Here is a 53,381-nt window from a genome sequence, read left to right as displayed (position 1 = left end):
TGCACGGCGAGCGCGCGGGAGGTGGTGCCGGCGGCGCTGGTCCTGTCGAGGATGCGTACCGAGATGCCCAGCTTGACCGCGCATCGGCTACGGCCGCACCACGATCTTGCGCCCCACCCCGGCCTTGAACTGGTCGATCGCCGCCGGGTACTGCTCCAGCGGCAGCCGGTCGCTGATGAAGACGGCCGGGTCCAGCACACCGCTCGCGAAGAGCGCGGCGGCCCGCTCGTAGCTGTGCAGGACCGCCATCGAACCGGTGATGGTGATCTCCTGGTTGTAGATCCGGTAGGGCTCGATGACCGCCGTGGTGGCGTAGTCGGCCACCCCGAACTGGAGGAACGTGCCGCCCTTGGCGACGCGGCCCAGGCCGTCCTGGATGGCCCCCGCGTTCCCGGTGGCGTCGATGACCACGTCCCAGCCGCCGGGGCGGTCCAGCTCCTCGGCGCGGGCAGCCGCCCCCGTGCAGCCGAGGAGCTTCGCGGTCTCCAGGCGCCGCGGGTTGACGTCCAGGACCTCCACCGACGCGGCGCCCGTGCGCTTGGCCAGCTCCAGCATCATCAGGCCCATCGTGCCGGAGCCGTAGATCAGCACCTCGGCGCCCAGGTTGCCGTTGAGGACGTCGTAGCCGCGCACCGCGCAGGAGAGCGGTTCGATCAGGGCCGCGTCCCGTACGTCGACGTGTTCGGGCAGTTTGACGCAGTTGGCGACCGGGGCGACGGCGAACTCGGCCGCACCGCCGGGGACCGTGACGCCGATCGCGGCCCAGTTGTCGCAGAGGTTGCCGCGGCCGGAGCGGCAGTAGCGGCACTCGTGGCAGTGGAGCGAGGGATCGACAGCCACATTCTCGCCGACGGCCAGCTCGGTGACGTCGGCGCCGACCGCGACGATCTCGCCGGCGAACTCGTGGCCGGGGACGATCGGCAGGGTGGGGGCGAACTCCCCCTGGAGGATGTGGAGATCGGTGCCGCAGAGTCCGCAGGACGCCACCTTCACGACCACGTCCCGCCGGCCGGGCGTGGGGTCGTCGACCGTGGTGACGGAGACCTTGCCGGGGGCCTCGACGATGGCTGCCCTCATTTGACTGCTCCCAAGGAAAGGCCCTGGACGAGTTTGTCCTGGGCGGCGTAGCCGGCGATGAGCACCGGCAGGGACACGACCACCGACGCCGCGCACAGCTGGGCGAGGAAGAGGCCCTGGCTGGTGACGAAGGTGGTCAGGTGGACGGGTGCGGTCCCGGCGACCACGCCGGTCAGCACCCGGGCGAACAGCAGCTCGTTCCAGCTGAAGATGAAGCAGATCAGAGCCGTGGCGGCGATGCCGGGGGCGGCGACCGGGGCGACGACCCGGCCGAGCACGGTGGGCAGCTTCGCTCCGTCGACCTGGGCCGCCTCGATGATGGAGACGGGGACGTCGGCGAGGAAGGACTGCATCATCCACACCGCGATCGGCAGGTTCATCGAGGTGTAGAGCAGGACGAGCAGCCAGATGTTGTCCAGGAAGCCGGTGTTCTTCGCGAACAGGTAGATCGGCAGCAGTCCGGCGACCACCGGCAGCATCTTGGTGGAGAGGAAGAAGAACATCACGTCGGTCCACTTGCGCACCCGGCGGATGGAGAGCGCGTACGCCGCCGGAAGCGCCAGCAGGAGGACCAGCACGGTGGAGAACACCGACGCCATCAGGGAGTTGACCAGCGGCGGCCAGGGGGTCGGGCCGCCTCCGCCGCCGAAGAACGTCCGGTAGCCGTCGAGCGTCAGCGCGGCCGCCAGGGAGGGCGGGTTGGTCGCCGCGTCGGCCTCCGAGTGGAAGGAGGTGAGCACCATCCACAGGGCGGGCAGGCAGAAGACCAGGCCCACGGCCCAGGCGGCCAGGCCGAGGGCGGTGGAGCGCCTGCGGGCCCGGTTCGCCGGGGCGGTGGCCTTCGCGGTGGCGCGGGTGCGGGTCGGTGCTGCGGTCGAGGCGCTCATGCGCGGCTCGCCTCCTCACGGAAGAGGGAGGAGACCACCCGGAGCGCGAACGTCGCGATGATCACGGTGCCGATCACCACGACCACGCCCACGGCGGACGCCAGTCCGTACTCATGGGCCCGGTAGAAGGTCTCGTAGACGGTGTACGGGAGGTTGGCGGTGCCGAGGCCGCCCGCGGTGATGGTGAAGACGGCGTCGAAGTTCTGCACGATGTACACCGAACCCAGCAGGACGCCGAGTTCGAGGTAGCGGCGCAGATGGGGCAGGGTGAGGAAGCGGAACATCTGCCAGGCGCCCGCGCCGTCGAGCCGGGCGGCCTCCATCATCTCGGCGGGGCGGCTCTGCAGTCCGGCCAGCAGGATCAGCATCATGAACGGGGTCCACTGCCATACGAGGGCGGCGGCGACCGCCATCAGGGGCATCTCGGAGGTCCACTCCGGCTGGACCATGGAGTCGATGCCGAAGAGATTCCCGAACCAGGTCAACGCCCCGTTGAACAGCCCGTATTCGGGGTTGTAGAGGGCGTGCTTCCACAGCAGCGCCGCCGAGACCGGCACGATCAGGAACGGGGTGATGAGGAGGGTGCGGACGAAGCCCCGGCCGAAGAACGTGCGGTCGAGCAGCAGGGCGAAGGCGAGGCCGAGGACGACGCTCACGATGACCACGGTGGCGGTGAGCAGGACGGTGGTCACCACCGAGTCGCGCAGGGCCGGGTCGGTGAAGACGGAGCCGTAGTTGGCGAAGCCGGTGAAGTGGCGCTGGTCCGGCTTGAGCGAGTTCCAGTCGAAGAAGGAGATCACCAGCGTGGCCACGAAGGGCAGTTGGGTGACCACGATCAGGAAGACGAGGGCGGGCAGGAGCGGTGCGCGGGTCGCCCAGGCCTTCGCTTTGCTGCCCGTGGGGCGCTTGCCCGATGGGGCGGGACGGGGCGGGGTCGGCCGTACCGCGGTGGTGGTGGTCATCGGTACTCCTCCGCGACCTTCTCGGCCAGCTTCTGGGAGGTGGCGAGTGCGGTGTCCACCGACTGGCGGCCCGCGATGGCGGCGCTGATCTCCTGCGCCACCTTGGTGCCGAGGTCGGTGAACTCCGGTACGCCGACGAACTGGATGCCCGCCGTGGGACGCGGCTGGGTGCCGGGGTTGTCGGGGTCGGCCTCGGAGATGGCCTGCTGGGTGACGTCCGCGAACGCCCCTGCTTCCTTGCGGTAGTCGGGGTGGGCGTAGGTGGACGCGCGCTTGCCCGCCGGGACGTTGGACCAGCCGCTGGTGGCGCCGACGAGTTCCTCGTACTCCTTGCCGGAGGCCCAGGAGATGAACTTCCAGGCGTCGTCGGCCTTCTTGGAGGCGTTCTGCATGCCCCAGGCCCAGGTGTAGAGCCAGCCGGAGCTGTCGGTCCGCTCGACGGGGGCCGGTACGTACCCGATCTTGCCCTTGACCGGGGAGCCCTTGGCCTCCAGCGATCCGGCGCCCGCGGTGGCGTCGTACCACATGGCGGTCTTGCCCTGGGTCATGTTGTTGAGGCACTCGGCGTACCCGGACTGCGGGGCGCCGAGCTGTCCGTGCTTGCGCACGAGGTCGACGTAGAACTTCGTCGCCTTCTTGAACTCCGGTGCGGTCAGCTGCGGTTGCCAGTCCTCGGTGAACCAGGTGCCGCCCATGGTGTTGACGACGGTGGTGAGCGGGGCGATGACCTCACCCCAGCCGGGGAGCCCGCGCAGGCAGATGCCCTTCATCCCGCGCTGCGATCCGTCGGTTTTCGCGGCGAGTTCGGCGACCTCCTCCCAGGTGGGCTTGGCGGGCATGGTGAGCCCTTCCTTCTCGAAGACGTCCTTGCGGTACATCAGGAAGGAGGACTCGCCGTAGAAGGGCTGGGCGTAGAGCTTGCCGTCCTTGTGGGTCAGCGACGCGCGCAGCGGCGGGAGGATGTCCTGCTGGTCGAAGTCCGGGTCGGCCTCGACGTATGCGTCCAGCGGGCGGAGCCAGCCGTTCTCGGCGAAGAACGGCAGCTCGAAGTTGGAGATGGTGGCGATGTCGTACTGACCGGCCTGGTTGGAGTAGTCCTGGCTGATCTTGTCGCGGACGTCGTTCTCGGGCAGCACCGTGAAGTGGACGGTGATGCCGGTCTCCTTGGTGAAGTGCTCCTTGGTCAGCTTCTGCAGTTCGACCATCTGCGGGTTGTTCACCATCAGGACGTTGAGGGCGTCACCGCCCCCGAAGGAGGTCCCGCCCGCTCCGGCGCAGCCGGTGGCGAGGAGGGCGAGTGCCGTGGCCACGGCGGCGGCGCGCGGCAGGCGGCGTGGTCCGTGGCGTCGGCGGGGGTGGTGGCGCATGGGGACTCCTGATCAGTCGTAGCGGCTCGGTGATCGGGTCGGGCCGAGGCGGCAAGGGGATGCCGGAGGCGTACGGGGGCAGGACGGACCGCGCCCCGACGGGGGGCGGGGCGCGGTGGTGTTGGGGCCGCGCGACCGGTACGGGACCGGGGGCGCGGGTCGGGTCAGGTGCGGATGACCTGGGGGCCCAGGAGGGAGTAGCGCTGGGCCTCGGCGGAGGAGAGCCCGGCGTCGGTGACGATCGTCTCGAAGTCCCCGACCCCGGCGAACCGGCAGAAGCTCACCGCGCCGAACTTGGCGTGGATCCCGACGAAGACGCGCCGCCGGGAGCTGCGCATGGCCTGGGACTTGACCTCGCTGACGGCCGGGTCGGGGGTGGTGAGGCCGTACTCGCGGGAGATGCCGTTGGCACCGACGTACGCCAGGTCGATGACGAAGCCGGCGAGCATCCTGGAGGCCCAGTGGTCGACGGTGGCCATCGTGGAGCCGCGGACGCGGCCGCCGAGCAGGATGACGGAGATCTTCTCGGCGTCCGCGAGGACGGTGGCGACGGCCAGGGACGCGGTCACCACGGTCAGCGGCCGGTCCCGGGGGAAGGCCTCGGCGACGAGCTGGGGGGTGAAGCCCTCGTCGACGAAGACGGTCTCGGCGTCCCCGAGCAGATCGGCGGCGGCGGCCGCGATCCGCGACTTCTGCGGGACGTTACGGGTGGTGCGGACCGCGAGCGTGGTCTCGAAGCCCGCCGACTCCACCGGGTAGGCGCCGCCGTGGGTGCGGCGGACGAGACCGTGCTCCTCCAGTACGTGCAGATCGCGGCGGACGGTCTCCTTGGCCACCTGGAACAGCGCCGCGAGGGCGTTCACCTCGACCGATCCGTCCCGTCGGGCGGCGTCGAGTATTCCTCTGCGGCGTTCGTCGGTGTCCACGACACACATCCCTGGCTCTTGCGGTGGCGCTTCTCGGGGGTGGGTCCGGTCCGTTCGGGCCCATGTGACGTTTTTACAAGCAGGGTCAGCCGCTCGACCAGGCTCTTCGCGGGATTCCCTCTGCCCGTTCCTGCCCGTTTCCCCGGCGGGCCGCCGCTGGTCACGCGCCTGCGGCGGGCTTTTCGGGCACTCATGGTGCCCGCTCCACGGAGGCGGGCGCCCGGATCGCGCCCGAACCCGGGGAACGGTGCCCGTTGGACGGCTCCCGTTCCCCGGGGAGGTGCGGCTCCCGTCCCCGGGGAGGGGGTCAGACGGTGGTCTCCTCCTCCAGCCCTTCGAGGCTGTCCATGAAGGAGCTGACGGAGAAGACGGCCCGGCCGGGGCCCGCGGGGCCGTAGCCGGGCGGGGAGTTGAGGCCGAACTCCTCCAGCGTCGCCCGGTAGGCCTGGAGCAGCCGGATGTGGTACTCCAGCGGCGCGCCGAGCGGGTTGGCCTTGCCGAGCGGGGTGGTGGGCTCGGGGCACCAGGTGGTGAAGCGCGGCACGACCCCGTTGGACATGAAGAACCGCAGCCCCTCGGTGGTCGAGTCGATGGCCTCGCTCACCTTGGTGAAGCCGAAGGGCTCGGCCATTTCGATGCCCGCGACGAAGTTGGGGATGACGTTGCGCGGCCCGAACACCTCGGCGGAGTCCAGGATGCGGCGGTGCCACTCGTCGCGGCCGACGTACCGCTCCTTGCCGGGGCAGTGCAGCTGGAAGAGCCGGCGGTCCCACACCTCGAAGTTGGGGTGGTAGATGCGGATGCCGTAGTCGTGGAAGCGCTGCACGTCCTCGCGGGGCAGCGCCTGGGCGACCACCTTGCCGGTCCAGCGGCCGGGGAAGCGCTCCTCGATGGCCTTGGCGTAGTGGCCGTAGAAGTCGGCCTCGTCGCGTCCGCCGACCTGGGAGGTGATGGAGCCGCCGGTGAGGGTGTAGGCGCGGGAGACGCCCGCCGTGTCGTACCGGTCGATGATCTCCAGGGCCTCCAGCACCTCCTCGACCGGCTTGACCCCGGTGTACGGGCGGCCGGCCGCCTTGTGCTGGCGCCAGTTGTGGTTGATGTCGCAGAACTGGCACTCCTCCTTGGCGCCGAAGTACTGGCACACCCGGAAGACCGTCAGATAGATGAGGTAGCCCCACTGGATGGTCGGGGCGACCTCCATGACGGACTTGCCGTTGGAGAGCTGGTGGCGGTAGTACTCCGGCATCGGCGGAAGGCCGACGTCCGCGATCCGCGCCCCGTCCAGGTAGAGGCCGAGCGTCCCGTCCTCGCCGCCGCGCACGACGTACGGGGAGTCGGGGTTGACCCGCACCGAGACCACGGTGCGGCGCAGCCCGTAGGGTCCGCCGGTGAGGACGACCTCCTCCGGCGGCCGGTTGAGCGCGGCGGCGCCCAGCTCGGGCAGGGTGCGGTGGTCGAAGGAGAAGATGAAGTACGACTTCGGCTTCACGTCACCGGTGGCGCCGCCAATGGATCCGCTCAGCGCGGACTCGTCGAAGGCCATGCCGCCGCGCAGCAGGTCTTCCTTGATGACGGCTTCCCGGGGCACCTCGGGGAAACGCCCCATCAGGTCCTCGACCAGTGCCGTACGACTGCTGCTCGGCATGTACGCGAACCTCCGTTGTCACCCCACCCGCGACTGCGCACGCACGGGCGGGCAGGTCTGTCCAGTCAGGCTGGCAAGCCTACGCCAACGGCTTCTCCCACCTGCATTGACCAGGTGGAAACGGGCTCCGGAGGCGGTTCGGCAGGTACGTCGCCGCCGTAGCTGGGACAATGCGGGTGAGGAGAACGGGGGCCACGCGTCGACCGAACACCTGGGGCCGCACATGTCCGGCACACCGACCGCCGAGGGCGGGGACCCGATCCGCGTCTTCCTGCTGGACGACCACGAGGTCGTCCGCCGGGGGCTGCGCGATCTGCTGGGGTCCGAGCCCGGTGTGGAGGTCGTCGGGGAGGCGGCCACGGCCGCCCAGGCGCTGGCCCGAGGCCCGGCGCTGCGGCCCGATGTGGCGGTGCTGGACGTCCGGTTGCCGGACGGGGACGGCATCACGGTCTGCCGGGAGCTGCGCTCGCGGATGCCGGGGCTGGCCTGTCTGATGCTGACGTCGTTCGACGACGAGGACGCCCTGCTCGACGCGATCATGGCCGGGGCGGCCGGGTACGTGCTCAAGCAGATCAACGGCTCGGACCTGGTGTCGGCGGTACGGACCGTGGCGACGGGGCAGTCGATGCTCGACCCGGCGACCACGGCCCGGCTCATGCGGACCCTGCGCGCGCCCGAGGCCGCCGGTCCCGTGGAGGACGAGAGGCTGTCGGTCCTCTCCGAGCGGGAGCGGTCCGTGCTCGACCTCATCGGGCAGGGGCTGACCAACCGGCAGATCGCCGGTCAGCTCTTCCTCTCCGAGAAGACCGTGAAGAACCACATCTCCCGGCTGCTGGGGAAGCTGGGGGTGGAGCGCCGGGTGCAGGCGGCCGTCATCGCGACGGAGGCGCGGGAGCACGGGCAGAAGTGAGCCCGCCCGGGTCTGCGGGCTCGGGCGGGGCGGCGGGGCGGCTGACGTACGCGTACGGCTCGCGCGCGTCCCGTACGTGTCCGGCCCGCCCGCCCCACGTGGTACGTGTCCGGTCGCACCCGCCCACGTACGTACCGGCCCGCCCGTGTCCGTACGCGCACCGCCTGCCCCACGGCCGGTCCACGTACGCGTACGGCTCGCGCGCCCTATGCGCGCCCCGTCGGCAGCGGGACCCGCCACTCCAGGACCGTGCCGTGGTGCGGGGCGGGCCGTGCGGTGGCGGAGAAGGTGCCGCTCAGCCGTTCGGCCCGCTCCGCGAGGTTGCGCAGGCCGCTGCCGTGGGCGCCCTCCGGGAGGCCGGTGCCGTCGTCGGTGGCGGTCACCGTCAGCGCGCCGCCCCCGGCGACGACCGCCACCTCGGCCCGGCCCGCCCCCGCGTGGCGGGCGATGTTGCTGAGGGCCTCCACGATCACCGCGACAACCTGGTCGGCCGTCTCCTGGGGCACGTCCGTGTCGATCAGCCCCTCCATCCGCAGGGCCGGGGGAAAGCCGAGCGAGGGCGCGGCGGCGTCCACCGCCTGGACGACCCTGGTCCGCAGGCCGGGGGCGTCGCCGGTCGGTTCGTGGTCCCGGAGGCCGAAGATCGTGGACCGGATGATCTTGATGGTGGTGTCGAGGTCGTCGATCGCGCGGCCCAGCCGCTCGGCGGCCTCCGGGCGCTCCACGAACGGGCGGGCGCTCTGGAGGGTCATCCCGGTGGCGAAGAGCCGCTGGATGGCGAGGTCGTGCAGGTCGCGGGCGATCCGGTCGCGGTCCTCCAGGAGGCTGACCCGTTCGGCGGCCCGTCGGCGCTCGGCCAGTTCGAGCGCGAGCGCGGCCTGTCCGGCGAAGCCCGGCAGCGAGGCGATCTCCGGCCCGGCGAACGGTGGACCGCCCTGGAGGCGGGCGAGGATCAGGACCCCGCTGAGCTTCTCCTTGGTGCCCACGATGACGGCCACCGCGGGCCCGAACCCCTCCCACCGCTCCGGCCGCACGGTGATCCGGGGGTCGTTCCCGACGTCCGCGACCGTGACGAGGCTGTCCGCGGCGAGCGTGGCCCCGGCGAGGGTGCCCCGGGTCGTCGGCAGCGCCAGCCCGCGATGGGCCCCGGCCCGCTCCCCGTGGGCAAGGGAGCCGCTCAGCTCGCCGTCGGCCCCCACCAGGTGGAAGACGCCGAGGTCGGCACCGGCGATGTCCACGGCCCGGGAGAGCATGCCGTCCAGGACCTCCGGCTCCGGCGAGCCGGAGAGCAGCGCGCTGGTGAGGTCGGAGCCTGCGGCGAGCCAGCGCTCCCGCAACCGTCCGGCCTCGTAGAGGCGGGCGTTCTCGATGGCGATGCCCGCCGCGACGGCCAGGGTCGAGACGACCGCCTCGTCCTCCGCGTCGAAGTCGGCGCCGCCGCGCTTCTCGGTGAGGTAGAGGTTGCCGAACACCTCCTCGCGGACCCGGACGGGCACACCGAGGAAGGTGTGCATCGGCGGATGGTGGGGCGGGAAGCCGTACGAGGTCGGGTGCTCGGAGAGTTCACCGAGCCGCAGTGGCTCCGGGTGGCGGATCAGCTCACCGAGGAGGCCGTGGCCGGAGGGGAGGTCGCCGATCCGTTCCCGTACGTCGTCGTCGATGCCGATCGGGAGGAACTCGGAGAGCTTCTGGTCGTCCCCGATCACGCCCAGCGCCCCGTACTCGGCGTCGACGAGGACGACCGCCGCCTCGACGATCCCCCGCAGCGCCTGGGGCAGCGCCAGTTCCCGGCCGACCGACATGACGGCCTCCAGCAGGCCGTTGAGCCGGTCGCGGGTGCCCCGGGCCTCGTCGATGCGGCCCTGCAGTTCGTCCAGCAGCTCGTCGAGCCGCAGGCTCGGGAGCCTGGCCCGCCCGGTCTCACGGGCATCCCCGCCCATGGGTACCTCCGGCGGCTTCGAGGGAGGCGGACTGCCGGCGTCCGCTCCTCCAACGTAGCCGCCGCACCGCGCGGCCTCATGTCGAGCGCCCGGCCGTACGGGATCAGCTCGGGGCCGTACGGGATCGGTACGGGTCCGTACGGGATCAGCTCGGGGCCGTACGGGATCGGTACGGGTCCGCACGGGATCAGCTCGGGGCCGTACGGGATCAGCACGAGATCGTCCGTGGTCACGGCCGCTCCTCGACCGGGACCGTGATCACCGGGCAGGGGGCCCGGTGCAGCAGCCCGTGGACGACCGAGCCGACGCGCATGCCCAGGTAGCCGCCGTCGCCCCGGCGGCCCACCACGAGGGCCTCCGCGTGCTCGGCGGCCTCCGCCAGCGCCTCGACCGGGGAGCCGGTCACCACCTCGTGGCTCAGCCGCACACCGGGGTACTTCTCGGCCCACCCGGCCACCGTCTCGGCCAGCAGCCGGCGCTCGGTGTCGAGCGGGGCGTCCCGGCCCCGGAGCGAGAACACCGGGGGCTGCCACACCGCCACGGCCCGCACGGCGCAGCCCCTCAGCTCGGCCTCCTCCAGGGCCAGCGCCAGGGCCGCCTGCGAGGGCTCGCTCCCGTCCACGCCCACCACCAGGTACGGCGGCTGCCCGGTGCTCCGCGCGGTGCGGACCACGACGGCCACGGGGCAGTGCGCCTGCGCGCTGACGGGGACGGCGAGGGAACCGGCGCTGAGGAACTCCGCCACCCGGTTCAGCCGCCGGGAGCCGAGCACCACCATGCGGGCTTCGCGGGTCAGGCCCGCCAGGGTGGGCGCGGGGACCCCGTCGAGGAGCGTGGCGGTGGTCCGGATCTCCGGCTGCCGCTCCCGCACCCAGGCGTCGGCGGCCTCCAGCGCACGGGTGGCGGCCTCCTCGAACTCCCGGTGGCGGGGGAGATCGCCGGGGCGGCGGGGCTCGTGGAGCGGGGGGACGGCGACGACGAGCCGCAGCAGGAGGCCGCGGCGGTGGGCCTCGTCCGCCGCCCATCCGACGGCCGGGTGCCAGTCCTCACGGGGGTCGACGCCGACCACGATGTCCTGGCGTGTCGCCGAGGTGCTCATGAGGGGTTCCTCCTGCCGCATGGGGCTGCCTCTTCTCCGGGGTCTCCCGGGCGGTACGGGAGGCTCCCGGACCGGTAGGTACACGGGGACAACCGGGGGATTCCAGGCTGATACGGGGGCGAGGGGCGCGGGAAGGGCCGCTGGGGGGCCGGAAAGGGGCCCCGGTCGGTCCGGGGACAGGGCCGTTCGGCCCCTCCCCTCCCGGGGCGGTCGCGGCGGAGGGTGGAGCTGCGGGGAGCGCGGAGAGGAAGCCATGCCCACCACAGACGAACTCGTGGAGACCGTGACGGCGCTGGTCGAGGACGCCGTCACCGCTCCGTCCATGCACAACGCCCAGCCGTGGAGGTTCATCCACCGTGCGGGCACCCGTTCGCTCGCCCTGTACGGCGACCCGTCCCGCACGCTGCCCGCCGGGGACCCGGAGGGCCGCGGGCTGCATCTGGGGTGCGGGGCGGCGCTGTTCAATCTGCGGGTGTCGGCCGCCCACCACGGGTGGGACGCCGCCGTCGAGCTGCTTCCCGACCCCCGCGACCCCTGGCATCTGGCCGATGTGGTGCTCCAGGAGCCCGACCCGGTGGAGCCGGAGACCCCGGGTCCGGTCCTTGCCGACCTCCACCCCGCGCTGCCGAAGCGGCACACCAGCCGCTTCCCCTTCTCCGACGAGCGGATCCCGGGCGAGATCCTCGACGGGCTGCGCGGTGCCGCCCTGCTGGAGGGGTGCCGGCTGATCGTGCCGGGGTCCTGGCACTCGGACGCCGTCCTGGACCTGGTGCGGGACGCCGAGCTGTTCGAGTCCGCCGACGCGGCGCTGCGCGAGGAGATCGCCTCCTGGACCCGTACGGGCAGGGCCGGTGAGGGGCCCGCCACCGAGGGCGTCCCGTCGTACGCCTTCGGCCCCCGCCAGTACGGTGTGACCGCCCCGGCCCGTGACTTCGACCCCGAGCGGGGCCTGCCGGGCCGGATCTCCGCCGACTTCGAGGAGCGGCCGCAGATCGCACTCCTGGGCACCCTGGACGACTCCCCGGCCGACTGGCTGCGGGCGGGTCAGGCCATGGAGCGCGTGCTCCTCCAGGCCACGCTGGACGGGCTGTCCACCTCGCTGATGTCGCAGCCCCTCGAATGGCCCGAGCTGCGCGCCCTGGCCCGTGAACCCGGCTCGCTGACCGGCTTCGTCCACATGCTGTTCCGGTTCGGGTACGGGCCCCGGGGCACGCGGACGCCCCGTCGGCCGGTGGGCGAGGTCCTCACCGTGGAGTAGGAGGTCGTCATGCCGTCCGGCTCCGAACCGGCTCCACACGCCGCCCGCGCACCCGCCCGGCCCGCCCTGCTCACCCTGCTGGGCGGGGTGGGCACCGTGACCGGCAGCAAGTTCCTGGTCGAGAGCGACCACGCCCGCGTCCTCGTGGAGTGCGGGCTCTTCCAGGGCCACGCGAAGCTGCGCAGGCGCAACTGGGAGAAGTTCGCGCGGGCGGCGTCCGATGTCCACGCCGTCGTCGTCACCCACGCCCACCTGGACCACTGCGGGTATCTGCCGCGCCTGGTCAGGCAGGGGTTCCGGGGCCCGATCCTGATGAGCGCCCCCACGGCGCGGCTCGCGGAGATCGTGCTGCGGGACAGCGCCCGGCTCCAGACGGAGGCGGCCCGGCACGCGAACGAGCACGGCTGGTCCAAGCACCGCCCGGCCGATCCGCTGTACGACGACGCCGATGTGGAGCGGACGCTCGCCTTCTTCGACCCGGTGCCGGTCGGCAGCGAGGTCGAGATCATGCGGGGCACCCGGCTCACGCTCCACCACGGCGGCCACATCCTCGGCTCCGCCTGGGCGCACCTCACCCTGGAGGACGGGCACACCCTGGCCGTCTCCGGCGACCTCGGCCGCCCGGGGCATCCGCTGCTGCGGCCCCCGGAGCCGTTCTCCGGCGCCGACGTCCTGCTCATGGAGTCCACGTACGGCAACCGCCGCCACGACCGGGAGGGCGGCCGCCGGGCCTTCGCCTCGGCGGTCGGCCGGACCCTGGCCCGCGGCGGCTCCGTGGTGATCCCGGCCTTCGCGATCGACCGCACCGAGGTGGTCCTGCACGAGCTGGCGGAGCTGCGGGGCACGGGGGCGCTCCCCCGCTCGGTCCCCGTGTACGTCGACAGTCCGATGGCCCTGGCCGCCCTGGACGTCTACCGGGGCGCGCTGCGCGGCCGCTCCGCCGAGCTGCGCCCGGAGATCCTGGACCGGGGCACGGACGCGCTGAGCCCCGATCCCTTCCTCGCCGCCCGTACGGTCCAGGAGTCCATCGCCATCAACAGTGCGCGGGGCCCCTGCGTCATCGTCTCCTCGGCCGGTATGGCGACGGGCGGCCGGGTGCTGCACCATCTGCGCCGACTGCTGCCCGACCCCCGCAACTCCGTGGTCGTCGTCGGTTTCGCCGCCGCGGGCACCCGCGCCCGGGACCTGGTGGACGGGGCGCGGGTGCTGAAGATGTTCGGCGAGTACGTTCCCGTACGCGCCGAGATCGTCGACGTACCGCACTTCTCGGCGCACGCCGACGCGGACCAGATCCTCGACTGGCTGCGGGACGCACCCGCCCCGCACACCACCTATCTGGTGCACGGGGAGGAGGGCGCGTCGGCCGCGCTGCGTGACCGGCTGGACCGGGAGCTGGGGTGGACGGCGGTCGTACCGAAGCCGGGCGAGGCGGTCCTGGTGCGGTGAGGGTGCTGCCCCCGACGGTTCAGCTCGTGGCCCTGTAGCCCGGCGGGATGATCTGGACCGGGCAGTGGCCGTGGTGCAGCAGGGCGTGGGTGACCCGGCCCAGCGCCGTCCCGGAGCCGAGCATCCGGCGCCGGGCGCCCATCACCAGCAGGTCGGTGAGGGCCGTGGCCTCGACGAGGATGCCGGGCACGCTGGTCCCCGTCTCCACGTCGTGGGTGACGGTGAGGCCGGGGTACCGCTTCCGTACCTCTTCTGCGACGGCGGCCGTCTCGTGCACCTTCTCCTCGGTGATCTCCCCGATGCTGTCGAGCATGGTGGTGAACCTGCCGACGTGGGTGAGCACGTTGCTGACGCTCAGCAGGCGCAGGGACGCCTTGCGCGCGTCCGCCTCCGCCGCCGCGATCAGCAGCCAGTCCAGGTCGGAGGTGCCCTGCACGGCCGCCGTGACCACCCCGGTCGCCGGCCGGTCCGTCTCGCCGCGTACGACGATCACCGGCACCTCGGTCCGCGAGGTCACCCCCAGGCCGACGGAGCCGAGGGTGAGCGAGGCGAACCCGCCCAGCCCCCTGCTGCCCACGACGATCGTGCCCCGGTCCCCGGCCGCCGCGTGCAGGGAGGACACCGCGTCCCGGTTGCTCAGTTCCTTCGTCACGGTCAGGTCGGGGTGGGCGGCCCGGACGGCCTCCGCGGTCCCGTCCAGCAGCTCGTTCCCCGTCTCCCGCAGGGCCCGGAGGGTCTCGGCCGGGGTGAGGACGGACCGGCCCTCGATGTCGGCGGCATGGACGATGTTCAGCGGCTGCCCGCGGTGGTCGGCCTCGGCGGCGGCCCACAGGGCGGCCGTCCGTGCCTGCTCGGACGCGTCCACTCCGACGACGACGGCGCCGAGTTCCACGGGGTCGGGAAGGTCGCTGGTCATGGCTCCTCCTCGGGGGTGGCCATCATCGGGGGTGGCCAGAGGGCTACCTCTCCACGGTCGCACCGCGGGGCGGCCCCCGCAGATGGGCCCTTCGGCCCCGATCCGGCCCTGTCGGCCCCTGCCCGGCGGCCGCCCGGGCGGGGAGGCTGGATCCCGTGGTTCCGCCGTCGGAGCCCATGCGCGGTTCCGCAACCGGAGCCCGCCGTACCGAGGAGGCCCTGGTCATGACAGCCCACGTCACCGTCGGAATGGACGAGTCCCCCGAGAGCCTCGCTGCGGCGCGCTGGGCCGCGGAGGAGGCCTCCCTGCTCGACGTTCCGCTGCACCTGATGCATGTGGAGGAGTGGCCGATCACCGCGGAGGTGCCGGTGCTCTCCGCCGAAGCGCTGGTCGAGCGGTACGAGAGCCTGCTGCGGAACACGGTGGACCGGGTCCGGCGCGAGCGCCCCGGGCTCGAGGTGACCACCGAGATGGCCCGGGGGCGCGCCCCGGCCGAGCTGACCGCCGCCGCCAACGAGTCCGAGGTGACCGTGCTGGGTTCGCGGGGGCTCGGCGGTGTCGTCGGCTTCCTGATCGGTTCGGTGTCGCTCGCGGTCGTCGGCCGGGCGCGGCGGCCGGTGGTGCTGGTGCGCTCGCCGGAGGACACCCGGGCGGCCACGTCCGTGCCGGGCGCCGACGGCCCGCCCTCGGGGATCGTGCTGGGGCTGGACATCGACCAGCCGTGCGACCCGGTGCTGGCCTTCGCCTTCGGTCAGGCCGCCCGCAGGAACGAGGAGCTGCGGATCGTCCACAGCTGGTCCCCGTCGCCCGCCTACGGGTACGCGGCGATCCTGGACCCGGGCGTCGGCAGCGGGCTCGGTCTGCGGGCCGCGGAGGGGCTGGCCGACATGGTGCGGCCCTGGCGGCAGAAGTTCCCGGCCGTCCGGGTGACGGAGCGGGCGGTGGTGGGGCCCGCGGCCGCGGAACTGGTGGACGCGTCCCGGAGTGCGGGGCTGCTGATCGTGGGGCGGCGGAGCCGGCGCTCCCCGGTGGGGCCGCACCTCGGCCATGTCGCGCACGCAGCGATCCACCACAGCCCGGCGCCGGTGGCGGTCGTGCCGTTCGAGTGAGCCTGATGCGCCCTGCGGGGGTCAGCAGGGGTCAGCGGGTGTCCTCCGGGGCATCGGCCACGATGATCCTGCGCCCGGTGGTGCGCCGGGGCGTGAGGATCATGACGTGTTCGCGCCCCTCCCCCGCCCAGGGGCCCGAGTACGCCGCCTCCCTGAGCCGGAGCGCCTCGCTCTCGTCCTCCACGGCCCGGACGGTCCCCACGAGCAGCACGCTCCAGCCCTTGCTGAAGGCGTCGTCGATGTGGTCGGTCTCGAAGGCGATCTCCGTACCGGCCGCTCCGGCGAGCGGGGAGCGGTCCCCGGTGGTGAACATGACCTCGCCGTTCAGCACCTGGTAGTTGATCGGCAGGACGACCGGCCCGTCACCCCCGGTCAGCGCCACCCGCCCCACCCCGTGGTCACCGAGCAGCTCCCGGCACTCCGCCTCGTCGAGTTCGACCATCCGGGCCTCACGGGCCGCCCGGCCGAGCCCGCCCGGCAGGTCCACGGTCCCGCCGGTCAGCTCCTGGACCGTGGTCTCCAGCGCGTCCGCCAGCCGGAGGAGGAAGCCGATGCCGGGGGTGGCGGACTGCTCCTCCACGTACTGGATGTAGCCCGGCGCGGCACCCGCCCGCAGGGCCACGTCCTGCCGGGACAGACTGAGTTGGTGGCGGCGCGCCGCGACGCGTCGGCCGATGTCGCCTCGCGGCGACTGCGGTGCTGGGGACATCGTGTGGTCCTTCGGCTCGTGGGGCTTCGACTCAGGGGGGGCGGGGCCCTACGAGCCCACGCTAACGAGAGCCCGGACCGGGCGCAGTCCGGAAACCGGGGCCGAAAAGCCCTAAGGTTAGGCTCGCCTTATGCAGGGTGGGCCCGGCCCTTCCCCATCCCCTCTCGCAAGGAGATGTTCATGCGCCTCGCGGCGGACGCGACCAGCCCTTTTACTCCTTTCGGGCTCCCCGGTGAGCCCGGCACCGACGCGTTCTGGGCGGCGGCCCGGTCCCCGCTCCCCGTCCCCGCCGACGACGACGGCTGGACGACCCTGTTCCTGTGGCGGGGCTCCCCGGCCGACCTGGACTTCGAGAGCTGGTCGGGGCCGGTCCCACTGCTCCGGTGGAAGGACACGGACTGCTGGTACGCGGAGGTCCCCATGCCCGCGCGGCTGCGGGTGACCTACCGCTTCCTGGTGGACGGCGAGCCCCGCGCCGACCCCCTCAACCCGGTCGGGGCGGGCGGTGACCGCTCCATCGCCGCGACCCCGGACGCCCCGCCCCAGCCGCACTGGCCCGCCCTCGGCCCGGACGCCGTGCTGCCGCTGCCGGAGACCCGGCTGCGCTGGAGCAGCGGGCGGCTCGGCGGGCGGCGGACCGTGCGCGTCCAGCCGGTGGGCGGTGGCGGCCCGGTGGTCCTGCTGCTGGACGGGGACGACTGGCTGTACCTCCACCCGGCGATGACCGCCTTCGCATCCGCCGTCGCCGCAGGGGAGTTGGAGCCCGTCACCCTCGTGTTCCTGCCGGCGAAGGACCGGTCGGCCGAGTTCGGGTGCCGGCCTGAACTGTGGGAGGCGGTCCGGGACGAGCTGCTGCCGCTGGTGGCCGGGTCCGGCGTACCGGCCGATGTGAGCCGCCTGGTGGTCGCCGGGCAGAGTCTGGGCGGGCTGAGCGCGCTCTACGCGGCGGTGACGTTCCCGGAGCTGGTCTCCCGTATCGCCTGTCAGTCGGGGTCGTTCTGGTGGGCGCCCGGCGCGGAGGAGGCGGCGGACCCGCTGGGCGGGCCGGTCGGCGGGACGATCGCCGGACTCCTGCGGGACAAGCCCGACCTGTCCGGGCTGCGCTGCGCGTTCGACGTGGGCGAGCACGAGACGCGGATGCTGCCCCACTGCGAGCTGGCCGAGTCGCTCACCGAGCGGGCCGGGGCGACCGTACGCGTCTCCCGGTCCGCCTCGGACCACGACCGCGCGGGCTGGCGGCACGCCCTGCTCCGGGACGTCGCCTGGGCGCTGGGCTGAGCGAGGCCCCCGGGCGGGTGGGGTACTACCGCGCCACCGCCAGGCAGTACGCCTCGTCCTCCGCGAGCAGGTTGCGGTGGGTGTCCTCGGCGGTGATGACCCCCTCGTCCAGGACCAGCACCCGGTCGGCCGCGTCCAGGAGCGCCGGGCTGCTGGTGATCACGAGCGTGGTGCGGCCTCGGCGCAGCTTGGCGATGTTGCGGGCGATGAGCTGTTCGGTGACCGCGTCCACGGCCGTGGTCGGGTTGTGCAGCACCAGGATGTCGGTGTCGGCGGCCAGCGCGCGGGCCAGGGAGAGGCGCTGGCGCTGCCCGCCGGAGAGGTTGGCCCCCCGGTCGCGGACCGCGTAGTCGAGCCCGTCGCGGTGGAGGGCGACGACATCGGTGAGCATGGACGCCTCGACGGCCTCGGGGAGCGTACGGCTGCTGCCCGACGGATCGATGTTGGTCCGCAGGGTGCCGCCGAAGATCTCCGCGTCGTACGGGTTCACCAGCAGGTGTTCCCGGACCGCCTCCACCGACAGCTCCGCCAGCTCCCGGCCGCCGAGCCGGACCACTCCCTCGTACGCGGGTGGCGGCACGTTCACCGCGAGCACGGCGGCCAGGTCGGCTCCCGCACGCGGCTGGTAGGGGGCGATGGCCACGAACTCCCCTGCCCCGACGCGGAACTTCACCCCTTGCAGGGTCCCGTGGCGTACGCCGTCGACCTCCAGGTCCCCGCCCGGCTCGGGGCGTTCGGGCCCGGGTGCCGCGACCGGCGGGGCGGAGAGCACCAGGGCCATGCGCTCGGCGGAGGCGCGGGCGATCATCACGTACTTGGGCATCTCCGAGAACATCTTCAGCGGCTCCATGATGAACTGCGCGAGCCCCACGGCCATGACCAGTTCACCGATGGAGATCTGGCCGCCGAAGGCCAGCCAGCCCGCCGTCAGCGAGACCGCAGCGGCGAGGACCGCGTTGAGGGCCAGGGCGGTGCCCGCGTAGGCGCCGTTCACCTTGGCGACGGTGATCGCCTGCCGCTTGGCGTCGGTGCTGACCTTGCGGTAGGAGCCGAACGCGGCGTGGTTGCCTCCGAAGCCGTGGAGCGGGCGCAGCCCGATGATGAGGTCGGCGACCTTGGCCCCGGCCCGCGCCACCCTGGCCTGCTGCTCCTGGGTGCTGGAGCCGATGCGCCTGGACATCACCGCGAGGATCGACAGGATGCCGACCGTCCCCACGATCACCAGCAGGCCGAGCCTGATGTCGGCCAGGCTCAGCGCGACCGCCGCCACGACCACCGCGACCAGGGAGCTGATCAGCAGCGGCACCACCTCGATGATGTCGGCGGTCTGGTCGGCGTCCTCGGTGGCGATGGTGAGGATCTCGCCGGACTTGAGGCCGTCCACGTCCCGGGCCACCGGCTGGAGCCCGCAGGCCGCGACCTGGACCCGCCAGCGGTGCGCCTCGGTCGTGTTGGCCTTCTGGAGCACCCGCATGCCGAACCGCCACGACAGGGAGACCGTCGTGATGATCACGGCGAGGGAGCCGATCGACACCCCGAGCGAGCCGAGGCTGCGGTCCTGCATCGTGTGCTCGACGATCATGCCGAGCGCGATGGGGAACGCGGTCTCGGCCGCCTGGTAGAGGCCCATCAGGACGGTGCCCGCGATCATGGCGCCGATGTTGCGGCGCAGGGCGGTCCGCAGGATGGCGGCGCCGGGGCGGGGCCGCTGCGTGTCAGTCTTCATCAGGGGGTGTCAGTTCTCGTCGAGGTGGCGGGCGATCGCTTCGGGGGTGCGCAGGGCGAACAGATCACGGATGGTGATCACCGGACCGTACTCGCGGCGGAGCAGCCCGATCAGCCGTACCGCCAGCATGGAGTGTCCGCCGAGGGAGACGAAGTCGCTCACCGCGCTCACCTCGTCGTCGTCCAGGTCCAGTGCCTCGGCGAAGAACTCGCAGACCACGGTCTCCGTCCCGGTCTCCGGGCCGCGCTCCCCCGCCGTGGTCAGCGCGCCGAGCGGCCGGGCCTCGGGCAGCGCCTTGGTGTCGGCCTTCCCGTTCACGGTCAGCGGGATGCTCTCGACCTGGGCGAAGTGGGTCGGGCGCAGGAAGTCCGGGAGGGTGGCGCTGACTTCACCGGCGACCTGGGCCAACTCGGCTTCTTCCAGCACGAGATAGGCGGCCAGCCGGTGGGCGCCGTCGACCTGTGGGTCGGGCTGGGCGACCGCGGCGACGAACCCGACGGCCGGGTGTGCGGCGAACGCGGCCTCCACCTCACCGAGTTCGACCCGGTGGCCGCGGATCTTGACCTGCTGGTCGGTGCGGCCCAGGTAGCCGATGTTGCCGTCGGGCCGGCGGACCACCAGGTCCCCGGTGCGGTACATGCGCTCGCCGGGCGCTCCGAAGGGGCAGGCGACGAAGCGGTGGGCACTCTGGGCGCTCCGGCCCAGGTAGCCGCGGGCGATGCCGACGCCCGCCACGTACAGCTCGCCGGGGGCCCCGTCCGGCAGCGGCCGCAGCCAGGGGTCGAGGACGTACACCTCGGTGTTGTCGATCGCCACGCCCACCACCGGGTCCAGGCATTCGAAGGTGCCGACGCCGAGGGTGTTGATGGTGTACTCGGTGGGCCCGTACAGGTTGTAGCCGACCGTGCCCTCCGTATCGGCGAGCCGCCGCCACAGCGTCGGGGTGACCGCCTCACCGCCCAACAGCACGAGTGCGGGCCGCCGTACGGGGTTGTCCAGCAGCCCTTCGGCGACCAGCTGCTGGGCGTAGGTCGGAGTCACGTTGACGACGTCGATCGCGTGCTCGTCGCAGTAGCCGACCAGCCGGAGCGCGTCGCGGCGCAACTCCTCGTCGCAGATGTGTACTTCGTGCCCGTCCGCGAGCCAGAGCAGCTCCTCCCAGGACATGTCGAAGGCGAACGACACGGTGTGCGCGATCCGGAAGGTCCGGTGGCCGTGCTCGGCGAGGACGGGTTCGAAGATCCGGCGCTGATGGTTGATCAGCATGTTGGTGAGCCCGGCGTACTCGGTCACCACGCCCTTGGGTTCCCCGGTCGAGCCGGAGGTGTAGATCGTGTACGCGGGGTGCCGCAGCCGGTCCGGGTCGTCGGGGGCGAACGTGACGTACGGCTCGGCAGCGGGCAGCGGGCGGTCCAGTTCGATCAGCTCGCCGGTCAGCCGGGGCGAGACGCCGCTCACGGTGAGGATCACCTCGGGCTTCGCGTCCTGGACGATGGTCGCGATCCGCTCGTCGGGGTGGTCCAGCTCCAGCGGTACGTACGCGGCGCCCACCCGCAGGACGGCGAAGAGCGCGGCGATCCAGTCCGGTGAGCGCGGGATGGCCAGGCCCACGTTGGTCTCCAGGCCGATGCCCCGCCGGGCGAGCACGCCCGCCACGGCCCGGCTGCGGTCGCGGAGTTCGGCGAAGGTCATGGTCGCGCCGTCGGCGACGAGCGCGATCCGCTCGGGATGGCGGTCGGCCGCGAGGTCGAAGCGGTCGACGACGGTGTCCGTGCCGATGTCGGTACGTTCGGCGGGCTCGGGGTCCGGGCCCAGCCCCCGCAGAGCCCCCACCCGCCCCGTCGTCGAGCGCGCCACGTCCTCCAGCACCCGCAGGTAGTCGTCGAGGAGCCGGCGGGCGGCCTCGGGGTCGCCGTGGCGGTGCTCCAGCTTGACGGTGAGCCGGTCCCCGGGGGTGACGACCCAGGTGTACGGGTAGTGCGTGGAGTCGTCCGCCTGGACGGAGGTGATGCCGTGGCGGGCGTTCATCGCGGCGAAGGCGTCCAGGTCCAGGAAGTTCTGGAGGACGAAGAGGTTGTCGAAGAGGGTGTCGTGGCCGCTGGCCCGCTGGATCTCGCCGAGCCCCAGGTGCTCGTGGTCCATCGCCGCCACCCGGGCCGCCTGCACCGCCGACAGGTACGCGCCGACGCTCTCCTCGGGCCGGGGCCGTGTCCACAGGGGCACGGTGTTGAGGAGTACGCCGACGGTGTCGCCGTGGCCCTCGCCCTCCCGGCCCGAGACGGTCACGCCGAAGACGGCGTCGCCGCGGCCGGTGCGGGCGCCGAGCAGGAGGCCGAAGGCGCCGGTCAGCACCGAGTTGAGGGTGACACCGTGGACGCGCGCCGCTTCCCGCAGCAGCTCCGTCAGCTCGGCCGAGAGCGTGTGCACGAGCGGCTGCGGCAGTTCCTCGCCGAGCGCCGGGGCCGGTCCGGCGAGCAGCGTCGGCCCGGACAGGCCGGCCAGGTGGTCCGCCCAGAACCGTTCCGCCTCGGCGGGGTCCTTGGCGGCGAGCGTCCGGGCGTACTCCTCGAAGCCCGGCACGGCCGGGGCGGCGTCCCACGGCTCGCCCGCGACGACGGCCTCGTAGGCGTCGAACAGGTCGCGCAGCACGATCTCCCGGGACCAGCCGTCCCAGAGCAGCAGGTGGTAGCTGAGCAGCAGGCCGTCGCGGCCGTCGGGGAGCCGCACGACGGTGAGCCGGATCAGCGGCGGCTCACCCGGGTCGAAGCCGCGCTCGCGGTCCCGGGTGCGCAGCTCCTCGACCTCGGCGTTTGTCGTCAGCTCGACCGTGCGGACGGCGACGCGGCGGCCCGCCTTGAGGAGCTGGACCGGGTTTCCGTCGTCGTCGGTGGTGAAGCCGGCGCCGACGACCGGGTGGCGCGCGATCACGTGCGTCATCGCCTCGGCCAGGGCGTCGGTGTCCAGGCGCCGGTCGAAGGTGAAGTAGCTCTGCGCGACGTAGTGCCCGGCCGCGCCCGCCAGTTGGGTCTGGAAGAACAGGCCGCGCTGGAGCGGGGTGACCGGTGCCGTGCGCTCCGCGCTCGCGGCGGCGGCGCCGATCTGGGCCAGGGCGGTGAGCCAGTGGTCGGTGAGCGTGTCGGGTATGCCCGCGGCGAGGGTGAAGGCGGCGTGCAGGCTGCCGGTGGTCTCGTCGGTCCAGGCGTTGACCTCGACGGCGTACGGGCTGTCGCCCTGGCCGTTGCCGGTGATCCTCAGGGCCTCCGATTCGCCGCCCCGGCCCAGGTAGTTGAAGAGGACCTGGGGGCGGGCGGTCAGGAGGGGGGCCGTCTGCGGGTTGAGGTACCTGAGCCGGCCGTAGGCGACGTGCCCCTCCTCGTCCGGCTGGCGTGTGGCGATCTCGCGGGCGGCCGCGACGGGGTCGGTGTGCGGGGTGAGCCGTACGGGGGCGATGGAGGTGAACCAGCCGACGGTACGGGTGTAGTCGTGGTGCTCCTCGGCCGGGACCCGGCCGTGCCGCTCCAGGTCGACCGCGAGGTCGGTGGGGGTGGGCTGGATGTGGGTCAGGGCGGTGCGCAGGGCACCGCAGAGCAGTTCGGTGGGGCCGATGCCGAGGGCGGCGGGGGCGGTGCGCGTCACCAGGTCGCTGAGCTCGGGCGGGAGCACGGCCTCGGTCTCGCGCGGGTCCGCCTCGCTCGCGCGCAGGCCCGTGGGCGCCGGCAGCAGGGGCGGTGCCTGGAGGGTGGTGATCCAGTGGCCGAGGCCGTCGGCCGATGCGGCGGACCGTACGGCGAGGGCCTCGGCGTACTCGGCGTACGACGTGGTCGGCGGCGGCAGGGCGGTCCCGCCGAGGGCGGTGGCCAGGTCGTCCAGGAGGATCAGCCAGGAGACCGCGTCGACGGCGAGGTGGTGCACCGTGACGACCAGGGTGCGGCTCGACGCCAGCCAGGAGAACGCGATGACGTCTGCGGCCTCGGGGTCGAGCCGTCCGGCGGCCTCGTCGGCGGCGGCCGTCGCGTCGGTGGTGTCCGGTTCGGTGACCGTGGCCTCGCGGGCGGGTCCGGTGCGCAGGGCCCAGACGCCGTGCTCGACGCGCAGCCGCAGCCGGAGGGCCGGGTGGGCGGCCACGACGGCGTTCGCGGCGCGCCGGACGTCGGTGAGGCCGGTGCCTTCCGCGACCACCAAGGCCCTGGCCTGCACGAATCCGATCAGCGATCCGCCCAGCTCCCGCCGGCGCAGGATGATCGGCGTCAGCGGCAGCGGGCCGTCCTCGCGGCGGGCGGGCAGTGGTGTCGGCGCGGCCTGGAGGGCGCGGGTGGCCAGGTGGCCGGCGAGGGCACGCGGGGTCTTGAACAGGAACACGTCCCGGGGCGCGATCGGCAGCCCCCGGGCGCGGGCCCGGTTGATCACGGTGATGGCGACGATGCTGTCGCCGCCGGCGCCGAAGAAGTCGGTGTCGGCGTCCACGGCGGCGCCGGGCAGCGCCTCGGCGAAGATGGCGACGAGGGCGGTGAGGGCGTCGGACCCGCTCGTGGCCCGCTCGTGCCGCGGGTCCTCCTGCCGCGCGGCCCGCTCGGTGAGGGCCTTGCGGTCCAGCTTGCCGTTGACCGTCAGCGGCAGCGCGTCGACCGGCAGCACCCGGCCCGGCACCATGTGGGCGGGCAGCTCGGCGGAGAGCCTGGCGGTCAGGTCGTCGGGCACGGCGCCCACGACGTGCGCGACGAGGTGGTCGCCGCTGTCCGCCACGGTGACGGCGACATCGACGACGCCGTCCAACTCCCGGCTGACGGACTCGACTTCGCCGAGCTCGATGCGGAACCCCTTCAGCTGCACCTGGTCGTCGGCGCGCCCGGCGAACTCCAGCTCCCCGTCGAGCGTCCGGCGGGCGAGGTCGCCCGTGTGGTACATCCGGGAGCCGTCGCCCGCGAACGGGTTCGCCACGAACCGGCTCGCGGTGAGGCCGGGGCGGCCCAGGTAGCCGAGGGAGAGCTGATCGCCATCGACGTAGATGGCGCCCACCCGGCCCGGCGGCACCGGCCGGAGCCGGTCGTCGAGCAGATGGGTGGCCAGTCCGGGGATCGGTCCGCCGATCGGGCCGGCGTCCCCGCCGCGGGCGAAGTCCTCGTCGGTCAGCACCCGGTGGGTGACGTGGACGGTGGTCTCGGTGATGCCGTACATGTTGACCAGCTCGGGCGAACCGGTGCCGTGCCGCTCCACCCAGCCGCGCAGCCGCCCGAGGTCCAGCGCCTCGCCGCCGAAGATGACGCGCCGCAGCGCCGTGGCCGGCCGCTCGGCGTGCAGGTCGGCCTCGATGAACTGGTGGAAGGCGGAGGGGGTCTGGTTGAGCACGGTGACGCCGCGCTCGCGGACCAGCCGGTGGAAGTCGACGGGCGAGCGGGTCAACGCGTAGTCGGGCACGAGCAGTTCGCCGCCGTGCGCGAGGGCTCCCCACAGCTCCCAGACGGCGAAGTCGAAGGAGAAGGAGTGGAACTGGACCCAGACGTCGTCGGGGCGGAAGTCCATGTCCGGCCGGGTGTTGACGAGGAGCGTGACGACCGCGGAGTGCGGGACGACGACGCCCTTGGGCCGGCCGGTGGAGCCGGAGGTGTAGATGACGTACGCCGGGTCCTGCGGGCTCGCCTCGGGCGCGGCGGTGTCGGCCGGCAAAAGCTCGTCGCCCTGGACGAGCACGCGGGCCGGCACGCCCGCCCGCTCCAGCAGCCGGGCGAAGCGGTCGCGCTGGTCCCGGTCCACGAGGACGACCTGCGGGGCGGCGTCGGCGAGGATGTACTCCAGCCGTTCGTCCGGGTGGGCGAGGTCGAGCGGTACGTACGCGCATCCGGCGGTGACGACGGCGACCAGGGCGACGACCTGCTCCAGGGAGCGCGGGACGGCGACGGCGACCCGCTGCCCGGGGCGGACTCCGGCCGCGCACAGGGTCCGGGCCGACGCGTCCTTGGCGGCCGCCAGTTCTCCGTATGTCAGGGAGCGCGTACCGCCGTCCAGAGCGCACTGGGTCACGGCGGTGGCCGCCGGGTCGCGGCGCGCGGCGGCGTCGAACAGCTCGCCCAGGGTCGTCGGGGCTACGGGCTCGGAGACCCGGCCGGCCTCGGGGGCCAGCTCGTCGACCCGGGCGTCGGGGCGGCTCAGCAGTTCGGTGAGGGTCCGGGTGAAGGTGGCAAGGATCGCCTCGGCGCTCTCGCGGCGCAGCAACTCCCCGTCGTAGATCAGGTTGAAGCGCGGGCGGCCGTCGGCGGTCCGCTCGACGACCAGCGTCAACGGGTAGTGCGGGGCGCCCTCGTTGACGATGTCGGTGACGACGAGGGTGTCGTCCGGTCCGCGCAGGGCGTCCACGTCGGCCGCGACGTCGAAGACGACGAGGGTGTCGAAGAGGGGGCCGGTGCCGCTTCGCCGGCCGATCCTCGCCAGGGAGACGTGCTGGTGCGCCAGCACGGCGCTCTGGTGTTCCTTCACGGCGGTGAGCAGGTCGTACGCGGTGTCGGTGGCGGTCCAACGGGCGCGTACGGGGATGGTGTTGATGAACAGGCCCACCATGTCCCGGATGCCGGGGACCTCGGCGTCGCGCCCGGAGACGGTGGAGCCGAGGACGACGTCCCGGCCGCGCAGGAGGGAGCCCAGTGTCACCGCCCACGCGCTGTGGACGGCCACGCTCAGGGGCACGCCCGCCGACCGTGCGGCGATGTCGACGTCGTCGGCGGGCTCGGCCGCGATGTCGGCGAACCGCCCGGAGGGGGTGTGCCCCTCGGCGACGAGCGAGGGGCCGGGCAGGCCGGCGAGTTCCTCGCCCCAGACACGGTCGCTCTCGTCCTGGTCCTGTCCGGCGAGCCAGGCGATGTAGTCGCGGTGGCCACCGAGCGGGTACACGGAGCCCGGCGCGTGGTACTCGGCCAGCAGTGCGCGGAGCATCGGCGGCACGGACCAGCCGTCCGCGATGATGTGGTGCACGGTCTGCACCAGGACGGTGCGGCCGGCTCCGGCACGGATGAGGGTGTAGCGCATCAGGGGCCCGGAGGCGAGGTCGAACCCGGCGCGGCGGTCCCGCTCGGCCAGTTCGCGGATCTCCTCGTCGGTCATGGTGGGGCGGTCCAGCGTGGTGAAGGGCGCCCGGACGCCGCTCTCGACGACCGAGACGACCCGGCCGTCGGCGAGGGCGGTGAAGCGGGCGGCCAGGTTGGGGTGGAGTATGAGCAGCCGGGTGGCCGCGGCGGCGAGCCGGTCGGCGTCCACCTCGCCCTCCAGCGTGAGCAGTTGCTGCTCCACATAGCTGCCCGTGGCGTCGTCGTCGAAGACCGAGTGGAAGTAGAGGCCCTCCTGCAACGGCGTCAGCGGCAGGACGTCCCGCAGCTCCGTGCTGTCCAGGTCGTCGACGTCGGCCTGGGTGAGCGGCACCAGTGGGAAGTCGCCGGGGGTGTGGCCGCCCTCCTCCAGCGCGGCGAGGGCGGAGAGGGCGGCGCCGAAGTACGCGGCGAGGGTGGTGATGTCCTCGTCGGTGAACACGCCCTCGGGCCAGGAGACGGTGGTGACCAGTTCGTAGGCGCCGTCGGCGTCCGGTTCGGCGATCGCGTTGAACTCCAGGGCGCGCGGCAGGCGCATCCTCGCGTCGCGCTTCTCGCCCAACTGGCCTGTGGTGCCAGCGAGCTGCCAGTCGCCGCAGGCGCCGGCGGCGAAGCGTCCCAGGTAGTTGAAGAGCACCTGCGGTGCGGAGGCGCTCAGTCCGGTGTCGGTGAGGTAGCGCAGGGCGCCGTAGGAGAGGCCGTTGCCCGGCACCTGGGCGAGGTCTTCCTTGACGGCCTTGAGCGCGGTGGCGAGGTAGGCGGGTGCGGTGAGGTCGGGTGCCGTGCCGGGGTCCACGGTCACCGGGAACAGGGTGGTGAACCAGCCGACCGTACGCGAGAGTTCGGGTTCGAATCCGACCGTGTCGGCCACGAACCGGCCCTCGCGGCCGTGCCCTTCCAGCTCGATGTGGGCGAAGGTCTGCTCCTGTCCGCGGTCGCGGCGCCACCGGGCGAGGGCGACGGACAGGGCGGTCAGCAGGACGTCGTTGACGCCCGCGTGGAACGCGGCGGGGATCTTCCCCAGCAGTGCGGCCGTCTCCTCGGGTCCGACGCGGAGCGTCCGGGTCCGTTCCCGGGCCACGGTGTCGGCCTCGGTGAGGGGGCGCCTGCCGATCGGCGTGTCCGTTCCGGGCAGGGTGCGCTGGTGGTACGTGCGGTCCGCGTCGAAGGCCGGGCGCCCCAGGAGCTGGGTCCAGCGTCTGAACGACGTGCCGACGGGCGGGAGTTCGACGGGTGCGCCGCAGGTGTGCTGCCGCCAGGCCGTGGCGAGGTCGTCCATCAGGATGCGCCAGGAGACGCCGTCGATCACCACGTGGTGGGCGACCAGGACGAGTTGGCGCGCCTCGCGGCGCCAGACGGCGCGCAGCATCACCCCGTTGTCCGGGTCGAGCCCTTCGGTGGCGCGTCGGACGCACTCCGCCGGCGGGGCGTCGCTCTCCTGCCACTCCACGACGCTGCGCCCGGCCGGTGGGATGTCGAAGCTCCACCGCTCGCCGCGCACCAGCGTGGCGCGGAGCATGTCGTGGCGGTCGAGCAGGGCGGCGAGGAGGGTGTCGAGGGCGTCGGCGGTCAGCTGGGCCGGGGTGGTCAGGACGACGGACTGGACGAAGCCGTCGATCGCGTCGGTGGTCTCGCCGAGCCACTGCACGATGGGCGATCCCACGACGGCGCCGGTCGGGGTGTCGGCGTGGTCCACGGTGGAGACGCCCTCGCGGCTCGCCACCGCCGCCAGCGCCCCGACGGTGCCGTCGGTGAAGATCTGGCGGGCCGTCACATGGAGGCCTGCCTCCCGCAGGGTGCTCAGCAGGGAGATCGCCAGGATGCTGTCGCCGCCGAGCTGGAAGAAGTCCTGGTCGACGCCGACTTCGTCCACGCGCAGCACCGCGGCGACCGCCGCGCACACCAGGCGCTCGTTCTCGGTGGCGGGCGCCGTGACGGCGCCGGTGGGCCGGGCGGGTTCCGGCAGGGCCGTGCGGTCGATCTTGCCGTTCGCGGTGAGCGGGAACTCCGGCAGGACGACGAGGTGGGCGGGGACCATGTACGCGACCATGTGGGCACGGGCCCAGTGCGTGACCTCGTCCGCCGTGAGCTGCTCGCCGCCGGCGGAGGGGACGACGTAACCCACCAGGTAGGTGCCGCCCGCGCTGTTCTTCCGGGCGACGACGCAGGTGTGGCGCACCCGGGGGTGCTCGGCGAGTGAGGCCTCGACGTCCTCGATCTCCAGGCGCATCCCGCGGATCTTGATCTGGTTGTCGGCGCGGCCCAGGAAGTCGAGCGAGCCGTCCGGGGCGAACCGGGCCAGGTCGCCGGTCCGGTAGAGCCGGGAGCCGTCCAAGGCGAAGGGGTTGGCGACGAACCGGGAGGCGGTGAGGCCGGGGGCGCCTGCGTATCCGCGCCCCAACAGCAGTCCGCCCACGTAGAGTTCGCCGCCGACGCCGACCGGGACCGGGCGCAGTTCGTCGTCCAGCACGTAGAGCTGGGTGTTGGGGTTGGCCTTGCCGATCGAGGTCGACAGGCGTTCGGCCTCGCCCCGGTAGATGACGTGGGAGACGCCGATGGTCGTCTCGGCGGGCCCGTAGCCGTGGTACAGGGGGATGCCGAGCCGGGTGCGGAACCGCTCGTACAGCTCCGGGGTCAGTACCTCGCCGCCGCACCAGACGTGGCGCAGGCTGTCCAGGCGGCCGGTTCCGGCCTCGATCTCCAGGAGTACGTCCAGCATGGAGGAGACCAGGTAGGCGAAGGTGACGCGCTGCTCGGCGATCACGCCGAGCAGGTGGTGCGGGTCGCGTTCGCCGCCGGGCCGCAGGATGACCAGCCGGCCGCCGGAGACCAGCGGCAGGAAGATCTCGTTGACGGAGATGTCGAAGGAGAGCGGCGCCTTGAACAGCGACGCGTCGTCGGGGCCGAACCGCAGGATCTCGTCGACCTGCCACAGCAGGCGCTCGCTGATCGCCTCGTGGCGGATCATGGCGCCCTTGGGCCGGCCGGTGGAGCCGGAGGTGAAGATGACGTACGCCAGCGAGGTGGCGTGGACGGCCGTCTCGGGCGCTTCGACCGGGCGGGAGCCGAACCGCCAGTCGCCGAGGTCGACGGCGACGGCGTCCGGCTCGGCCGCGTCGCACTCGTCCGAGCCGCTCAGCTGGAGGACGACCCCGGCGTCCGCGATGACGACGGCCCTGCGGGCCGCGGGCCACTGCGGATCGAGCGGCACGAACGCGCACCCGGCCTGGAGGACGGCGAGGAGCCCGATGACCATGTCGGCGGAGCGGCCGAGCGAGATCCCGACGACCTGTTCGGCCCGGAGGCCGCGTTCGATCAGGTGGTGGGCCAACTGGGCCGATCTCTCGGCGGCCTCACGGTACGTCAGCGTGCGGTGCTCGTCGACGATGGCGACGGCGTCCGGCCTGGTGCGCGCCTGCTCGCGGAACATCTCCATGAGGGTCGGGCGGACGCGGTCGGCCCGGTTGTCGTTCCAGCCCGCCAGGGTCTCGATCCGCTCCGGGACGCTGGAGGGGCCGATGGTGCCGACGGGCCGGTCCGGGAAGTCGGCCAGGTCCTGCAAGGCGAGCTGGGCTTCGGCCGGGCGGGCGCTGTCGGGGACCGTGATGCTCAGACCGTCCGCCCCGACCTCCCAACCGCGGCTTCCGCCACCGCCGTTGTCGACCCATCCCAGGACGTCGGCGAACGAGGTGCGGGGAGTGAGGTCGATTCCGTCGGGGCCGGCACCCGTCGCCCAGTACGCCAGGGCGATGGCGCAGGCTTCGGCGATGGTCCGGTCGCCGTAGTCGCCGATGCGCCGGCGTACATCGGCGAAGTGGGTGGAAGAGAGAAGTACGTGAGGAGCGGTCGGTTCCGTCATCGGAGACTCAGCACCCTTCCGAGGCATTCACTTAGCCCAACCTTACTGAGGCTTACCTAACTACCTTCGCGCCATGCGCGCCACAGCCTCGCGTACATTCCGCCCAGGGCCACCAGCTCCTCGTGGGTCCCCTCCTCCACCACGCGCCCCGCGTCCAGCACGGCGATCCGGTCCGCCGCCATGGCCTGGGTCAGCCGGTGGGCCACGAAGAGCGTGGTGCGCCCCGCGCACGCGGCCAGCACGGCGCGCTCCAGCTCGGCGGCGCCCTCGCTGCCCGCCTCGGCGGTCGACTCGTCCAGGACGACCACCGGAGACCGGCTCAACACCAGCCGGGCCAGCGCGACTTGCGCGACCTTGGTCACATCCAGGCGCTCACCGCCCTCGCCGACCACGGCGTGCAGCCCGCCGGGCAGCAGCTCGACCCACCCGTCGGCGCCGACGGTCCGCAGCGCGTCCCTCAACTGCTCGTCGCTCGCCTCGGGTGCGGCCAGGCGCAGATCGTCGGCGAGCGGCCCGGAGAACACGTGGGTCTCCTGGGTCAGGATGCTCACCAGGGACCGCGCCTCGGCCTCGTCGAGCCCCGCCAGGGACCGCGACCCGATGCGTACGGTCCCGGACTGCGGGGTGCCGATGCCGGCGATCAGCGCGGCCAGGGTCGACTTCCCGGCGCCCGTCGCCCCCACCAGCGCCAGCGACCCGCCCGCGGGGACGGACAGGTTCACGTTCCGCAGGACCGGCTCCTCGGTGTCCGGATAGCTGAAGGTCAGGTCCTGCACCGTCACCGCGTACGGCACGTCCTCGGCGCGGGCGACGGAGGCGTCGCCCACCAGCCGCTCCTCCGCCGGCTCCCCCAGCACCCCGACCAGACGGGTGAGGCTCGCGCCCGACTTCTGCGCCTCGTCGAAGGTGAACATGATGGCCCCCAGCGGGGTGAACAGCCGGTGGAACATCAGCGGGGCCGCCGACACCTCGCCCAGCGTGGCGGCGTCGGCCTCCAGCAGGGCGTACCCCACCACCAGGATCAGCACGAGACCGATGAACTCGGCGCGGTTCTCCCGGCCGACGAACCGGCCGAAGAACCGGAAGACCTCGACACCGAGATCGCGCACCCGCCACGACTCGGCGGTGACCTTCTCGCGGACGTCGTCCTCCAGGCGGTACGCCCGTACCGTGTCGATCCCGTCGAGACCGCTGATCAGCGCCTGGGCGCGGTCGGCCTGGGCGATGCGCTGCCTGCGGTAGAGCGGTGCGGACCTGGGCAGGTACCAGCGCAGGGCCAGCGCGTACGCCGGCAGGGCGCAGGCCCCGGCCAGGCCCAGCCGCCAGTCCAGGCCGAACATGCCGAGCGTGGCGACGGCCACCAGCACCCCCGCCGAGAACACCGTCGGGACGGCCTGCCGGATGCCCTTGGACAGCACGGCCACGTCGTCACCGACCCGGGAGAGCACATCGCCCCGGCCGACCTGTTCGACGCGCGCGCTCGGCATCCCCAGCACGGCCCGCACGGCGCTCTCCCGCAGCCGCGCGAGGAGCTCCGCCCCCAGCCGCCCGATCAGATAGGTGGAGGCCGCGGTGGCCGCCGCGCCGAACAGCGCGGCGGCCCCCATCAGCACCCCGACCGTGACGAGCACCGAGCGCGACTCGCCACCGACCACCCCGTCGACCACCCGGCCCAGCAGGAGCACGGGGACCACCTGGAGGGCGGCCCCGGCCACGGTGGTGAGCACGGTGGAGAGCGTCAGCCAGGGGGCTCCGCGGCAGTGCGCCGAGACCCACCCGGTGGCCTCCCGCCCCGTCGCCGTACGCAGCTTCGTGGTGGCCACGGGGGTGTCGGTGGCTGTCACGTGATCGCCGGTCCTCGGTGGGGAAGGGGCGGTTCGGCCGCCATCGCTACCTGGCCGCCTTCACGAGCTCGTCGATCGCGTACGGCAGGGAGAGCAGCGTGCCCTGGGACATGGCGGCACCGATCGCCGGGCCCTCGCTGTCCAGCAGGTACGACACCTTGCCGTTCTTGACGGCGGGCAGGTTGGCGAACAGCTCGAACTTCTTGAGCGCCTCGGTGTCGGCCTTGTCGTTGATGACGAAGATGCGGTCGACGTCGATCAGGTCGATGCGCTCGGGCGAGAGCTGGGTGGAGAAGTTGCCGTCGGCGATCTTGTCGATCTCGGTCTGGTACGTGAATCCGCTGCCCGTCACGAGCTGTCCGCGCACATCGGTGGAGGTGAACGGGTGCACCGCGTCCTTGTACCAGGAGAGCGCGACGGCCTTCTGCTCCGCGAACCCGGGGTTGGCCTTCCTGGCCGCGTCGAGCTTGTCCTGGATGCCCTTCACCAGCTCGGTGCCCTCGGACTCCTTGCCGAGCGCCTTGGCGATGTGCACCGCGTTGTCCTGCCAGGGAGCGCTGAAGGGCTCCTTCTCGGCCTTGGTGCGGCCGACGGTGGGCGCAATCCTGGAGAGCTTGTCGTAGGCGGCCTGGTCGACCTCGGAGTAGACCGCGATGATCAGGTCCGGCCGCAGGGAGGCGATCTTCTCGTAGTTGGGGCCCGCGTCACCGTTGTTCATGATGACCTCGGGGCGGGTGTCGCCCCACTTGTCCTTCACCCAGGGCCACTGGGTGTTGATGTCGGGGGTCCGGCCCACCGGGTTCGGGTACTGGTCGACCATGCCGACCGGCCTGATGCCGAACGCCAGGATGGCCTGGTCGTCCGTGTACCCCACGGAGACGACCCGCTCCGGAGCCTTCTCGACCTTCGTGGATCCGAACGCGTGCTCCACCGTGACCGGGAACGCCCCGGTGGCGGCGGCTGGGGCGTCGTCGCTCTTCTTCTCCTCCGCGTCGGAACCGCATCCCGCGAGGAGGCCGACGCCGAGGGTCGCGACGGAAAGTGCCGCAGCCGGCCGCTGCCACGGCTTCACACGCGTCGTTCGATGGAGAAGCATCCGGTATCCCTTGCTTTCGCGCTGTCCACTGCGCCCCTGTACGAGGGCGTGCAAACCCTAACCCGCCCAAGTGAGGCTAGCCTAGCCTTACTTCGAGGTACTGCCCGTCCAGGGCGAGCCGACGGTGCGGCCAACCCCCTTGCCGGCGCGTTCACTTCACCGGACAGCCACCCACCGGTTCGAGCCGCACGTGCGTACGTCCGATGGGGACGATGAGCGGCCGGTCGCCCACCGGGTCGTCGATCACCATGGCCCGCAGCCCGAAGGCCTCGCGCAGCAGTTCGGCGGTGATCACATCACGCGGGTGCCCCTGCGCCAGGATCGAACCCGCCCGCATCACGATGAGGTTGTCGCTGTAGCGCGTGGCGAGGTTGAGGTCGTGCAGCACCATGACCACGGTGCATCCCGACTCGTGCAGGTCGTCCACCAGGTCGAGCACGTCGATCGCGTGCGCCAGGTCCAGATAGGTGGTCGGCTCGTCCAGCAGCAGCAGATCGGTGCCCTGGGCCAGGGTCATGGAGATCCAGACGCGTTGACGCTGGCCGCCGGAGAGCGAGTCCACCGGACGGTCGGCCAGGTCGGCGACCCCGGTCATGGCCAGGGCGCGCTCCACGACACCGGCGTCGTCCGAGGACCACTGCCGCAGCCAGCTCTGGTGCGGATGACGCCCCCTGGCGACCAGGTCCCCCACCGTCAGGCCCTCGGGCGCCACGGGTGCCTGCGGCAGCAGACCGAGCTTCTTCGCCACGTCCCTGGTCCTGAGTGTGACGATGTCCTCGCCGTCCAGCACGACCGTCCCGCCGGTCGGCTTGAGCAGACGCGTCAGGGTACGCAACAGCGTGGACTTCCCGCAGCCGTTGGGGCCGATGATCGTGGTGACCACCCCGGGCGGGATCGCCACGTCGAGACCGTCGATGACCGCCCGTCCGCCGTAGCCGACCGTGACGCCCCTCGCCGCCAGCCGTGGAACGTCCTCGGCCTTCGACCGGGCCTCGGTGATGAACTGAGCGACCACAAGCACCCCCTGAATTAAGGCTCGCCTAACCTTAGCGTCTCCGGCGGGAGTTCACCCCGGAACGTCGCGGGCCCCGCCTAGCGGAGGTTCGCCCGCACCAGCAGGTAGACGAGGAACGGACCGCCGATCGCGGCGGTGACCACACCGACCGGAAGGGTGATCGGCAGCGCCGTCCTCGCGATGAGGTCCGAACCGATCAGCAGCAGCGCCCCCAGCAGGCCGGAGGCGACCATCGGCGGTGTCGGGACCCTCGCCAGCCGCATCGCCACCTGGGGCGCCACCAGCGCGACGAACGGGACGGGCCCCGCCGCGCTCACCGCCACGGCGGCCAGCAGGACCGCGCAGAGCAGCAGGACGGCCCGTACCCGGGTGTACCGCACGCCCAGCCCGGCGGCCACGTCGTCACCGAGGTGCATCGGCTTGAACGGGAACGCGGCGGCCGCCACCACGGCCAGCAGGACCAGCGCCCCCCAGAACGCGACCCGCACCTCGTCCCACGACCGGCCGTCCAGCGAGCCGACCAGCCACGCCTGGGCTCGCGCCACGTCCCTGATGTCGGCCGACACCAGGAGCCAGGTCGTGATCGCCTGCATCACGGCGCTCACCGAGATGCCGATCAGGATGAGCCGGAAGCCGTCGATCCCGCGCCGCCACGCCAGGAAGTAGACCAGCAGCCCCGTGCCGAGCCCGCCCAGGAGCGCCGCCGCCGACAGCCCCACCGAGCCGACGACCGCCGCGGCGGCCCCGCCCGACACCGTCACCAGGAAGACCGCGACCGCACTGGCCCCGCTGGTGATCCCGAGGATGTCGGGGCTGGCGAGCGGATTGCGGGCGACGGACTGGGTGATCGCCCCGGACACGCCCAGGGCGATGCCCACGATGAGACCGGCCAGGGCGCGCGGCATCCGCAGGTCCGTCACGACGAACTCGTCGATCTGTTCGCCCTGGCCCAGCAGGGTGGTGACCACCCGCGACAGGCCGATGGGGAAGTCCCCGACGGCGATGGAGAGGCAGAACACCAGGAAGGCGCCGGCCGCCAGCACCAGCGTGACCAGGACGAGCCAGGGCCGCCAGACGAACGACACCTGCCCGAGCCGCACGCCGGCCGCCAGGGCCGGGTTCGCGCCTGACGGGTTCGCGGCGGCCGGCTTCAGGTCCGTCCCGCTCGTACGCCCTTGTCTCTTCATGCGCTCCTGAACTTTCCTCGCCACACCAGAACCGCGAAGAACGGGGCGCCGACGAGGGCGACCACGACCCCCGGTTCCAGTTCACCGGGGCGCACCACCAGGCGCCCCACGATGTCGCAGACCAGCAGGACGACGGCGCCGAGCAGACCCGCGTACGGCACCAGCCACCGGTAGTCGGGGCCCGTCAGATACCGGGCCACATGGGCGACCATGAGCCCGAGAAAGGCGATGGGTCCGCACGCCGCCGTGGCCGCGCCCGCCAGCAGGGTGATGGCGACGATGCCGACGGCCCGGCTCAGCACGATGTTGACGCCCAGCCCGCGCGCCACGTCGTCGCCCAGGTTGAGCAGGTTGAGGGAGGGCAGGGTGCTCAGCGCCAGGACGAGCCCGACGGCGATGAAGCCGGTCACCGGCCAGATGACGTCGAACCCCACCCCGGACACGGAGCCCGCGTTCCAGAACCGCAGCGCGTTCAGCGACTTCTGGTCGGTCAGCGCGACCGCCGTGGTCATCGCCATGAGGAAGACGGTGATGCCCTGCCCGGCCAGGGCGAGCGTCAGCGGATTGCCCGCTCCCCGGCCGATGCTCGCCAGGCCGAAGACGACGACGCCGGCGACCGCCGCCCCCACGAAGGCGAACCAGACGTACTGGAACGGGTCGGTCAGGCCGAACACGGCGATCACCGACACCACGGCGAACGAGGCACCGCTGTTCACCCCCAGCAGGCCGGTGTCGGCGATGGGGTTGCGGGTGTACCCCTGGATCAGCGCGCCGCCGACGCCCAGGGCGGTGCCGGCCACGATCGCGAGGACCGTACGGGGCACCCGGACGGTCCGCACGATGAGCCTGATCTCGGTGAGCCGCTGATCGGAGTCGGCCGCCGCGAACAGCCCGTGCCAGACCTCGGCGAGGCTGAGCGCACGGGCCCCCACGGCCAACGACAGCGCGGCGACGAGCACGAGGAACGCCACCAGCGTGCCCAGTCCCACAACCCGCCTGCGGCGGACCTCTGTTGCACCCCTGGGCACGGGGCGCTCGACTGTAGTCGTGCTCATATGGACGTACGTTATCCCTACTGATCCACCGGGGCTCATGGCCGGCCGTGCGGGCGCACCCCGCGGCCGGGTGCGCCCGTACGGCCGCTCGTGCTGGGTCCTGAACCGGTTCTTCGGGCCCGGAAAGCCTCTCTAACCGACGGCGCTGCCCGTGCCGTCGGCGACCGGGCGGGCCTCGTCGGAGGTGGACTTGAGGCTCCGGTCGAGCAGGGAGTCCAGGATCTCGCCGACGCGTATCGCGGTGTTGGACAGCAGCGACGTCGTGATGCCGTGCGTGTGCTCCGTACCTCCCTGGAGATAGATTCCGCAGTTCAGGGCGGGGTCGGTGGCGATACGGTAGTCGCGCTCGACCCGGACACGGCCCTCGTCGTCGAGCAGGCAGCGGTCGGCGACCTCACCGAGGTGGGCGAGCGGGTCGGCGGGGCTGTAGCCGGTGGCGAACACCACGATGTCGGCGTCCAGGGGCGCTTCCTCCCCCGTGACGAGGGATTTCACGGTGGTACGGACGCCGTCGGGCCTCTCCTCCACGTCGGTGACCCGGGACACGTTGAGGAAGCGCAGCCGCTCGGTACCGAGGACCTTCTCCCGGTACATCTGCCGGTACAGGTCGTCGATCAGGTCGATGTCCACCACCGAGTAGTTGGTGTTCCCGTGGTAGGCCATCAGCTGGCTCTTGACGCCGTCGGGTGCGGCGAAGTAGTCGTCGACCGCCCCGGGGTCGAAGATCCGGTTGGCGAAGCTGCTGTCGTCGGCGGGGCTGTAGCCGTAGCGGGAGAAGACCGCGCAGACCTCGGCCTCGGGGAAGCGGCGGTGCAGGTAGGCGACGTTCTCGGCGGCGCTCTGCCCGGCGCCCACGACGACGAACCGCGAGGGCGAGGTGCCCTCCAGCGCCTCGACGTTGCACAGCAGATCGGAGTTGTGCCAGACGCGGTCGCCACGCCGCACGCCCTCCGGCAGCACAGGGCGCAGCCCGGTGCCGATGACGAGGTTGCGGGCCCGGTGCACTTCGAGGCCGCCCCCCGACCGGACGGTCACGTCCAGGTACTCCACGGTGCCCTCGTGGACGAAGGGCGTCACGGAGACGACCTCGTGTCCGTAGGAGACCATGTCGTCGACCTTGGCCGCGGCCCACTCGAAGTAGTCGTGGAACTCCACGCGCAGCGGGAAGAGGTTCTTGTGGTTGATGAAGTCGACCAGCCGGTTCTTGCTCTGGAGGTAGCAGAGGAAGCTGAACTCGCTGGCCGGGTTCCGGAGCGTCACCAGGTCCTTGAGGAAGGAGACCTGCATCGTGGCGTCGTCGATCAGCATGCCACGGTGCCAGCCGAAGCTCGGCTGCTGCTCGAAGAAGTGCGCGGTGACCGGCCCCCGCCCTCCGACGCGTGTGTTGTGCTCTCTGAGCGCGATCGCCATGGCCACATTGGAAGGGCCGAAGCCGATTCCGATGAGGTCGTGGACCGGTGGTGCGTCGCCAGGATGAACCTGTGACATGTCACTCCCATCGTGCGGGAAAGCCGCCTGTCAGGCGCCGAGGGCAGGGGGGCGAGACGGGCACGCCGACGAAGCGGCCCGCAACCCAACTTAGGTGAGCCTAAGCTAATTGGATCGAGGCTGTCGAGAGGGCCGGACGGCTGCCGATCACCTGATGTGCCGTCAATTGGGTTACGGAAAGGCCTTATTGACAGACATGGTGAGTTGTGCGTCACCAGGTGTGATCGCGATCCGGGGTTCGGGCTGCGCGGTGATGCGCCGGCCCGCTCCCCCTCGGACCCTTTCGCCTCACCAGGGAGCCGGGCGGCCTCACACGCTGACGCCGGCAGGTGTGCGTGAGCCGTAATCCCAGGCGTTCCCGGAGCGTGACGGGGTGGAAACCCGGCCTTTCTACCGTGCTGCTCATCAGGCTGCCCGCAGCGGACCGCGCGGGCCGGCACATGAGGTACGCAGACCGGGAGGTGGAGGTTCGGTGCCGGCTGATGCGGAGAAGGACAGCGTCCGTACCGTCTGTTCGTACTGCGGGGTCGGCTGCGGCATCGTGCTCGACATCACGCGGGACCCCGTCGACGGCCGCCGCCGCGCGGCCAGGGCGTCGGGGGACAAGGAGCACCCCGGCAACTTCGGCCGCCTGTGCACCAAGGGGGCCACGAGCGCGGACATGCTGGCCGCACCCGGGCGCGTGTCGAAGGCGCTGGTGCGGGCCGAGCGCGGGGCCGAGCCCGTGGGGACCGACGTGGACGAGGCGATCACGGCGGTGGCCGGCCGACTGCGGGCGCTCCTGGACGAGCACGGCCCGAACGCGCTCTCCTTCTACGTGTCCGGGCAGATGTCGCTGGAGGCGCAGTACCTGGCCAACAAGCTGGCCAAGGGCTTCGTCCGGACCAACCAGATCGAGTCGAACTCGCGGCTGTGCATGGCGAGTGCGGGAACCGGTTACAAGCTGTCGCTGGGGGCGGACGGCCCGCCCGGCTCCTACCAGGACTTCGACCGTGCGGACGCCTTCTTCGTCATCGGCGCCAACATGGCCGACTGCCACCCGATCCTGTTCCTGCGCATGATGGAGCGGATCAAGTCGGCCGGGGCCAGGCTGATCGTCGTCGACCCGCGCCGCACCGCCACCGCCGACAAGGCCGACCTCTTCCTGCAGATCAGGCCCGGCACCGATCTCGCCCTCCTCAACGGCCTTCTGCACCTGCTCGTCCGGAACGGCCACACCGACGAGGAGTTCATCGCCGAGTTCACCGAGGGCTGGGAGGAGATGGCCGGCTTCCTCCCGGACTACCCGCCGGAGAAGGTCGCGGAGATCACCGGGATTCCGGAGGCCGACATCCGGCGGGCCGCGCGGTGGATCGGCGAGGCCGGCGCGTGGATGAGCTGCTGGACCATGGGCCTGAACCAGTCCACGCACGGCACCTGGAACACCAACGCCCTGATCAACCTGCACCTCGCCACCGGGGCCATCTGCCGCCCGGGATCCGGCCCGTTCTCGCTGACCGGCCAGCCCAACGCCATGGGCGGCCGGGAGATGGGCTACATGGGCCCCGGCCTGCCCGGCCAGCGTTCGGTCCTGGTCGAGGCCGAACGTGCCTTCGTCGAGAACCTGTGGAACATTCCCGAGGGCTCGCTGCGGACCGAGGTCGGGCGCGGCACGGTGGAGATGTTCGAGCAGCTGGCCGCCGGGGAGATCAAGGCGTGCTGGATCATCTGCACCAACCCGGTCGCCTCGGTCGCCAACCGCAGGACCGTCGTCGCCGGGCTGGAGGCCGCCGAACTCGTCATCACGCAGGACGTCTTCGCCCAGACCGAGACCAACGCGTACGCCGATGTCGTGCTGCCGGCCACGCTGTGGGCGGAGTCCGACGGGATCATGGTCAACTCCGAGCGGAACCTCGCCCTCGTCCAGGGGGTCGTCGACCCACCGGGGCAGGCGCTGCCGGACTGGCAACTGATCGCCCGGGTGGCCTGCGCGATGGGATTCGCCGAGGCGTTCACGTACGCCTGCGCCGAGGAGGTGTTCGAGGAGCTCAAGCAGGCCTGGAACCCCGCGACCGGCTGGGACGTGCGCGGCGTGAGCTACGAGCGTCTGCGCACCACGCCCGTGCAGTGGCCGGCGCCGACGGCCGACGGCCCGGACCGCAACCCGGTCCGCTACCTCAACGACGGCGTCAGCCAGACCCTCCTGGAACGCGAGGACGGCACCCGGCCCCGCCTGGCCTTCCCCACCGCGAGCGGACGGGCCCGGTTCTTCGGCCGCCCCCACCTTCCGGCGGCCGAACTCCCCGACGACGACTACCCGTTCGTCCTCACCACCGGGCGCCTCCAGCACCAGTGGCACACGATGACCAGGACCGGCAAGGTCGCCAAGCTGAACAAGCTCGATCCCGGCCCGTTCGTCGAGGTGCACCCCGAGGACGCCGCCGCTCTGGGTGTCGCGGCGGGCGACCACCTGGAGGTCGCCTCCCGCCGCGGCCGGGCCGTCCTGCCCGCCGTGGTCACCGACCGGGTCCGGCCGGGGACCTGCTTCGCCCCGTTCCACTGGAACGACCTGTTCGGCGAGTACCTCAGCATCAACGCCGTCACCAACGACGCCGTCGACCCGCTCTCCTTCCAGCCCGAGTTCAAGGCCTGCGCCGTCGCACTGGCCCGGACGGCCGCCCCCGTACCGGCCACCCACCCGGACTCCCGGCCGGAGAGCGCCCCCGTGCCCCCCGCCGACCCCGTCCCCACCGCGACAGCCTCCGCCGACCCGCCCGTCCACGCGCTCGCCGCCCTCTTCGGCATCGCCGACCTCGCACCCGCACCGATGGCCGAGGCGGAACGCCGCTACCTCGCCGGCTACCTCTCCGGGCTCGCCGTGGCCCCACCCGACGGGCGCGTCCCCGTCCTGCCCCCGGACGCACCCGTCGACCCGGGCCACGCCTTGTGGGTGGACGGCGTGCTCGCCGGCATGTTCTCCCGTACGGCCGAGGCCGCCGCTCCCGGCCCCGGGGCCCCGCGGACCGGCACCACGGCGGCCGAGCCGGCCGTGCCGGACCGCCGTCTGCTCGTCCTGTGGGCCTCCCAGACCGGCAACGCCGAGGAGTTCGCCGCGGCCACGGCCGCCCGGCTCACCGGGGCGGGCCGCGCCCCCGAGCTGCTCCCCATGAACGACGTGTCCCCGGCCCGGCTCGGCGCCGGCACCGACGTACTCCTGGTCACCAGCACCTTCGGGGACGGCGACGCCCCCGACAACGGCGCCGGCTTCTGGCGGACGCTGTCCGACCCGGAGGCCGGGCGGCTGGAGGGAGTCCGGTACGCGGTCCTCGCCTTCGGGGACTCCTCCTACGAGGACTTCTGCGGCCACGGCCGACGCCTGGACGAACGCCTCGACGCCCTCGGCGCCACCCGCCTCGTTCCCCGCACCGACTGCGAGCCCGACTTCGAGGAGCCGGCCGGGCAGTGGCTCGGGCAGGTCGTCGCCGCCCTGGCCACGGCCGACGGCCCACGGCCCGAGCCCTCCGACACGGCCGAGGCTGCCGCCCCGCCACCCACCGCCCCCGTCGCCGCAGCCCCACCGGCCACCGCGACCGCAAAGCCCGCTCCCGTACCGGCCGGCCACAGCAAGGCGCAGCCGTTCGCCACGCTCCTCGTCGGCAACAGGCTGCTGAGCCTGCCCGGTTCGCAGAAGGAGGTCCGGCAGTTCGCCTTCGACACCCGTGACGGCGAACTCGCCTACGACGCCGGAGACGCCCTGGGGGTATGGCCGGCCAACGGCGCCCCGCTCGTGGCCGAGTGGCTCGCCCTCACCGGGCTCGGCCCCGACGAACCCGTCGACCTGGGCGACGGCGCCCCGGTCCCCCTCGAGGAGGCGCTCCGCACCCGCCTGGACATATCGCGCATCTCCCCCGCGCTGCTCAGGTTCACGGCCGAGCGGACCGGCAGCCACGAGCTGAAGCGGCTGCTGCGCTCCGACAACAAGGACGCGCTGGCGAAATGGAGCTGGGGCCGCCAGGCCGCCGATGTCGTCGCCGCGTACCCCGTCCGCGCCTCCGCGGCGGAGTGGACGGGTGTCCTCAAGCGGCTCCAGCCCCGCCTGTACTCCATCTCCTCCAGCCCGCTCGCCCACCCCGGCGAGGTGCGCCTCACCGTCTCCGTCGTCCGCTACACCAACGACCTCGGCCGGGACCGCAAGGGGGTCTGCTCGACCTACCTCGCCGACCATGCCGACGACGGCCCGGTCCAGGTCTTCGTACGGCGCTCACCGCACTTCCGCCCGCCCTCCGACCCCGCCACCCCCATGATCATGGTCGGCCCCGGAACCGGCGTGGCCCCCTTCGTCGGCTTCCTGGAGGAGCGCCGGGCCCGCGGCCACACCGGCCCCAACTGGCTCTTCTTCGGCGAACAGCGCCGGGCCACCGACTTCTACCACCGCGAGGAGCTGGAGGCCTACCAGGCGTCCGGCCACCTGGACCGGCTCGACCTCGCCTTCTCCCGCGACCAGCGCAACAAGATCTACGTCCAGGACCGCATGCGCGAACACGGCCCCCGCCTGTGGCAGTGGCTCCAGGACGGGGCCCACCTCTACGTCTGCGGCGACGCCTCCCGCATGGCCAAGGACGTCGACCAGGCCCTCACGGACATCGCCGCCGCCCACGGCGGCCTGGACACCGACGAGGCATCCGCGTACGTGAGGCGCCTGGCCTCGGAGAAGCGCTACGTCCGCGACGTCTACTGACGCCCGGACCGCGACCGGACAGCGGCACCGCCACGGCCGCGGTCCTCCGCCCACCGGATCTCGGCGGGCGACGTGTCGCCCCTGGCGCCGCACGCGCCGACCCCTGTCAGCCTGATTCGAAATATGTCAATATAGAGCGATGAGCAGGAAGAGAGCACTGTCCACGCCCCCGTTCACCGACGGCCGCGCGGTGGAGCCGTGTTGCCCACCGCTCTCCGAGCGCCCTCTGAACAGCGAAGAGGCCGAAGTGGCCGCTCAGCTGTTCAAGGCCCTCGGCGACCCGATCCGCCTGCGCCTCCTGTCCGCCGTCGCGTCGCACAAGGACGGCGAGGCCTGTGTCTGCGACATATCCGATGTCGGGGTCTCCCAGCCGACGGTCTCCCATCACCTCAGGAGGCTGAGGGAGGCGGGGCTCCTGATCTCCGAGCGCCGGGGCACCTGGATCTACTACCGGGCCGACCCGGTGACTCTCGCGGCGCTGGGACGCATCCTCTCCGCGGCCTCCGCGAGGGCGTGACCGGCGGCCGGTGGACTTGGGCCCCCGGCCGGCCGCCGGCCCTGCCGACGCTCATCTGCTGGGCGCCTCACACCGTCGTACGGCCTTCCCGGCTCACCCGGGCGGGCGGACCTCATGCGGAGTCAGCCCGGCCAGCCCCGCCCCTCGGAAGGGGCGCACGTCCACGTCCCGCGCACTGAACAGCTGGCCCAGCAGCGGCGCCGACACGGCCGCCGCCTCCCCGGCCGCCTCCCCGTAGGAGAGCAGCAGCGCGGGATCGGACAGGGCCGCGAAGCCCACCACCCGGTCGGCCTGGTGCGACCCGCTGCCTGGCTCGACCGATTGGCCGGGCACGGCCGTGAAGCCGAGCCGGGACTTGAAGCTGAACAGCCCCGCGTTGCCCAGGTGCCCGTAGAGGTTGACGTCCCGGCCGAGCGTCGTCCAGCGCCTCCCCCGCAGCCTCGCCTGACGCATCGTCTCCCAGTACAGGACCCGCGAAAGGCTGTCGGTGCGCTGTCCCGGTGTCACCGCCGAGAAGCGCGCTCGCATCTCCTCCCGGTCGGCCAGGTCCTCGTTCAGACAGGCCCCCACCAGCGCGGTGCCGCTCCGGACGGTGATCGCGCAGTAGGCGTCGGCCCGGTCGAGCATGCCGGCCCGCTGGTGGACCGCGACCGGCCACCCGTGCCGCATGCCGGCGATCTGCCGCTCGTACAGTTCGATGAACTCGTCGAGCAGTTCGGGGGTCAGGGGCTCCGTGCGGATCAGGAGGCCCGCCCCGGACGCGCGCCGGAAGGCGGAACGGATGTCGTAGCGGTCCTTGCCGGAGAGCGTGGCGAGGTAGGCGTCCTCGAAGTCCAGCACCTCCGCCTGCCACATGATCACTTGGGGTTTGGGGTGGAAGCCCGCCTCCCGCAGCCGCGTCCAGGTCTCGTACGGGGGGTCCTGCACCCTGACGACGTCCACCTGGCGTTCGTAGTCGCGCCACCGTCCGCTCAGCGCCTGGTCCACGTCGACGAGGGCCACCGGCAGGCCCAGGGACCGGGTGATCACGAGACGCCCGCGAGGTCCTTGGGGGAGGCCGGCGCGTCGGCCGTCCTCGTCCTCGCCCGGGAGCGGCCGCCGTCCGCCTGGGAGGAGGAGGTGAAGCGGCGCAGCCGCAGGCTGTTCGTCACCACGAAGATGCTGGACAGCACCATGGCCGCCGCGGCGATCATCGGGTTGAGGACGCCGGACGCGGCGAGGGGAATTCCGGCGAGGTTGTAGATGAAGGCCCAGAACAGGTTGCCCTTGATCGTCCCGAGGGTGCGCCGGGACAGGCGTACGGCGTCGGCGGCGTCTCGCAGGTCGCCGCGGACCAGGGTGATGTCGCTCGCCTCGATGGCCGCGTCGGTGCCCCCTCCGATGGCGATGCCCAGGTCCGCCTGGGCGAGGGCGGCGGCGTCGTTGATGCCGTCGCCCACCATGGCCACGGTGCGCCCCTCCTCCTGGAGTCGGCGGACGACGGCCGCCTTGTCCTGGGGAAGGACCTCGGCGTGGACGTGGGTGATGGCCATGTCGTCGGCGATGCGCCGGGCCGCCCCGGCCCGGTCGCCGGTGAGGAGTACGGGCGTGAGCCCGAGCCTGCGCATCTCGTCGATCGCGGAACGGCTGGTGGGCTTGGCCTCGTCGGCGACGAACAGCAGGCCGCGCACCTCTTCGTCCCAGCCGACCGCCACGGCTGTCCGGCCGCTGTTCTCCAGATCGTCCAAGGCCTTGCGCAGGCCGTCCGGCAGCTCCATGCGCTCGCCGACCCAGCTCGGCCGGCCGACCATCACCTCGCGCTCCCCCACGCGGCCCACCACACCGAATCCGGCGCTGGCACGGAACGCGTCGACCTTGGGCAGCACGGGTGCCACCTCGGCGGCCGCGGCGGTCACCGCCGTCGCGATGGGGTGTTCGGAGGCCTGCTCCAGCGCGGCGGCGAGCGTCAGCAGTTCGTCGCGGTCCGTCCCCTCCCCGTACTCCGTCGCGACGAGCCGCATCCGGCCCGTCGTCACGGTGCCGGTCTTGTCCAGGACGACGGTGTCGATGCGCCGGGTCGATTCGAGGATGTGCGGTCCCCGGATGACGATGCCCAGTTGTGCGCCGCGCCCGGTGCCCACGAGCAGGGCGGTGGGGGTGGCGAGCCCGAGGGAGCAGGGGCAGGCCACCACCAGGACGGCGACCGAGGCGGTGAGCGCGGCGGCCGCGCCTCCTCCGTTGCCGATCCAGAATCCGGCGACCGCCACGGCGATGCCGATGACGACGGGGACGAACACGGCCGCGATCCGGTCGGCCAGCCGCTGGACCGGGGCCTTGCCCGCCTGCGCCTCGGAGACCAGCCGGCTGATGTGGGCGAGCTGGGTGTCGGCCCCCACCCGTTCGGCGCGGACCACCAGGCGACCGCTGGTGTTGACGGTGGCTCCGGTGACGGCGTCGCCCTCGGACACCTCCTGCGGCACGCTCTCCCCGGTCAGCATGGAGACGTCCACGGCCGACGCGCCTTCCACGACCCGTCCGTCGGTGGCGATCTTCTCTCCCGGACGGACCACGAAGAGGTCGCCGACGCGCAGTTCGCCGACGGGGACGGCGACCTCCTGGCCGGCCCGCAGGACCGTGACGTCCTTGGCACCGAGTTCGAGCAGGGCCCGCACCGCGCTGCCCGCCCGCCGCTTGGCCCGGTGCTCCGCGTACCGGCCGACCAGGACGAAGAGGGTCAGGGAGGTGGAGACCTCGAGGTAGATGTGGTGCGATCCCTGCCCCGGTGTCGGGACCATGAGGAACGGCATCCGCATGCCGGTCACCCCGGCGTAGCCGAAGAAGAGGGCGTACAGCGACCAGCCGAAGGAGGCGAGCACTCCGATGGAGACCAGGGAGTCCATGGTCCCGGAGGCCTGACGGAGGTTCTTCCAGGCGGCGGTGTGGAACGGCCAGGCCCCCCAGACGGCGACGGGCGCCGCGAGGGTGAGGGAGAGCCACTGCCAGTGGTCGAACTGCAAGGGCATGACCATGGCCATGGCCATGACCGGCACGGTGAGGGCGAGGCAGACCAGGATGCGCAGCCGCATCGCGGCCAGTTCACGGTCGGCGGCGGCGTCGGCCCCCTCACCGGGCCCCTCCGCCGGGGCGGCGGCCTCGGGCGGTGGGGGCAGGGCGGCGCTGTACCCCATCTTCGTGACCGTGTCGATCAGTGCGTCGACGGTGTGCCGGTCGTCGAAGCTCACATGGGCGCGTTCCAGGGCGAAGTTGACCTCGGCCGTCACGCCGTCGAGTCGGTTCAGCTTGCGCTCGATGCGGGCGGAGCACGCTCCGCAGGTCATACCGCCGATGTCGAGCGTGACTACGGCTGGTGCCGTCGTGGCGGTGCCGGCCATGACTGCGGTCTCCTTCGGTAGGGCGGGTCAGAGGGGTGGCAGGGCTCTGCCGAGCAGCCAGGCCAGGCCGAAACATCCGACGAGGGCGGCGGCGTAGAGCGTGAGCCGGACGGAGGGGTTCACGCCGCGGTTCCCGCGAACTCGTATCCGGTGCGCTCGACGGCCGAGCGGACGGACTCGGGGGTGACGTCGTGCGGGGAGGTGACGGTCACCCGGCCGCTTCTGTGGTCGACCGTCACGGTGGTGTCCTCGCCGAGGTCGGTCTCGATGGCCGTACGGATGCGCTTGGCGCAGCCCCCGCAGGTCATCCCGCGGACCTCGAAGACGGTGGCCTTATCCATGGTGTGCTCCGGTTCCGGTGGACTTCAGGTAGGTGCCGATGCGGTCGAGGGCGCGGACGATGTCCTCGGTGGCGACCCCGTACGACAACCGGACGTGGTCCGGGGCCGCGAAGTCGTTGCCGGGCATGACCGCGACTCCGGCGTGTTCCAGCAGGTCGCGGGCGAAGGTGGCGGCGTCGTCGCCCGGCCGTGTGCACAGGGCGCCGATGTCGGCGAAGGCGAAGAAGCCGCCCTGCGGCGGGGCCGTCAGCCCGATCGGCGGCAGGCCGAGGATGCCGTCGCGCATGATCGTGCGCCGTTTGCTCAACTCCTCTGCCCGCCTGGCCAGTTCCGTCTCGGTGCCGTCGGTCAGCGCGGCGAGCGCGGCGTACTGGGAGATCGAGGAGGGGGCGGAGCTGGTGTGGCCCTGCACGGCCGTGAGGGCGGCGGCGACGGGGAGGGGCGCCGCCGCGAATCCGATGCGCCACCCCGTCATCGCGTACGTCTTGGAGAAGCCGCCGATGGTGACGGTCCGTTCGGCGATCTCCGGGCCGAGCGAGGCGACGGCGGTGAAGGACGCGCCGGCGTGGACGAGGTCTCCGTAGATCTCGTCGGTCACGATGACCAGCCCGTGCTCCACGGCCACCCGTGCGAGGGCCAGGAGTTCGGAGCGTTCGTAGACCACGCCCGTGGGGTTGGACGGGTTGTTGAGCAGCAGGACCCTGGACCGTGGGGTCAGGTGGGCCCGCAGCGCCTCGGGGGTGAGTTTGAAGCCGGTGCCGGCGGTGGGGACCGTCACCGCCGCCGCACCCGCGAGAGCGATCATATGGGGGAAGCTGACCCAGTACGGGGCGGGGAGGATCACCTCGTCGCCGGGCTCGCACAGGACGGTGAAGACCTGGGCGAGTGCCTGCTTGGCGCCGTTCGTCGTCACGATCCGCGCCGCGTCGTAGGGGCAGTTCCAGTGCTCCGTCAGGCGCCGGGCTATGGCCTCCCTGAGAGGCCGGACACCGGCGACCGGCGTGTACCGGGTACGGCCCTCGGCGATGGCCCGCCGGGCTCCGTCGGCCGCCTGGCGCGGGGTGGGGAAGTCGAGTTCGCCGCCGGTGAGGTTGATGATGTCGGCGCCGTCGGCGATCCGGGCCTTGATCTCGGCGTCCAGGGCCGCGGTGCTGGACGCGGGCAGCGATCGTGCGCGGCTGCTCAGCACGGGCTAGCCCTTCGCCGTCAGGTCGAACGCGGTGGTGGACGCTTCGCCGGAGGCGGGGGTGACGGTGACGGTGATCCGCCAGTCGCCCGCCATCCCCAGGACGAGCTTGGCCTCGTAGCCGTCGCCCTTGGGGCGCGCCGTCTGGTTCCCGCCCTTCATCTTCATGTTGGGCATCTCGGGGTTGATCTCGACCTTGGCGCCCGCCACCGCCTTCCCGTCGGCGTCCTTCACCGTGACGCCGGCCGTCCCGGCCGATCCCCCGCCGGTGGGCGGGCAGGGGGCCACGGTGAGCGTGACCTCCAGACCCGCGTCGGACTTGGTCGCCCGGCAGTCCTCGTCCAGGTCGGCGGCCGGGGCCGACCCGCCGGCCGCGTCCGAGGTGCCGGCGCAGCCGGTCAGGAGCGCGGCGGCCAGGAGCACGGCCGCGGCGCCGGCCCGGCGCGCGGCTCCCCGGGGGGTACGGGGCCCGGCCGGGTACGCCGCGGTCGTGGCCTCTCCGCCAGGCGGGTGGGGGGCCGTGCGCCAGGTCATGTGTCCTCCTCGGGACGTGCGTACGGTGGTGGTCAGCCGCAGCAGGACGACTTCTTGGGGGCCGCGGCGCCCTCGGGCTCCGACGCGGCGGGCTTGGGACCGCAGCACGAGGCCTTCTTCGGCTCGGCGGACGCGTCGGCAGCCGGCTTGGGGCCGCAGCAGGAGGAGGCCTTCTTCGGCTCGGCCGGGGCCTCGGCCGCCGGCTTCGGCCCGCAGCACGAGGAAGCCTTCTTCGGCTCCTCCGCGGTCGCGGCCGGGGTCTGCTGGGTGGCGTTCCAGAACATGTTGCCGAGGCTGGTGTCAGACATGGGCGGTGTCCTTTCCGGGGGTGTTCTTTCCGGGGGTGTTCTTGTGGGTGCGGCCCTCCTGGGCGTCGCACAGTTCGGTGAGCCGCCCGCCCGCGGTGAACAGCTCCACGGGCAGGCCGGATTCGACGATCCGTCCGTCCTCGATGACGAAGACCTGGTCGAGGTCTTCCACCAGGGGGAGCCAGTGCGCGACGACGACGGCCGTGCGGCCCTCCAGCAGGCGGCGTATCGCGGACAGGACGAGCCGCTGGCGTTCGGGGTCGACGCTGGAGACCGCCTCGTCCAGAACGATGACGCGGGGGTCGGCGAGCATCGCCCTGGCCAGGGCGATCAGCTGCCGCTCACCGACGGAGAGCCTCGAGCCCCGCTCGCCGACGCGGGTGCCGTAACCGTTGCGCAGGCCCATGACGGCCTCGTGCGCGCCGAGGGCCTTCGCCGCGTCGATCACCTGCTCCTCCGTGGCGCCGGGGCGCCCGAAGAGGATGTTCTCGGTGACGGTGCCGTCGAAGAGCTGGGCCTCCTGGGTGACCAGGAGCACCTGTGAGCGGACCGACGCGCTGCTGATGCCGGTCAGGTCGTGCCCGTCGATGCTGACCGTGCCGCCGGTCGGTGTGTAGAGCCGGACCAGCAGTTGCATCAGGGTGCTCTTGCCGGCGCCGCTCGTTCCGACGATGCCGATGTGCTCTCCGGGCTCCGCGCGCAGCGTGATGCCGTGCAGGACGTCGGGGCCGTCCCCGTAGGCGAAGGTGACGTCCTCGAAGGCGACGGCGCCCTCGACGGGCGGCAGGGTTCCGGCGCCGCTCCGCTCCTCCTCCAGGTCCAGGACGTCCAGGATCCGGCGTGCCGAGGTGGCGATGTCGGACGACTGGCCGAGCTGGTGGGCGAGGTCGCGGACGGGGTTGAGCATGCGCTTGACGAAGAGGGCGAAGGCGGCGAGCGTGCCGGCGGCCAGCGCCGTGCCGGACGCCATGCCCATGGACGCCATCATCGTGTCGGTGCCCATCAGCATCCAGGTCATGGGCATCATGCCGGCGGCCATGTCGAAGAAGAAGCCCGAGCCGAGCTGGTGCCCGTTGATGATCTGCAGGCCGCCGAAGAAGATCAGCAGGCCCAGGGCGAGGAAGACGCTGAATCCCAGGTGGGAGGTGAGCCACAGGCGTTTGCGGGAGAGCCGGTTGTGGACCGTGCTGTACTCCTCGGACCGCTTGCGCAGGTCGGCGAGGACGGCCTCCTCCTGGCCGAAGGAGCGGATGTCGGCCAGGCCCTCGATGCGCTGGTCGAGGTAGCCCACCATCTGGTCCCAGCCTTCGCGCTGCTTCCGGGTGTCGGGGCGCAGCCGCTTGGTCCACACCACCGCGATCCACACCATCAGGGGGATGGTGACCAGGGTGGGCAGCGCCACGAGGGGGCTGAGGGCGAGGAGGAAGACGGCGAACGCGAGGAACCAGATGACGCTGTTGGCCACTTCCATGAGGGACTTGGTGAGGAAGCCGCGGAACCGGTTGGCCTCGAAGAGCACGCGGGTGACCCATTCGCCGCTGGCCTGGGAGACGTGCCGGGAGAGCTGCACGTTGTGCAGGCGTACGACCAGGTCGTTGCGGATGGTGACGGACAGGCTCTCGTTGATCCGGATCATCGCCGAGTTGTAGACGATCCGGATGATGTTCTCCGCCACGGTCAGCACGACCAGGTTGATCGCGGTGGACCGTACGGCGCTCATGTCACCGATGACGATCTGTCCGATACCGGCCATCACGGTGTACATGACGGCGATGGTGGCGATGGAGTTCAGGATGGCCATCAGTGTGGCGACGCTGAGCCAGAACCAGTGGGGCCGCAGGTAGGGCAGGAATCTGCGGGCCGCCTTCATCAGGGCCTGCCGGGCTTCCCTGCCCTCCAGGGGGACCTCGTTCGAGGTGACGGTCATGAAGCCTTTCCTCCCTCCGGGGCGGTCGCCCCGGCGAGCGACGCCACGGCCTGTGCCGGGGGTTCCGGGAGGGCGAGGCTGACGGTCCGGTCGACGTAACGGGTGACCGCGGGCTGCTGGGAGGCGATGATCAGGGTGCGGCCGTTGCGCACCTTGAGGATGGTCCGCAGCAGCGCGGCCTCGGTCTCCGCGTCCAGGTTCGCCGTCGGGTTGTCGAGCAGCAGGACGTCGGGGTTGACCAGCAGCGCCCGAGCGAGGCCTATGCGCTGCCGCTCCCCCGCCGACAGGTCCAGGGTGCTGGCGCCGAAGCGGCGGCCCAGCGGGATGTGCGAGAGGCCGGCGGCCGTGACCGCCTGCGCGACCTGCTCGTCCGTGGCGTCGGGCCGGACGAAGTGGACGTTCTCGGCGAGGGTGCCCTCGAAGACCCACTGCCGCTGGGGCAGGCACACGATGTGCCGGCGCAGGCTTTCGGGGGTGTACGCGCGGGCGTCGACGCCGTCGTACGTGACGGTGCCGCCGTCCGGGTCGCGCAGCCGGGCCAGGACGTGCAGGAGCGTGGACTTGCCGCTTCCGGTCGGGCCGGTCAGGGCGATGACGGCGCCCGGCTCCACGTGGAGGTCGACCTTGTCCAGGACGCGGCGGCCGGCGACGTCGACGTCGATGCCCCGGATGTCGACGGCGCCGATGGCCGGGACGTCGGTGCGTCCGTCGTGGCCGGCGATGACGGAGGGGGCGTCCATGACGCGCAGGAGGCGCTGGGCGGTCACGACGCTCCGGAAGGCGCCGTTGGTGTGCATGGCGAGCATGTGGATGCTCATCTGGAACATCATGACCAGGGCCACGACCGCGACGAGGTCGCCGACCGTGCTGGTGCCGTTGAGCACTCCCTGCCCGCCGACCCACAGGGCGATCGGGGTGGGCAGACCGCCGATGACGTTGAGGATCGCCTCCCACCGGCTGTAGGTGCGCTTCATCTGGCCGTCACGCGCCGCGTGCGCCTGGTTGACCTTGTCCAGGCGGTCCGAGGCGTCCGACTCACGGCCGTAGGACTTGACGACGTTGATGTTGGCGAGGGATTCGCCCACCCCGCTCAGGAGCTTGGTGAACTGGCCCTTGAGCTCGGTGAAGGCCTTCTGCAGGCGGAGCTGGACGGTGAAGTTCCCGATGATGACGAAGACCATCGGGATGACGGCCAGCAGCGTGGTGCGCGCGTCGATGACGATGGCCGTGACCAGCATGGTGAGCGTGACGAGCACCTGGTTGAGCAGTTCCAGCAGACCGCCGTTGGTGAGGCCGCGGACGGAGACGGCGTCCGAGATCAGGCGGGTGAGCGCGCGGCCGCCGGACGCCTCGGCGATGTCGGCGGGGCCGAGGTGGATGAGCTTGCGGAAGAGGTCCTCCCGCAGGTCGTTGACGGCCTTGCTGGCCACGGAGAACCTGATGCGCTTGCCGAAGTGCAGCAGGGCGGTGGTGGCCGCGCCGGCGAGCAGGACGCCCAGGGAGGTGTAGAGCAGGGTCTCTGTCGCTCCGCCGAGGACCCCGACGTCGATGGCGTACCGCGTCAGGAGCGGCACGGCGATGTTGCCGAGGAGACCGAGGAACATGACCACGGTGGCGATGGTCATCTCGCGGCGGTAGCGCAGCGGGTAGCCATAGATGAAGCGCAGCGCGCGTAGCGAGTCGTTCAACGTCGAGCCCCCTCTTGGTGGTCGGGTCGGGTGGTCGGTCCGAGCGGGCCGCACCCGGAAGGGTGCGGCCCGCCGTCATGCCGCTGGACTAGTCGCAGCAGGCGCAGGCGCAGCCGCACTCGGTGCCGTCTTCCGCGACGTCCTCGTTGCCGCTGGTCTCGCAGCAGCCGGAACCGATCATGTCGTCGGCCATGGCATCTCCCTTCTCGTTGATTCGATACTTTCAAAAGTATCGAATCACGACGCCCTAGGAGCGTCAAGTGGTCGGACGGCAAAGCGAGTTGTCAGCAGCAGCTGGTGTGTGCCCGGTCGACGGAACCTTCGTCGACCTGCTCGTCCACCCGTCGGACGGCCAGCTGCGCCATGACGTGCGCGAGGTCCCGCTCCAGTTGCTCCGGGCTCTCGCCGGCCAGCACGATACGGCCGAAGGCTCCGCCGCGCGGGTGGCCGACCGGCAGCACGGACGCGCCCGGTGCGACGTCGAACTCGACGAAGGGCGGGTGCGGGGACTCCAGTCCGCCGAGCGAGCCGACGGCGGCGGCGTCGTAGTCGATGCGCCCCGCCTCCTCGAAGACGATGCTCCGGTACAGGCCGCAGGCGGCGTCGGCGGGCGCGGGCTCCCCCTGCCGGCCGAGAGCGGCTTCGGCGGCGACGAGGCTCGGCTCCCAGCCGGTGGTGGACCGGATCATCTCGACGGCCTGGCCGCCGGGGACACGGGGGTTGATCTCGCCCGCCCGCCAGCCGTCGGCGGTGAGGGTGAACTGCAGCGCCGCGACCCAGTCGTCCAGGCCGACCGCGCTCAGGGCCAGCTCCACCAGCCGGTCGAGCTCACGCCGGTCCGCCCCGTCGAGCGCGGCGGGGAAGCGTCCGCCGACCTTGACGAAGGTCGGCGGCGGCCCCACCTCGCCCACGACCCCCCA

33 protein-coding genes and 1 pseudogene are annotated in these 53,381 nt (G+C 72.4%); 7 read left to right on the top strand and 27 right to left on the bottom strand.

The genetic code is table 11. From position 1 onward, the window contains the following. Window positions 1-87: 87 nt before the first annotated feature. The 6 genes from AB0917_RS11010 to AB0917_RS10985 all read right to left on the bottom strand — a co-directional run bounded on the left by AB0917_RS11010 (window position 88) and on the right by AB0917_RS10985 (window position 6,864). The gene (locus tag AB0917_RS11010; RefSeq protein ID WP_366819201.1) at window positions 88-1,077 is read right to left on the bottom strand and encodes a zinc-dependent alcohol dehydrogenase family protein; all 990 of its coding nucleotides are present in this window, start codon (window positions 1,075-1,077) and stop codon (window positions 88-90) included. Then, entirely contained in the window at window positions 1,074-1,964 is an 891-nt protein-coding gene (locus tag AB0917_RS11005) for a carbohydrate ABC transporter permease (protein WP_366819200.1), read from the bottom strand. The genes AB0917_RS11010 and AB0917_RS11005 overlap by 4 nt, the downstream gene beginning before the upstream one ends. Next, entirely contained in the window at window positions 1,961-2,926 is a 966-nt protein-coding gene (locus AB0917_RS11000; RefSeq protein WP_366819199.1) for a sugar ABC transporter permease, read from the bottom strand. Before AB0917_RS11000 ends, AB0917_RS11005 begins: the two co-directional genes overlap by 4 nt. Continuing rightward, window positions 2,923-4,293, bottom strand: a complete 1,371-nt coding sequence (locus AB0917_RS10995) for a sugar ABC transporter substrate-binding protein (RefSeq protein ID WP_366819198.1) — start codon at window positions 4,291-4,293, stop codon at window positions 2,923-2,925. The genes AB0917_RS11000 and AB0917_RS10995 overlap by 4 nt, the downstream gene beginning before the upstream one ends. Window positions 4,294-4,457: 164 nt before the next feature. Then, window positions 4,458-5,219, bottom strand: coding sequence for a DeoR/GlpR family DNA-binding transcription regulator (locus AB0917_RS10990; protein ID WP_070203056.1), 762 nt, complete (start codon window positions 5,217-5,219; stop codon window positions 4,458-4,460). 307 nt (window positions 5,220-5,526) lie between these two features. Then, a complete protein-coding gene (locus AB0917_RS10985) occupies window positions 5,527-6,864 on the bottom strand; it encodes a radical SAM protein (protein WP_019763021.1) in 1,338 nt (445 codons plus the stop codon). 223 nt (window positions 6,865-7,087) lie between these two features. On the opposite strand from AB0917_RS10985, the gene AB0917_RS10980 reads away from it, so the two are divergent. Next, a complete protein-coding gene (locus AB0917_RS10980; RefSeq protein WP_070203057.1) occupies window positions 7,088-7,774 on the top strand; it encodes a response regulator transcription factor in 687 nt (228 codons plus the stop codon). A 206-nt stretch (window positions 7,775-7,980) separates the two neighbouring features. Here the strand turns inward: AB0917_RS10980 and AB0917_RS10975 are convergent, their stop codons facing one another. Both AB0917_RS10975 and AB0917_RS10970 read right to left on the bottom strand, forming a co-directional pair. Beyond that, the gene (locus AB0917_RS10975) at window positions 7,981-9,714 is read right to left on the bottom strand and encodes a GAF domain-containing protein (RefSeq protein WP_366819197.1); all 1,734 of its coding nucleotides are present in this window, start codon (window positions 9,712-9,714) and stop codon (window positions 7,981-7,983) included. Between the two features lie 229 nt (window positions 9,715-9,943). Then, window positions 9,944-10,813 carry a universal stress protein gene (locus AB0917_RS10970; protein ID WP_070203109.1) on the bottom strand — a complete coding sequence of 290 codons (870 nt, stop codon included), beginning with the start codon at window positions 10,811-10,813 and terminating at the stop codon, window positions 9,944-9,946. Window positions 10,814-11,066: 253 nt separating this feature from the next. Here AB0917_RS10970 and AB0917_RS10965 point away from each other — a divergent pair, with 253 nt between their 5' ends. After that, window positions 11,067-12,071 (top strand): nitroreductase, encoded by a 1,005-nt coding sequence (locus AB0917_RS10965; protein ID WP_070203059.1) that lies wholly within the window; start codon window positions 11,067-11,069, stop codon window positions 12,069-12,071. Between the two features lie 9 nt (window positions 12,072-12,080). Beyond that, window positions 12,081-13,517, top strand: coding sequence for an MBL fold metallo-hydrolase (locus tag AB0917_RS10960; RefSeq protein WP_366819196.1), 1,437 nt, complete (start codon window positions 12,081-12,083; stop codon window positions 13,515-13,517). A gap of 19 nt (window positions 13,518-13,536) precedes the next feature. Here AB0917_RS10960 and AB0917_RS10955 read toward each other — a convergent pair whose 3' ends face one another. Continuing rightward, window positions 13,537-14,433: a universal stress protein gene (locus AB0917_RS10955; protein WP_070203061.1), complete on the bottom strand. Its 897-nt coding sequence runs from the start codon at window positions 14,431-14,433 to the stop codon at window positions 13,537-13,539. A 224-nt stretch (window positions 14,434-14,657) separates the two neighbouring features. Between AB0917_RS10955 and AB0917_RS10950 the strand changes: the two genes are divergently transcribed. Beyond that, entirely contained in the window at window positions 14,658-15,542 is an 885-nt protein-coding gene (locus AB0917_RS10950) for a universal stress protein (protein ID WP_366819195.1), read from the top strand. A gap of 31 nt (window positions 15,543-15,573) precedes the next feature. On the opposite strand, the gene AB0917_RS10945 is transcribed toward AB0917_RS10950, so the two are convergent. Continuing rightward, a complete protein-coding gene (locus tag AB0917_RS10945) occupies window positions 15,574-16,251 on the bottom strand; it encodes a pyridoxamine 5'-phosphate oxidase family protein (protein WP_070203062.1) in 678 nt (225 codons plus the stop codon). A 174-nt stretch (window positions 16,252-16,425) separates the two neighbouring features. Between AB0917_RS10945 and AB0917_RS10940 the strand changes: the two genes are divergently transcribed. Next, window positions 16,426-17,529, top strand: a complete 1,104-nt coding sequence (locus tag AB0917_RS10940) for an alpha/beta hydrolase-fold protein (protein WP_366819194.1) — start codon at window positions 16,426-16,428, stop codon at window positions 17,527-17,529. A gap of 25 nt (window positions 17,530-17,554) precedes the next feature. Here AB0917_RS10940 and AB0917_RS10935 read toward each other — a convergent pair whose 3' ends face one another. The 8 genes from AB0917_RS10935 to AB0917_RS10900 form a co-directional block, all read right to left on the bottom strand. Continuing rightward, a complete protein-coding gene (locus AB0917_RS10935) occupies window positions 17,555-19,255 on the bottom strand; it encodes an ABC transporter ATP-binding protein (protein ID WP_366819193.1) in 1,701 nt (566 codons plus the stop codon). Window positions 19,256-19,264: 9 nt separating this feature from the next. Next, the gene (locus AB0917_RS10930; protein WP_366819192.1) at window positions 19,265-30,187 is read right to left on the bottom strand and encodes an amino acid adenylation domain-containing protein; all 10,923 of its coding nucleotides are present in this window, start codon (window positions 30,185-30,187) and stop codon (window positions 19,265-19,267) included. A 56-nt stretch (window positions 30,188-30,243) separates the two neighbouring features. Next, on the bottom strand, window positions 30,244-32,031 hold the full coding sequence (locus AB0917_RS10925; protein ID WP_366819191.1) for an ABC transporter ATP-binding protein: 1,788 nt from the start codon (window positions 32,029-32,031) through the stop codon (window positions 30,244-30,246). 46 nt (window positions 32,032-32,077) lie between these two features. After that, entirely contained in the window at window positions 32,078-33,127 is a 1,050-nt protein-coding gene (locus AB0917_RS10920) for an iron-siderophore ABC transporter substrate-binding protein (protein ID WP_366819190.1), read from the bottom strand. A 151-nt stretch (window positions 33,128-33,278) separates the two neighbouring features. After that, on the bottom strand, window positions 33,279-34,142 hold the full coding sequence (locus AB0917_RS10915) for an ABC transporter ATP-binding protein (RefSeq protein WP_366819189.1): 864 nt from the start codon (window positions 34,140-34,142) through the stop codon (window positions 33,279-33,281). A 77-nt stretch (window positions 34,143-34,219) separates the two neighbouring features. Next, a complete protein-coding gene (locus AB0917_RS10910; protein WP_366819188.1) occupies window positions 34,220-35,329 on the bottom strand; it encodes an iron chelate uptake ABC transporter family permease subunit in 1,110 nt (369 codons plus the stop codon). Further along, on the bottom strand, window positions 35,326-36,384 hold the full coding sequence (locus AB0917_RS10905) for an iron ABC transporter permease (RefSeq protein ID WP_366819186.1): 1,059 nt from the start codon (window positions 36,382-36,384) through the stop codon (window positions 35,326-35,328). The genes AB0917_RS10910 and AB0917_RS10905 overlap by 4 nt, the downstream gene beginning before the upstream one ends. Before the next feature lie 132 nt (window positions 36,385-36,516). Beyond that, window positions 36,517-37,872, bottom strand: a complete 1,356-nt coding sequence (locus AB0917_RS10900; protein WP_366819185.1) for a SidA/IucD/PvdA family monooxygenase — start codon at window positions 37,870-37,872, stop codon at window positions 36,517-36,519. 472 nt (window positions 37,873-38,344) lie between these two features. On the opposite strand from AB0917_RS10900, the gene AB0917_RS10895 reads away from it, so the two are divergent. After that, window positions 38,345-42,589, top strand: coding sequence for a bifunctional nitrate reductase/sulfite reductase flavoprotein subunit alpha (locus AB0917_RS10895; protein WP_366819184.1), 4,245 nt, complete (start codon window positions 38,345-38,347; stop codon window positions 42,587-42,589). 139 nt (window positions 42,590-42,728) lie between these two features. Continuing rightward, on the top strand, window positions 42,729-43,106 hold the full coding sequence (locus tag AB0917_RS10890; protein WP_366819183.1) for a metalloregulator ArsR/SmtB family transcription factor: 378 nt from the start codon (window positions 42,729-42,731) through the stop codon (window positions 43,104-43,106). A 93-nt stretch (window positions 43,107-43,199) separates the two neighbouring features. Here the strand turns inward: AB0917_RS10890 and AB0917_RS10885 are convergent, their stop codons facing one another. From AB0917_RS10885 to AB0917_RS10845, 9 genes and pseudogenes are all read right to left on the bottom strand, one after another. After that, on the bottom strand, window positions 43,200-44,135 hold the full coding sequence (locus AB0917_RS10885) for a GNAT family N-acetyltransferase (RefSeq protein WP_366819182.1): 936 nt from the start codon (window positions 44,133-44,135) through the stop codon (window positions 43,200-43,202). Beyond that, window positions 44,132-46,477 (bottom strand): heavy metal translocating P-type ATPase, encoded by a 2,346-nt coding sequence (locus AB0917_RS10880; protein ID WP_366819181.1) that lies wholly within the window; start codon window positions 46,475-46,477, stop codon window positions 44,132-44,134. Before AB0917_RS10880 ends, AB0917_RS10885 begins: the two co-directional genes overlap by 4 nt. A 119-nt stretch (window positions 46,478-46,596) precedes the next feature. Next, window positions 46,597-46,818 (bottom strand): heavy metal-associated domain-containing protein, encoded by a 222-nt coding sequence (locus tag AB0917_RS10875; RefSeq protein ID WP_366819180.1) that lies wholly within the window; start codon window positions 46,816-46,818, stop codon window positions 46,597-46,599. Next, on the bottom strand, window positions 46,811-48,007 hold the full coding sequence (locus AB0917_RS10870) for a pyridoxal phosphate-dependent aminotransferase (protein WP_366819179.1): 1,197 nt from the start codon (window positions 48,005-48,007) through the stop codon (window positions 46,811-46,813). Before AB0917_RS10870 ends, AB0917_RS10875 begins: the two co-directional genes overlap by 8 nt. Before the next feature lie 3 nt (window positions 48,008-48,010). Continuing rightward, window positions 48,011-48,538 carry a FixH family protein gene (locus AB0917_RS10865; protein ID WP_366819178.1) on the bottom strand — a complete coding sequence of 176 codons (528 nt, stop codon included), beginning with the start codon at window positions 48,536-48,538 and terminating at the stop codon, window positions 48,011-48,013. Window positions 48,539-48,570: 32 nt separating this feature from the next. After that, window positions 48,571-48,846 carry a hypothetical protein gene (locus AB0917_RS10860; protein WP_366819177.1) on the bottom strand — a complete coding sequence of 92 codons (276 nt, stop codon included), beginning with the start codon at window positions 48,844-48,846 and terminating at the stop codon, window positions 48,571-48,573. Beyond that, window positions 48,839-50,773, bottom strand: a complete 1,935-nt coding sequence (locus AB0917_RS10855) for an ABC transporter ATP-binding protein (protein WP_366819176.1) — start codon at window positions 50,771-50,773, stop codon at window positions 48,839-48,841. Before AB0917_RS10855 ends, AB0917_RS10860 begins: the two co-directional genes overlap by 8 nt. Then, entirely contained in the window at window positions 50,770-52,461 is a 1,692-nt protein-coding gene (locus AB0917_RS10850) for an ABC transporter ATP-binding protein (RefSeq protein ID WP_366819175.1), read from the bottom strand. The genes AB0917_RS10855 and AB0917_RS10850 overlap by 4 nt, the downstream gene beginning before the upstream one ends. Window positions 52,462-52,745: 284 nt before the next feature. Continuing rightward, a pseudogene (locus tag AB0917_RS10845) lies at window positions 52,746-53,381 on the bottom strand (phosphoribosylglycinamide synthetase); the annotation flags it as partial.

It is taken from the genome of Streptomyces sp. NPDC007346, assembly GCF_040703535.1.
GTDB lineage: Bacteria > Actinomycetota > Actinomycetes > Streptomycetales > Streptomycetaceae > Streptomyces.
This window is presented reverse-complemented; position numbering and strand designations above follow the sequence as displayed.

Bases quoted from the DNA above. Each gene is read 5' to 3' on its own strand.
- AB0917_RS11010 (WP_366819201.1), bottom strand. From the start codon at position 1,077: ATGAGGGCAGCCATCGTCGAGGCCCCCGGCAAGGTCTCCGTCACCACG.
- AB0917_RS11005 (WP_366819200.1), bottom strand. From the start codon at position 1,964: ATGAGCGCCTCGACCGCAGCACCGACCCGCACCCGCGCCACCGCGAAG.
- AB0917_RS11000 (WP_366819199.1), bottom strand. From the start codon at position 2,926: ATGACCACCACCACCGCGGTACGGCCGACCCCGCCCCGTCCCGCCCCA.
- AB0917_RS10995 (WP_366819198.1), bottom strand. From the start codon at position 4,293: ATGCGCCACCACCCCCGCCGACGCCACGGACCACGCCGCCTGCCGCGC.
- AB0917_RS10985 (WP_019763021.1), bottom strand. From the start codon at position 6,864: ATGCCGAGCAGCAGTCGTACGGCACTGGTCGAGGACCTGATGGGGCGT.
- AB0917_RS10980 (WP_070203057.1), top strand. From the start codon at position 7,088: ATGTCCGGCACACCGACCGCCGAGGGCGGGGACCCGATCCGCGTCTTC.
- AB0917_RS10975 (WP_366819197.1), bottom strand. From the start codon at position 9,714: ATGGGCGGGGATGCCCGTGAGACCGGGCGGGCCAGGCTCCCGAGCCTG.
- AB0917_RS10970 (WP_070203109.1), bottom strand. From the start codon at position 10,813: ATGAGCACCTCGGCGACACGCCAGGACATCGTGGTCGGCGTCGACCCC.
- AB0917_RS10965 (WP_070203059.1), top strand. From the start codon at position 11,067: ATGCCCACCACAGACGAACTCGTGGAGACCGTGACGGCGCTGGTCGAG.
- AB0917_RS10960 (WP_366819196.1), top strand. From the start codon at position 12,081: ATGCCGTCCGGCTCCGAACCGGCTCCACACGCCGCCCGCGCACCCGCC.
- AB0917_RS10955 (WP_070203061.1), bottom strand. From the start codon at position 14,433: ATGACCAGCGACCTTCCCGACCCCGTGGAACTCGGCGCCGTCGTCGTC.
- AB0917_RS10950 (WP_366819195.1), top strand. From the start codon at position 14,658: ATGACAGCCCACGTCACCGTCGGAATGGACGAGTCCCCCGAGAGCCTC.
- AB0917_RS10945 (WP_070203062.1), bottom strand. From the start codon at position 16,251: ATGTCCCCAGCACCGCAGTCGCCGCGAGGCGACATCGGCCGACGCGTC.
- AB0917_RS10940 (WP_366819194.1), top strand. From the start codon at position 16,426: ATGTTCATGCGCCTCGCGGCGGACGCGACCAGCCCTTTTACTCCTTTC.
- AB0917_RS10935 (WP_366819193.1), bottom strand. From the start codon at position 19,255: ATGAAGACTGACACGCAGCGGCCCCGCCCCGGCGCCGCCATCCTGCGG.
- AB0917_RS10930 (WP_366819192.1), bottom strand. From the start codon at position 30,187: ATGACGGAACCGACCGCTCCTCACGTACTTCTCTCTTCCACCCACTTC.
- AB0917_RS10920 (WP_366819190.1), bottom strand. From the start codon at position 33,127: ATGCTTCTCCATCGAACGACGCGTGTGAAGCCGTGGCAGCGGCCGGCT.
- AB0917_RS10910 (WP_366819188.1), bottom strand. From the start codon at position 35,329: ATGAAGAGACAAGGGCGTACGAGCGGGACGGACCTGAAGCCGGCCGCC.
- AB0917_RS10905 (WP_366819186.1), bottom strand. From the start codon at position 36,384: ATGAGCACGACTACAGTCGAGCGCCCCGTGCCCAGGGGTGCAACAGAG.
- AB0917_RS10900 (WP_366819185.1), bottom strand. From the start codon at position 37,872: ATGTCACAGGTTCATCCTGGCGACGCACCACCGGTCCACGACCTCATC.
- AB0917_RS10890 (WP_366819183.1), top strand. From the start codon at position 42,729: ATGAGCAGGAAGAGAGCACTGTCCACGCCCCCGTTCACCGACGGCCGC.
- AB0917_RS10880 (WP_366819181.1), bottom strand. From the start codon at position 46,477: ATGGCCGGCACCGCCACGACGGCACCAGCCGTAGTCACGCTCGACATC.
- AB0917_RS10875 (WP_366819180.1), bottom strand. From the start codon at position 46,818: ATGGATAAGGCCACCGTCTTCGAGGTCCGCGGGATGACCTGCGGGGGC.
- AB0917_RS10865 (WP_366819178.1), bottom strand. From the start codon at position 48,538: ATGACCTGGCGCACGGCCCCCCACCCGCCTGGCGGAGAGGCCACGACC.
- AB0917_RS10860 (WP_366819177.1), bottom strand. From the start codon at position 48,846: ATGTCTGACACCAGCCTCGGCAACATGTTCTGGAACGCCACCCAGCAG.
- AB0917_RS10855 (WP_366819176.1), bottom strand. From the start codon at position 50,773: ATGACCGTCACCTCGAACGAGGTCCCCCTGGAGGGCAGGGAAGCCCGG.